The organism is Robiginitalea aestuariiviva (genome assembly GCF_029537735.1).
Taxonomy (GTDB): domain Bacteria; phylum Bacteroidota; class Bacteroidia; order Flavobacteriales; family Flavobacteriaceae; genus Robiginitalea; species Robiginitalea aestuariiviva.
Window position 1 is genome coordinate 1,402,855 of sequence record NZ_JARPUQ010000001.1, and the last position, 57,157, is coordinate 1,460,011.

Here is a 57,157-nt window from a genome sequence, read left to right on the forward strand (position 1 = left end):
CATGTACCGTGCCTTCGACGGCATCCGCGACATGGTGAACCTGGTCTCCGTAGACAGCCGTTTCGACTTCGGGGCGGACGAGGAACTGATCTCTTCCCACTCCTATATGAGTAAGATCATTACGGACAAGCCCAACAACCTGTTCAATTTTTCCAACATCGGCTACCAGAGTTATTTCAATGCCCAGGAAGAAGTGGACCTGATGGAGCGCCTGTTTTTTGATGCCTATCGCCTGGGCGATATTACAGCTAATATCACTCTGGCCGAACCCGTGCTGCGCCAGGCTCACCTGGTGAGCGTGGATACCCGGGCCATTCGCGCCTGTGAAATGGGCATGGGTGCCGACTTCTCCCCAAACGGCTTTACCGGCCGTGAGATCTGTGCCATAACCCGTTATGCCGGGATGGGCGAACACATCTCGGCCCTGGGGATTTTCGAGATGGACAACAACCCCCAGGCCTTTCAGCTGGTAGCCCAGATGATCTGGTATTTTATTGAGGGATATAACTTCCGGGTAGACGAAAAACCCTCGGAATCCGATCCGGATTTCACCCACTATATCGTTCCCTGCGATACCGAAGAACTTCACTTCTACAAAAGTGCCCTGACCTCCCGCTGGTGGGTGGAGGTCCCAAACCTTCTTGCCGGGCATACTAAATCCAATGCGGTTGCGTTATTACCATGCACCGAGCAGGACTATCTGGACGCCTGCGACCAGATTATCCCTGAACGGTGGTTCAAGGCCTATAAAAAAGGGTTCAATTAAACAGAAACGTAATAGCGAGATTAGGTACTGACGTACAATAAATCATTCAATTTTAAGTTTTAGACAATAATTGAAGGTAGTACCGTACCATCTTAACCGAAATTAACCTAACGTATGAAGAAGCTATTGTTTTCATCTTTAGCGTGTGTTTTTTTGCTGAGCAGCTGTGGTTCCAAAACCAAGGGGGAACTGGTTGGCGTGCAAGGCAAGAAATGGTACCCTGAAAAACCCTATGGGATGGAATTGATTCCCAGGGGTTCTTTTATTATGGGTAAGAGTGAGGAAGACATGGGGGACTTGATGAATGCCCCTACCAAGACCGTAACGGTGCGGTCTTTTTATATGGACGACACCGAGATCACCAATAGCGAGTACCGGCAGTTTGTGGAGTGGGTGCGGGATTCCGTAGTGCGTTCCAAGCTGGCCATCCTGGCAGACGAGCTGGGGCTGGGTCCGGAAGACGAGGGGATCGGGATGTATGCCTTTAAGGATGCAGACACCGCCAACCTTTCCGTATACGACAAGTATATGATGGACAACTATGGTTTCGGGGAGGATTACTTCGAAAACCGCGCACTGAATACCGACGAGGACCTGGTATGGGATACCTCGGATTACCCGGACGAATACTATGCCGAGGTGATGGACTCCATGTACATCCCCGAGGAGGAATCCTATAACGGACAACGCACTATAGATGTAACCAAGCTGGTGTATAAGTATACCTGGATGGATATCGAGGCAGCCGCCCGTTCCCGGGAAGGCCGCCGCAAGGACTTTATCCGCAAGGAGGAGGCCCACATCTATCCGGACACCACGGTATGGATCCGGGATTTTGAGTACTCCTACAACGAGCCCATGCACAATGATTACTTCTGGCACGATGCCTATAGCGACTACCCCGTGGTAGGCGTGTCCTGGACCCAGGCCAAGGCATTCTGCAACTGGAGGACCAAATTCAAGAACGACGACCAGCGCGCCCGTGGCAAGCAGTTTGTAAACCAGTTCCGCCTGCCGACCGAGGCCGAGTGGGAATACGCCGCCCGCGGAGGTATTGAAGGGGGAACCTACCCCTGGGGTGGTCCGTACGTGATCAGCGATACCGGCTGTTTCATGGCCAACTTTAAGCCCCAGCGCGGGGACTACGCAGCCGATGCTGCCCTCTATACCGTAGAGGCCAAGGCCTACGAGCCCAACGATTACAACCTGTACAATATGGCCGGAAACGTTGCCGAGTGGACCAGCTCCAGCTATTACTCCGGATCTTATGAATACGCCTCTACCATGAACCCGAATGCGGATTCCCAGAGCAACAAGCGGAAAGTGATCCGCGGCGGCTCCTGGAAAGACGTGGCTTACTTCCTGCAGGTGAGCACCCGGGATTACGAGTACAAGGACTCTGCGCGCAGCTACATTGGCTTCCGCACCGTTCAGGACTACATGGGCGAGGAGGACGCTACCCAATAATGTAACCTACTGTATACCAAAACCGAATAAAAAGAAACCAAATACTTATTGTTAACTTTAATCTTCATTTAATCTTTTGAATTATGGCACAATCTAAATCAACAAAAAAGCTCTTTAACATGGCCTATGGCCTGGGTGCTTCGGTGGTAATCATCGGGGCCTTGTTCAAGATCCTGCACTGGGAGTTTGGCCCCCTGACTGGTGGTCTGCTGCTCGCCGTAGGTCTGATTACCGAAGCCCTGATCTTTGCGATCAGCGCCTTTGAACCGGTGGACGACGAATACGACTGGTCCCTGGTATACCCGGAACTGGCTGGTGGTCAGACTCTCGGTAAGAAAAACGAAGCTGCCGAAGCCAAAGAAGCCGAAGGCCTGCTTTCCCGCAAACTGGATGAATTGATGAAGGAAGCCAACATCGACGCCGAGCTGATGTCCAGCCTGGGCGAGAGCATCCGCAACTTCGAAGGCGCTGCCAAGGGCATTGCCCCCACTGCCGACGCCATGCAGTCTACCCAGAAATACAACGAGGAGATCTCTGTGGCTGCCGCCCAGATGGAATCCCTGAACAGCCTGTATAAAGTACAACTGGAGAACGCCTCCCGTCAGGCTTCCATCAACGAGGAAGTGGTACAGAACGCAGGAGCCCTGAAGGACCAGATGGAGTCCCTGGCCAGCAACCTCTCTTCCCTGAATGGAGTATACGGAGGCATGCTGTCCGCGATGAACAGAAACTAATTAGTTGTTCTAGCTAAATCCCAAATCGAAGTAACTAAAAACAACTGATTAGAAATGGCATCAGGAAAAGCAACACCACGTCAGAAGATGATCAACCTTATGTACTTGATCTTCATCGCGATGTTGGCATTAAATATGAGTAAAGAGGTTCTGGCAGCCTTCGGTCTTATGAACGAAAAGCTGGAAGCCTCCAACAACAAGGCTACGGAGAACAACCAAGCGTTCCTCGCCAGCCTGGAAACCAAAGCCGGAGAAGATGCTGCGAAGTACGAAGAGCTCTACAAGGACGCTCAGCAGATCAAGCAGCTCTCTCAGGAGTATTACACCTGGCTTGAAGACCTCAAGACCGAAATGGTAAAGGAGATCGAAGACCCCACCGACTATCAGGTCATGGACAAGTCCGACTACCTGGACCAGAAGTTCTTCCAGGGCGACAAGCTGGGCCCGACCGGGCAGGAATTCATGAAGCGTATCGTAGATTACCGGGAAGGAGTTCTCGGGATCCTCGGTGAAGACTTCAAGGATGTACAGGACGCGGTGAAAACCCGCTTCAAGACCGGCGATGAGAACGGAAAAGTAGCGCGTCGCGACGGCGTGAAAGTAGATTGGATCAACTACCACTACGAAGGCTTTCCCCTGATCGCTTCCCTGACCAAGCTCACCTCCCTGCAGTCCGACATCAAGGCGACCGAAGAGGCTGCCCTGAAAGCCATGCTGCAAGGCGAGCTGACCAGCCAGGTTTCCCTGACCAACTTCGAAACCCAGCTCTTCTCCGAGAAATCCGCCTTCTATGCGGGTGAGCGCTTCAGCGGAAGCCTTGTACTCGGAAAGACCGACCGTTCCGCCAAGCCTGTAAAGGCAGAGCTGACCCTGGACGGCCGTAAGCTGAGCGAAGGCAAGGATTACGAACTGAAGGAAGGTGGCGTAGAGCTGCTGATCGGAGCCGGAAACCCCGGAGACCACGAAATTGCCGGTATGCTGTATTATATGCAGGACGGTGTGGAAACCGAGGTGCCTGTGAAGAATTCCTTCTCCACCATTTCCAAGCCGAATGCGGCTGTGATTTCTGCTGACAAGATGAACGTGGTTTACCGCGGAGTGGCCAACCCCATGACCATCTCTATCCCCGGTATCCCGGACAACAAGGTGAATGCTTCGGCCCCCGGCCTGAGCAAGCGCAGCGGCAGTAACTACGTGATGAACCCCGGAACGGGGCGTACCGTGACCATTACGGCTTCCGGTACCCTGCCCGACGGACAGGGGATCAGCACCCGCAGCGAGTTCCGCATCAAGGACATCCCGCGCCCGGCCGGTTCTATCCGCGGCGAGAGCGGTAGCGTTCAGATGCCCCGCAAGAACCTGGAAATTTCCACCGTTGGCGCTATGCTGGAGGACTTCGATTTTGACCTGAACCTGGCCGTAAGCGGTTTCAAGTTCAAGGTTCCCGGACAGCCTACCGTTAGTGTGAACGGCAGCAAGCTGGATGCCCGTGCAAAATCTGCCCTGGCCCGTGCCAAGCGCGGTGATGCCGTACAGATTTTCGACATCCAGGCTTATATCACCAACAATAAGACTTACAAGTTGAAGAAGGTATCTCCCGTAGTAGTGGAGATCACCAATTAGAATGTGCAGTACCAAAGGGCGGGCCCTGGCGGCCCGCCCGGAGGTATATTAAATAAAAACAGGGTATAACCATGAATTGGAAACGTGTTATCATTATCGGAGTGCTCTCCGCCCTTCCCGCGGCAACGGTAGCCCAGGCCAACATCCTGAACGCCAAGAAGCCGGAGGAAATCGGCAAGCGCACTGCGGCCCAGATTGAACTGGACAACGACAAGCCCCTGGACTACGGGTATGTAGACGACAGGGACATCCTCTGGTCCAAGACCGTGTGGGAGATTATCGATCTGGATGAGCGGGTGAACTTCCCCCTCTACTATCCGACCGATACCATAGACATCGGGGCGGACCGCCGTTCGCTCTACGACGTCTTTATTAAAAACATTAAAAATGGGAAACTCACCGACATTTACGTGGATTCCTATTTCACGGAAAAGCGCAAGTTCGAGGACCTGAAGGCCACCCTTAGAAAGGTAGATACCACGGACCTCGGGTACGAGCAGCTGAATGCCGGGGAGCAAATTTCCCCCGAGTATATCAACACCCGCGACATTACTGCGGCCGACATCGAACAGTACCGTGTCAAAGGCATCTGGTATTTCGACAAGCGGCAGGGAGAGCTCAAATACCGTTTGCTGGGGATTGCCCCGGTAGCGCCGGACGTAAACTTTATCGGGGACGAATCCATGGCCCCGGAAGATGCCCTGGTAGAGCTTTTTTGGGTGTGGTACCCGAGTTCCCGGCAGATTCTGCACGAGGCCAAGGTCTTTAACCAGCGGAATTCCGCCCAGCCCATATCCTTTGATATGCTGCTGAATGCGCGTCGCTTTAACGGGGTCATCTACAAGGAAGACAACGTACACGGCGACCGGGAAATCGATTCCTACATTACGGACAACGCCCTATTCCAGTTGCTGGAATCCGAGCGGATCAAGGAACAAATACGCGACCGCGAACAGGACATGTGGGCCTACTAGCCCAACCTTTTAAAGCGAATTTTCCAATTCATTCGTAACGCGATCCCGGCCCCAAAGGCCGGGATCGTTTTTTATGGCCCGGGCTTCCCTACCTTTGTACTATGGCAGATTACCTGATTATCGGCGGCGGGCTGGCCGGGATGGCCATGGCCGAGACCCTGCAGCAGGCGGGGGCGTCCTTCCACCTGTTTGACGACAGTTCCCAGCGGGCTTCGCACGTGGCCGGGGGCCTGTATAACCCTGTGGTGCTCAAGCGCATGAACCTGTCCTGGCAGGGAGACCGGCTTATGGCACACTCCATTCCGTTTTATGAAACCCTGCAGGCGCGCCTGGGGGTCCATATTGACCTGAAGCAAACGGTGCTGCGCCGTTTTGCATCGATCCAGGAGCAAAATGCCTGGTTTGAAGCCCTGGACAAACCGGGCCTGTCGGATTTCCTGGACCCTAAGATACATCCCAACCGTAACCCCGCCCTGGAGGCACCCCACGGTTTTGGCCGGGTGCGCCATACGGGCCGAATCGATACGGGGGCATTGCTGGCTGCCTATGGGGAGACACTACGGGAGGCCGGCCTGCTATCCACCTCGGCCTTTGAGCATGAGGCCCTGGAAATGCGTCAGGATGGGGTAAACTATAAAGGCATGGAGGCCCGTGGCGTAATTTTTTGCGAAGGCTTTGGCATGCTGGGAAACCCCTACTTCAATACCCTGCCCCTGCAGGGCACCAAAGGGGAGTTGCTCACCATCCGCGCCCCTGAGCTGCAGGAGGCATCGGTGATCAAATCCGGGGTTTTTATCATCCCGCTGGGGAACGACCGCTACCGTGTGGGGGCTACCTATGCCTGGAACGACTACACCCAGGAGCCCACCGCCCGGGCCCGCGAACAATTGCTCACCAAACTGAAACCCTTTTTGCGCTGCCCCTTTGAGGTTGAAGGGCAGGTAGCCGGGATACGCCCTACCGTTCCGGACCGCAGGCCGCTGGTGGGGCAGCACCCGGACCACCCGCAGCTCTATGTGCTTAACGGCCTCGGTTCCCGGGGCGTCCTGATTGCGCCCTATGCGGCAGCTTGCCTCTGGGGATTGATCTGCGAAGGCAGGCCACTGCCGCCCGAAATGGATGCCGCTCGCTATTTCCGGACCCACACGGCTTCCTGACGGACCCGGGGCAGATTCGGTTTTTTTTATGATTTTTGCAGCGCCGTTCCGGGGGCGGCCAAAACACAGCTATGGTTAACGTCCACAAACTTTGCGTTCAATTTGCCGGGGAATCCCTCTTCGAAGACCTTTCCTTTCGCCTGGGGGCGGGAGACCGCGTAGGCCTGATCGGTAAAAACGGGGCAGGAAAATCCACCTTACTGCGGCTGTTATCCGGGGAAAACCAACCCACCTCCGGTACCCTGGCCCGGGAAAAGGAGTTGTCCATAGGCTTTCTGAAACAGGACCTTGATTTTGAAACGGGGTTTACCGTGCTGGAGGAAGCGTATAAGGCCTTTGCCGAAATCCAGGAAGTGGAAGCCCAGTTGGCCCGGGTAAACCAGGCGCTGGCCGAACGCACGGATTACGAATCCGAAGCCTACCACCAGCTCATGGTAGACCTGAGCGAGCTCACTCACCGCTTTGAATTGATCGGAGGGTACCGCTACCAGGGAGACACGGAAAAGGTGTTGCTGGGCCTCGGGTTCCGGCGGGAGGATTTCCAGCGGCAGACCACCGAATTTTCCGGGGGCTGGCGGATGCGGATTGAACTGGCCAAACTGCTGCTGCAAGAGCACGACCTTTTGCTGTTGGATGAGCCCACTAACCACCTGGACATTGAATCGATTATCTGGCTGGAGGAATTCCTGCAGCAATTCCCGGGGGCCGTTATGCTCGTATCCCACGACAAGATGTTCCTGGACCGGGTAACCAACCGCACCATAGAGATTTCCCTGGGCCGCCTTTACGATTACCGTAAGCCCTATTCGGAATTCCTGGAGCTCCGGGAGGAGATCCGCCAGCAGCAATTGAGCGCCCAGAAAAACCAGCAAAGGGAAATTCAGCAAGCCGAACGCCTGATTGAGCGGTTCCGGGCCAAGTCCAGCAAGGCCTCCATGGCCCAGTCGCTGATCAAGAAGCTGGACCGGATGGACCGGATTGAGGTAGATACCGAAGACACACAGGTGATGAATCTGCGCTTCCCCGTGTCCGTGCAACCGGGCAAGGTGGTGGCGGAGCTCAAAGGACTCTCCAAGGCCTATGGAAAAAACCAGGTCCTGAACGGTATCGACCTGATGGTGGAGCGGGGTTCGAAGATGGCCTTTGTGGGCCAGAACGGGCAGGGTAAAACCACCCTGGCGCGTATCCTGGTTGGAGAGTTGGATCACCAGGGCGATTGCCGGCTGGGGCACAACGTACAGCTGGGGTATTTTGCGCAAAACCAGGCCGAATACCTGGACGGGAATAAAACCGTGGAGGATACCATGCTGGATGCGGCCACCGAGCAAACCCGCCCAAGGGTGCGGGACATCCTGGGGGCCTTCCTGTTCCGCGGGGAGGAAGTGGATAAGCCGGTTAAGGTGCTCTCCGGGGGCGAACGCAACCGGCTGGCCCTGGCGCGGATGTTGCTGCAGCCCTTTAATGTGTTGGTGATGGACGAACCGACCAACCACCTGGACATCCCTTCCAAAAAAGTACTGAAGGAGGCCCTGCAGCACTTTGAAGGGACCCTGATCCTGGTCTCCCACGACCGGGATTTCCTGCAGGGGCTTACGGACCGGGTCTATGAATTCCGGGACGGGGCGGTGAAGCCCTTCCTGGGGGATATTGATTTTTATCTGGAGCAACGGGCGGCTTCCGATTTCCGGGCCATCGAAAAGGGCGATCCCGCGCCTGCCCCGCAAGCCGAAGCGCCATCCAACACCCGTGGCGGGAATGACCACGAGCTTCGTAAGAAGAAGCGCTCTCTGAATAACCGCCTGGGTTCCCTGGAATCCGACATTGCCGGCCTGGAAAAGGAAATCGGGGAGATGGACTACCAGTTGCAGATGGATTACGACCAGACGGTGGCAGATCCGGCCTTCTTTGATCGGTATCAGGAGCGAAAAACCCGATTAGAGGGCCTGATGGAAAAATGGGAGGCCCTTTCCGAGGAGCTTGAAGGGCTGAATTAAGGCCTAAACCACAAGAATCGGCACTTTCACAACATTTTTCGGGCATTTCAGAAACAACCTTTAGCGGGATTTGTAGGAAATCGTAATATTGTAGGAAATTACCTAATCACACGTACAGAAAAATGCGATTCACGCGGTTGATTATTTTCGGAATCCTGGCCCTTGCCCACCTGACCGGTTCGGCACAGGTAAGCCCGGCCGAACGGGAGGCCCTGCTGGAAATCTTCCAGAGCACCAATGGCCTGCACTGGGTTCGTAAATGGAATCCGGAAACCCCCGTGAACCAATGGCACGGAGTTACAGTTGAAAACGGCCATGTGGTTAAGCTCGAGTTGTTCCACAACAACCTGATGGGCCCCCTGCCGGAGTCCATTGGGGCGCTGCAGGAGTTAAAGGTGCTGAACCTGGCCTTCAACAACCTCACGGGAACCCTGCCCGAATCTGTGTTTTCGCTGAAAAAATTGCAAACCTTCAAGATCGAAATGAACCGCCTGAAAGGGAAAATTCCGGATCAGATTGGCGATATGAAGGACCTGGTGGAACTCTCCGCCTTCAATAACTTTTTATCCGGCCGTATCCCCAGTCGGATCGGGGAACTAAAAAAACTCGAAATCCTGAACCTCTCTTCCAATATGGTCATTGGGCGCATCCCGGAGGCCATCGGCCAGCTGGGCGAGCTGGAGGTCCTGGGATTGTTCGAGAACCAGCTGTTCGGGGAAATTCCCGAAAGCATCGGGAACCTGACCGCCTTACGCGAACTGGTCCTCTCCAACAACCGCCTGGGTGGCGCCATCCCGGAGAGCTTCGGGCAACTGGCCCAATTGGAGGTGCTGCAATTACAGCATAACGAATTTGATGATTATAAGGGGTTGGGGTCTGTCATTACCCGCCAGCTCCTGGTTTTCGATTACGATGTGGAAAAGTCTGAAATCGATTATAAAAGCCTTAATTTCTCCCGGACCCGTATGGCCGACACGAAATTTGAAGATGTTGACAATGAGTGATTAGGTTAGTTGACAACGTAGCTGTTGGGGGTGCCTTCGGGCACCCTTTTTTTATGCCCCTATGCCGCGGCAGCCCCGATTCTATTTATGATTTATTTAACGGGGCGGGATTAAACTTATAGATAGTTTTACAGTCTTAAAATCGACTGGCACAACCTTTATCTATGCGTAAAACAGTACTTTACATCCTTGGTGTCCTGGTTTTGGGTCTCTCGGGATGGGTTTCATACTTACTTATTTCCCGGCCCAAAGAAAAAAGACCTACCCCTCCCATGCAGGTCAAAACGGTATTTGTGGACACCGTGGAGAACACGGCCGTACCCATTCGGGTGCGGGCCAACGGAAACCTCACAGCCAAGCAGCGGATTGCCCTCTTCTCTGAGGTCCAGGGCATTTTCAGGGGAAGCGCCCACCCCTTCAAACCCGGACAACCCTACAGCAGGGGCGAGGTGCTGCTGCGCATTGACGCCTCGGAGTATCAGGCCAGCGTGCAGTCTGCCAAGAGCAACCTGTACAACCTGATCACGGCAGCCATGCCCGACCTCCGGCTGGATTTCCCCGAAATCTACCCGAAATGGCAGGCCTACCTGGACGGTTTTGACCTGGGTGGCCCCACGCCGGTACTGCCGGACATGACTTCGGACAAAGAACGCTACTTCATTAATGGCCGCAATATTGTTACCAGCTACTACAATGTAAAGAACCTGGAGCAACGCCTGGGCAAATATGTGATCCGGGCGCCTTATTCCGGCGTGCTTACCCAGGCCGATGTGACCGAAGGCACCCTGGTGCGCCCCGGCCAGGCCCTCGGGGTATTTATCAACCCTTCCGTCTATGAACTGGAGGTAGCCGTAAACAAGAGTTACAGCGATTTTCTCAAGGTGGGCCGCGAGGTACAGCTGGAGTCCCTGGAAGGGGCCGGGCAGTATACCGGGAAGGTATCCCGAATCAACGCCGCGGTAAACCAGGAATCCCAAACGGTTTCTGTGTTTATCGATGTATCTTCTCCCAAACTGAAGGAAGGAATGTACCTGGAAGCCCTGATCCAGGGCCGACAGGAAGAAGATGCCATTGAGGTGCCCCGGAAATTGCTCACCGAGCGGGGAGAGTTGTACATCCTCCGCGATTCCGTGCTGGACCTGGTACCTGCAACCCCGGTTTTCTTTACCGAACAAACTGCAGTGATCAAAGGGATTGAAAATGGCACTGTAATCCTGACCCGTCCCGTTCCCGGAGCCTATCCCGGGATGATTGTAAAACCCTACCGGGAAGGCGCCCAGGCCCCGGAGGTGACTGAAAACATGCCGTAAACACCCTCCAGATGAGAAAGATCATCAGTTATTTTATCCGCTTCGATGTAGCGGTTAACGTTATTATCCTGGCCTTTGTGGTCTTTGGGGTCATCGGGGTCATGCGGATGCGGTCCTCTTTCTTCCCCCTGATCGATTCCCAGACCATCACCATCAACATCAACTACCCCGGGGCTGCACCCCAGGAGATTGAAGAAGGGGTAGTACTCAAGATCGAGGACAACCTGAAAGGCCTGGTGGGGGTAGACCGTTTTACCTCCAGCTCCCGTGAAAACGGCGGCACCATTACCGTGGAGATCGACCAGGACGAGGATATTGACGTAATGCTTACCGAGGTTAAGAATGCGGTAGACCGCGTGCCGAATTTCCCTGGCGGCATGGAACCTCTGGTCGTAGCCAAGCGGGAAGCCATCCGGCCCACCATCAGCTTTGCCGTGAGCGGGGAAGGGGTTTCCCTGAAAACCCTGAAACAAATTGCCCGGCAGATCGAGTACGACCTGCGCGCCATGGACGGCATCTCCCAGATTGAGATTTCGGGCTATCCTGAGGAGGAGATCGAAATTGCGGTGCGCGAGCGGGACCTGCTCGCCTTCGGTCTTACCTTCCAGGAAGTGGCCCAGGCCGTGGGGCAGGCCAACATCCTCACCACCGGGGGAGATATCAAAACTGAAGAGGAGGATTACCTGATCCGCGCCAAGGCCCGATCTTATTACGGGGATGAACTCACCAACCTGGTGGTCCGTTCCGACCTTTCGGGCAACACCATCCGCCTGCGCGATGTGGCCGAGGTACGCGACCGGTTCTCGGAGAATCCCAATACCCTTTATTTCAATGGGAACCTGGCGGTAAATGTAGAGGTGAGTAATACCAATAGTGAAGACCTGATCCCCACTGCGGAAAAGATCAACGCCTACATCGTGGAATTCAACGCCACCCACAACAATGTGCGTCTGGATGTGGATTCCGACCGGTCCATTACGCTGAACCAGCGTACCCAGCTTTTGCTGGAGAACGGGGCTATGGGGATCCTGCTGGTACTGATTTTCCTCTCCCTGTTCCTGAATACGCGCCTGGCTTTCTGGGTAGCCTTTGGTATCCCGATCTCTTTCCTGGGGATGTTCATCTTTGCAGGCAACCTGGATGTAACCATTAACGTGCTTTCCCTTTTCGGGATGATTATCGTAATCGGGATCCTGGTGGACGACGGGATCGTGATCTCCGAAAACATCTACCAGCATTACGAAAAAGGAAAATCTCCGGTGCAGGCGGCCATAGATGGCACCATGGAGGTGATACCGCCCATTATTTCGGCTATCATTACCACCATTCTCGCCTTCTCTACCTTTTTGTTTCTGGACAGCCGGATCGGGGAGTTCTTCGGGGAGGTGTCCACAGTGGTGATCCTTACCCTATCGGTATCCCTGCTGGAGGCTCTGGTTATCCTGCCGGCCCACATTGCCCATTCCAAGGCCCTGGTGCGGAAAACAGAGGAAGAAAAGGCGCGTGAAAGTGGGTTCTTTGACAAGGTTTTCGCCAAGCTTCGTCAATTCAACGTTTACGGGGACCGCTTTATGGCCTATTGCCGGGAGAAAACCTATGGCCCGGTACTGCATTTTGTATTGCGCCACCGGTTTTTAACCATGTCCATCTTCCTGGGACTTTTCCTCGTAACCCTGGCCTCCATCGGTTCCGGGGTGGTACGGGTAACCATTTTTCCCAGCATTGCCAGCGACCAGGTGAGTATTGAGCTGCTGATGCCCGAGGGGACCAACCCGGACATCACTTACGACATCATTACCCGGGTGGAAGATGCCGCCTGGCGGGTAAACGAGGATTTTACATCCCGGCAGACCGGGAACCTCCCCGTGGTTGAAAATATCATCAAGCGGGTAGGTCCGGGCACCAACAAGGCTTCCCTGCGGGTTAACCTGCTGCCAGGCGAGGAGCGGGATTTTTCCAGCCCGGAAATCACCAATGCCATTCGACGGGAGACCGGGGAGGTCTTTGGGGTGGAACGCCTCACCTTTGGCTCCGGGGGTAACTTTGGGGGCAGTCCGGTATCTGTGGCCCTGCTCAGTAACGATGCCATCCAACTGGAAGCCGCTAAAGACGAACTCCGGGCCTATCTGGAGAACAACCCCCGCCTTACGGACATCACTGATACCGACCCGGAAGGGATCAAGGAAATCGATATCAAACTCCGCGAAAATGCCTATGCCCTGGGGTTGAACCTGCAGACGGTAATGAGCCAGGTGCGTGCAGGCTTTTTCGGGGCCCAGGCCCAGCGCTTCCAGCGCGGGCAGGACGAAATCCGCGTTTGGGTTCGCTACGACCGGCAGGACCGATCTTCCATTAACGACCTGGACGATATGCGTATCCTGACCCCGGGCGGGCAACGGGTGCCCTTCTCGGAAATTGCCACCTACAGCATTGCCCGGGGCGATGAGTCCATCAGCCACCTGGACGGGCAGCGCGAAATCCGCGTGGAGGCAGATATGGAGGACCCCAACGACAGTGCCACAGAAATTATCCAGGACGTACAGGAGAATTTTGTGCCGGACCTCCTGGCTAAATACCCGGGCCTGTCCGTGAGCTATGAAGGCCAAAACCGGGAGGCACAGAAACTCTTTACTTCCCTGAACAATGTATGGCCGGTGATCCTGTTCCTGATCTTTGCCGTGATCGCCTTTACCTTCAGAAGCTACAGCCAGCCGGTAATCCTGATTTTCATGATCCCTTTTAGTATTATCGGGATTGCCGTGGGCCACTTTATCCATGGGTTCCCCATCAATGTGCTGTCGTTCCTGGGGATTATTGCCCTGATCGGGATTATGGTGAACGATGGGTTGGTACTCATCGGGAAATTCAATTCCTACCTGCGTTCGGGCATGCCCTTTGAGAAAGCGCTTTCCGAGGCCGGTAAATCCCGGTTCCGGGCTATTTTCCTGACCTCCCTGACTACCATTGCGGGCCTGGCGCCCCTGTTGCTGGAAAAGAGCCGGCAGGCGCAGTTCCTCAAGCCTATGGCCATCTCTATCTCCTATGGTATTGCCATTGCCACGGTGCTCACCCTGATCATGCTCCCCATCCTGCTTTCCGTAGTGAACGATGCCAAGACCAAGATCCGCTGGCTGCGCACCGGCGAGAAGGTGGATCGCGAGGCCGTGGAACGGGTGATCAAAGAGATGAAGACCCAGGAAGAGCTGGACCACAAGCTTTCGGAGGCGAATGGAACTGCCCCAAAAAATCAAAAAGAATCCAACGTTTTTGAAGAACACGCTTCATGAAGCATTTACAAGCCCTCATATTGCTCCTGGCCCTGGTACCGGGCTACGGACAGGAGGACGTACTTACTAAGGAAGAGGCTATCTCCCTGACCCTGGAAAACAACCTGGGCATTCGGGTTTCCCGCAACCAGCGGCAAATTGATGCCAACAATGCCAGTCTGTTGAATTCCGGCTTCCTGCCTACGGTAACGGCCACAGGTGGCGGGAGTATAGACCGGCAGAACACCGAAGGGGTCCTGGCCAACGGGGATACCCGAACGGCCGAAGGGGCAGAAACGCGACGCTACAATGCCTCCCTGAACGTGAATTACACCCTGTTTGACGGCTTGGGCCGCCTGTACGATTACAAGCGGTTCCAGGAGCGTTCCCAGCAATCCGAACTGGAAGTTCGCCAGGCCATAGAAACCACCATGCTCCAATTGTTTTCGGTCTACTACGAGGTAGCCCGCCTGGAGGAAAATGTAGGCAACCTGCAACAGGCGCTTACCATTTCCCGGGAGCGGCTGCAACGGGCCCGTTACCAGTTTGAATTCGGACAGAATACCGGCCTGGATGTACTTAACGCCGAGGTAGATGTCAATACCGATAGTGTAAACCTGTTGAATGCTCAGCAGTTGCTGCGCAATACCAAACGGGACCTGAATCTGATCATGAACCGGGAACTGGCGGCGGAATTCCAGGCCGACACTACGGTGCAGTTCCTCCCTGAACTCCGGATGGAGGCCATCCTGGACCAGGCCAAAGTGAATAACGTGCGCATGCTGCTGGCGGAAAAGGACATCCTGATCTCCGAGTACAACTGGAAATCGGCCCGGAGCGGCTACCTGCCCACTATTGGGCTGAGCGGATCCTATGGGTGGAACGAGTCCAGCAACAACAGCCCGCTGGCCTTTGTGCTTCAGAATACCTCGGAAGGCCTGAATGGAGCCATCAACCTGAGCTGGAACCTCTTTGACGGGGGCCGGACCGTGAACACCACCCGGAATGCCCGGATCTCTTTTGAAAACCAGCAATTGCTGAAAATTCAGACCGAACTGGAGGTGGAACGGGATATACAGAACGCCTGGGGGGACTATCGCAATGCCCGATACGTCCTGCAGGTACAGCAGACCAACCTGCAGACCAACCGGGATAACTTTTCCCGTTCCCAGGAACGCTATGCTTTGGGGCAGATTACCTCCATTGAATTCCGGCAGGCACAACTTAACCTGCTCAATGCCGAACTGGTGCAGAGCCAGGCCAAGTACAACGCCAAGCTAGCCGAATTGCAACTGCTGCAGGTAAGCGGGGAACTGCTAAACGAGGATTTTTAAGAAGACCCTACTTGCCCGGCGACTGAATACCTGTAGGCGCAGGGAGGGGAAGGCCGCTGCAATCTAAATTCGGGTACAGGTTGTATTTTGATCCTGGGGGCAGGAACGGGGGTGTTCCCCCTAAAGGAATGGCGAAAGAAAACTGCAACTCCACAAAAAGCAGGTAGCCGTGATTGAACACTTTTTTCAATGTCCGTATTGCTGGGAATCCATCTCGATACTGGTCGATCCTTCGGCCGGGGACCAGCATTATGTGGAAGACTGTGAGGTCTGCTGTAACCCTATAGACTTTCATATGCGTTTCGCTTCGGGCGAACTCATAGAATTTCAGGCAGATGCCCTGGGTCAATAAGGATCAGGGCCGTGGCGGGTCCTGGGCCGGTGGCAGGTGACCCTCTGCCTGCAGGATGCCATCCATGCGCAGGTGGGTGATTACCGGTGTTTCTCCCATACGCACCAGGCTAACATGGTCGAAGGCCGTAGAATCCCCTTCCACCTGACTCCCTCCCGTGGTGCCCAGGATCATATAATCCATACCGTTTCGCTTCCGATGCGAAAACCTGTGAAAATGCCCGTTGATTACGGTGTATTTACGGCCCTCCAGGGCAGTTTCCAGGGCTTCCAGTGGGGCTACATCCCGACTCAGGCTCATGCCGTCGTTGCGTAACCAGAGGGGTTTGTGCATCAGCAGGAAGGTCCAGCGCACATCGGGGTATTGTTGGAGTACCTCCCGGAAATAGGTGAGTTGCTCGCTCCCCATTCCCCCAAGGTTGCGTTCCGGCATTCGGTAGTAAGTAGATTCGGGATAACTGCCTTCCAACTCCCCGTCCAGGATGCGGATGGCCGAATCCCGGGCCTGGTAGATTTCCTGCATGCGATCCTCCGTATAATCCTCGGAGTCTATCATCAGGAATAGCACATTATCGAACACAAAATGGTAATAGCGTGGGCCATAGCGCCGTGCCCAGAATTCCCGCATCTTTACATTGGTCAGATCGTGGTTGCCGCCCAGGTGGAAAAAGGGCATCTGGAGTTTATCTGCCCGGGCATCAAAAAAATCCCATTCCTTTTGGAGTTGTAACTCATCTTCCGTGCCTCCGTCAATCAGGTCCCCTACGCTCAGTACAAAGGTGGGGTCCAGCTGATTGAGTTGTGCTACTGCCCTGCTGAATACCCCGGGGCGTTCGCCCCCATTCAGGTCTGAAATGATGGCGAAGGTAAAATCTGTTTCGGTAGGCTCGAAAGCTTCCGAATTCCAGGGCCTGGGCCCTTCCGAAAGGTCATGACGAAAAACCGGCTCGGGGCCCTTTTGTTGGTCCCTGCAGCCCTGCCATATACCGGTGGCTGCCAGGACCCCGAGAACGATGCCCAGATTCCTGCCCATGGTGTTACATCTGCTTTTCATTCGTATTATTGTAAAGGTTCATCAAGACAACTACCCTATGAGGCTGGCCCCATTTCCGGGATATTGCAAAAGATACATCATTATTTGGTTGTGTGCTGCACTGGCCCTGGAGGGCTGCCGGGATCACCCTGCCGCCGACCGCATGGAGGCCGGATCTACCCCGGCCAAAGCCCCGGTTGCACCGGAAGGAATGGCTTACATTCCAGGGGGTCAATTCCTGATGGGGGGCAAATCTGCCCAGGCGCAGGAAGATGAATTGCCGCGCAGGTCCGTAGGGGTGTCCGCGTTCTTTATGGATCGCACCGAGGTGACCAACCTTCAGTTCCAGGCTTTTACGGAGGCTACGGGTTACGTAACCATTGCAGAGCAACCGGTAGACTGGGAAGCCCTTAAGACACAGCTCCCCCCTGGCACCCCAAAACCCCCGGATTCCTTGTTGGCCGCCGGGTCCCTGGTATTCCAGCCAACGGACGGCCCGGTAGACTTAAGGGACCTGAGCCAGTGGTGGGCATGGACCCTTGGGGCGGATTGGAAACATCCGGAAGGCCCTGGCAGCAGCCTGGAGGGCCGTTGGGACCACCCAGTGGTCCATATTGCCAGGGAAGATGCCCAGGCCTATGCCCGTTGGGCCGGCAAGCGCCTGCCTACGGAGGCAGAGTGGGAGTGGGCCGCCATGGGCGGACTGAAAGACCCGAAATACCCCTGGGGAAACGACCCGGTTACGGCCGCCGCCGACCGGGCGAATTTCTGGCAGGGGGTGTTCCCCTTTCGCAATGATACCTTAGATGGATACTACCGCACGGCTCCTGTGGGGTCCTACCCGGCCAATGGGTATGGCCTTTTCGATATGGCGGGGAATGTCTGGGAATGGTGTGCGGACAAGTACCGCGCAGATACCTACCAAATGCAAACGGCCCCGTCGGAAGTGATTAATCCGCTGGGCCCGGATACCTCCTTTGACCCGGCCGAACCCCAGGCAGAAAAATATGTGATCCGCGGAGGGTCATATCTCTGCAGTGAATCCTATTGCACGGGATACCGCGTGTCCCGGCGCATGCGCTCCACCCCGGATTCCGGCTTCGGTCATACCGGGTTCCGATGTGTGAAAAATGTGGAAGACGCCCCGGGAGGCTAATCGTCAAAATACCGGCGCAACTGAGTGCGTACATAGATGAAACGCCCGATGCCGATACCCAGGACAATTGGGGCCAGGACGGTCAGGAAATACCCCACGGTAACTATTTCCTGCAGCAGGCTTAGTTTCAGGATGGCAAAACCGGAACTCAGGAATACGATAAATGTGCGGAAATACGCCAGGAACGTCCTTTCATTGGCCAGGCGTGTCCGTTCCATGGCCAGGAAATCCGTGGGTTTTAAATCCTTCTTGTTTTTTTTGGTCTTGGCACTCATTTGTGGAGGTTTATGCCCGGCCTCGGGCATATATCAGGGCAAATTTCGGAAATTCCATGGGAATTTGACAGGTTGGCCCATTTAAGCTTCAGGGTGCTCCCTGGATAGAGGTCGCTTGTGCCAGTATCCTGCCAGGATGGAGCCGGAAATATTCATGAGGGGGCCAAAAACGGCTGGTGCCAGCCCCATGGTTGCAATTTTGCCCATGGAATATGCAATCCCCGAAGCCAGGCCACTATTCTGCATGCCCACCTCCAGGGCAATGGTGCGTGCATCCCGCGGGGTCATCCGCCAGAGGCGGGCGTAGCCGTATCCCAAAAGGTAGCCGCTGAAATTATGTGCCAGAACCACCAAAATCAGGGTGCCGCCCATCTGCAACAGGCTTTCCCGGCCGGCAGCTGTTATGATTATGATAATCAGCGCAATGGCAGCCATGGAAAGCCATGGCAGGAATTGGTTTACCCGCTGTAGTTTAGACCCGAGCAGGCGGTTGGCCCAAAGCCCGGCCCCAATGGGCAGCAGGATCATTTTAACGATGTCCCACATCATGGTCAGCACATCCACTGTAACCAATTCCCCGGCAAGCAGGCGCATACCCATGGGGGTTACCAAAGGGGCAAGCAGGGTTGCCAGGGCAGTGATGGTTACGGATAAGGCCAGGTTGGCCCGCGCCAGGTAAGCCATTACATTAGAGGCTACCCCGCTGGGGGAACACCCCACCAATACAATCCCGGCAGCAATTACCGGAGGCAGGCCGCTGGTATGGGCCAGCACATACCCCACCAGGGGCATCAGGGTGAGTTGGGCTGTGAGCCCGACCAATACCCCTTTAGGCTCACGTAGCACCCCCAGGAAATCCGAGAGGCTCATGGCAGTTCCCATCCCGAACATAATCAACTGGATCAGGGGAATGATAAGCCCGGTAAGCCGGTAGTTCCCAATGGTGGTAAACCAGGACGGATGATATAAGGCCAGGGTTACCCCGGCAAAAATAATGACGGGGAAGCGAAACCCCTTCAGTGCCGGGAAGCCCCCAAATCCCAGGGCCAGCATAAGGAACCCAAGGGTGAGCGGGGTTCCGGCATCTGTTGCGGTATCTGCCAGGAAGTGCCAGGCTGCCCACCCGAAAAGGGAGGCGGCCAATACCAGGGCGAGCACATACGGATTGCGGCGGCGGTCTGGCATTTTCATAGGGGGAACAGGGTCCGCAGCAGGATATAGAACACCGAGGGGCATAACAGGCATCCCAGGCCGGTGTAGAAGGTGGCCGTCATGGCCCCGTAAGGGACCAGTTTTTCGTCTGAAGCAGCCAGGCCCGCCACCACCCCGCTGGTGGTGCCGATAAGCCCTCCGAAGACCATGGCCGCATGTGGGGTATTCAGCCCGATCCGCCGCGCCGCCCAGGGGGTGGCGATGGTGGTGACCAGGGTTTTGATCACCCCTGCCGCCACCGAAATGGCGATGACTTCAGAGGAGGCCCCAATGGCAGATCCCGTAACCGGCCCTACAATATACGTACAGGCCCCCGCTCCTATGGTGGTTATACTGACGGCATCGGTATACCCCATGGCCAGAGCAGCCAGGCTGCCTACCAGAAAGGAAATGCCTACGCCTGTAAAGAGGGATACCAACCCAGCTTTGCCCGTTCGGCGGATGGTTTCCAGATCTGCGCCCATGGCCGTGGCAACCACGGCAAAATCCCGGAACATAGAACCGCCCAGTACCGCCAGGCCGGCAAATAACGGATGGTCTGCAATCCCCTTTTTACCCCCGGTAAAGGCCAGGGCCAAACCCATCAGGATGGCCAGGGCTGCCGCCGGGATTCGGCCCTTGGTGAGGTAGCGGGAAACCCCATGGGCCAGTAAAAGGATGCCTCCCACCATCAGGAAGGCGAAGATGAGCCCGTTGGTATCGAGTAAGCGCTCCAGTACGTCCATCAATTTCCGCGTTTTTCAGTGTCTTTGCGGCCTATGCGCGCCAAAATCGGGACCAACATAAACCCGGCCAATGTGGCACCGGCACCGGCCAACAGGGCTACCCACCCCCCGCCAAAGGCGGCCTTGACATTCAGGGTAGCGGCCATGGCCACAATAATGGGGATATACATGGCGCTCCAAAAGCCGATACCCGATGCAGTTTCGGGCCCCAGCCTGCCCCTGCGCCCCAGGTAGGCGGCCCCGAGCATCAGCAGGAGCATGGCAAAACCGACCCCGCCGATATCGCCCGGGATCCCCAGCAGGTTACCCAGTTGCTGCCCCAGGTATTTTCCAACCAAAAAACAAGCGCATAGCAGGGCTACTCCGTAAATTTTCATGGGGTATCGGTTTGGTCCTGAAACAGGGCTTTCACTTCGTTCTTGGTCACCTTGCCCAGCACATTGCGGGGCAATTCGCTTACCGTTAGGTACGCACGGGGTGTTTTATACGCAGGCAGGCGTTCCCGTAGCCATTCCGAGATGGCCTCTTGCCTGAAGGAATCTGAGGGCACCACGGCCGCGCCAATCCGCTCGCCCCATTCCAAATCCGGGATGCCCACTACGGCGCAATCCTGAATATCCGGGTGAGTGCGCAATACTTCTTCAATTTCCAGGGCGGAGATTTTATATCCCCCGGATTTAATAATATCCACGGAGTTACGGCCCAGAATGCGGTAGCTTCCCCTTTCAAGTACGGCAATGTCGCCGGTGCAGAACCAACCATCCGGGGTGAAGGCCTCTCGCGTGGCCTCGGGTTTTCCCCAGTATTCGCTGAATACATTGGCTCCCTGTACCTGGATTTCCCCGGGGTCCCCTGCCGCAACAGGTTTATTTTGCTCGTCGGCCAGGCGGATATGCACCCCGGGAAGTGCCTGCCCGATTGCCCCTGGCCTGCGTTCCCCCCGGTAAGGGTTGCTGATGGCCATCCCCATCTCGGTCATGCCATAGCGTTCCAGCAGGGTGTGCCCGCTAATCTCGCGCCAGGCTTCCAGTACACTTACCGGCAGGGCTGCCGAGCCGGATACCATCAGCCGAAATGTGCAAAGCCGCTGTTTCAGGGCCTGCTGTTCGGGTTTTGGGAGGACGTTAAAATGACTGATAAGTTGATAATAGATGGTGGGCACGGCCATAAAAACATTGATCTCACCCCGGGAAAACAGGTCAAAGACCGCAGCCGGGCTAAACCGGGGCAGGAACTGGCAGCAGGCACCACTCCAAAGCGCACAGCAAAGCATGTTCACGATCCCGTGTACGTGATGCAGGGGCAGGACGTTCAGGACCTGATCCCCCGCTTGCCATTCCCAGGCGTCCACCAGGGTGGTGATCTGGGTCCGGATGTTGGCATGGGTGGTTACTACCCCTTTGGGCAGGCCTGTAGTGCCGCTGGTATACAGGATCATGGCCCGGCGTTCCAGGCCAATTTCCGGCAATTCCCCCGAAGCGGTTTCCACGGATTCCACGGGGATCATGTCTATGCCCTTTTTCCCTTTAAACGGGGCGAGTTTTTCCGCAAAGTCCCTATGGTAAACCAGGGCTTCTGCCCCCGTGTCATCAAGCACATACTCCATGGAAGGCAGAGGGTGCTTTTCACAAAGGGGAACGGCTATGCCCCCGGCGCGCCAGATGCCCCATTGCACACTTACGTAATCGAATCCCGCAGGCAGTAAAAAAGCAATCCGGGCTTCTTCCAGGTCTGTTCGCCCTTGCAAGAGGGCATGGGCCACCTGCCCGGAAGCGTCCAGGAGTTGCTGGTATGAATAGGACTTCCGGTTGTCTTGGATGGCTTTCCGGGATGCGAACTCCCGGGCGCGTTCTACCAGGCTAATACACATGGGTATAAGGGGGTTTCAGGGGATGCCTATTGACGTCCGGAGTTAAATGTATGAAAGATTTGGGAACTGGCTCCGGCCTTTCTTTTCACAGCCCAAAGCATAAAAATTGCGATATTGTAAGGGCAACCCGTAAATCCCTTGTGATGGACGCTACTTTTCTCCGGCCCCTGATTGAACAGAACCAGCGCACCTGCAAATACGCTTTTGGCGAGGTGTCCGAAGCCAACCAGAGCTGGCGCCTGAACCCCGAAACGGCCAGTGCCGGGTTTATCCTGCGCCATACCGGAGAGATCATGCATCTGCTGATGAGCCTGATGGGAGAGCCCACTAAGGTAAAGAATACCACGATGGGGTTTGAAGACCAGGGCCAGGGCGCCGAGGTATCTGCCTCGCGGAACCTTGTACATTCCGGTTACGAGAAACTCTATCTCCTGGCAGACCAGAAAGACGCTGCCTGGTGGGACGAGGTTGTTGATACCTCCTTTTTTGGCCCCATCCAGCGTATCAGGCTCTTCGGACACGTCCTGAACCACAATGCCTATCATGCCGGGCAGATTGGCCTGACCCTGAAACGACACCAGGCGAAGTAGTTCCTGTTCTGCCCCTGCGCCAGCCGAATATTTTGTACCTTCTAACCTTGCCAAAATAAACGATTGATACCATGAAAAAACAGCCCCGGAAGCCATCCTCCCCCAACCCGGAAGGACGGCGGGAATTCCTGAAAAAAAGCGCCCTGGCGTCTTCTTTCCTCATTGTGCCCAGACATGTACTGGGAGGCCCCGGCTTTATTGCACCCTCGGACCGACTCCATATTGCAGCTATCGGGGCAGGGGGTAAGGGCCATAGCGACATCGTGAATGCCTCCGTTGGGGGGCGGGAACGGGTAGTAGCCCTGTGCGATGTGGATTTTTCAGGTTCGGCTGCCCGTACGGCTGAGCAGTTTCCCAAGGCCAAACGCTATGCCGATTACCGGGTCATGCTGGAAAAGGAAAAGGGCATCGATGCCGTGACCATTTCCACCCCGGACCATATCCACGGTCCGGCGGCGTCCTTTGCCATGCAGCGGGGCAAACACGTATATGTTCAAAAACCCCTTACCCATAACATCCGGGAAGCACGCATGCTAACCCAAATGGCCCGGGATCAGAAAGTAGTAACCCAGATGGGGAATCAGGGAGCTTCCAATCCCCTGCTGGGGATGGTACAACAGTGGGTGGATTCCGGCGTACTGGGTGCCATAACCAAAGTTGAGGTCTGGACCAACAGACCCGTCTGGCCCCAGGGCTTTGCCATGCCAGCCCCCGACCCTGCCGCCCGGCCCGAGGCGCTGGACTGGAACCTGTGGCTGGGACCTGCCCCCGAAACCCCATACATTCCCAACATTCACCCTTTTAACTGGCGCGGATGGTGGGATTACGGCACCGGGGCCCTGGGCGATGTGGGTTGCCACCTGATCGATATCCCTTACCGCACCCTGGGCCTGACCTATCCTACCGATGCCGAGGCCAGTGTAGGGTCGGTATATACCCGGATGTGGACCCCGGATTACCACCCGGAGGGCTGCCCGGCGTCCTCCTTTATAAGCCTGCATTACCCGGAAACCGAAAAGACTGGGGCTCCGGTTACCATGACCTGGAGCGACGGCGGCATCCGGCCCGCCCACCCGGCCCTGGTTCCCGCAGATATGGACATCGGGGGTCGCAACAGCGCCAACGGGGTATTGATCCACGGGGAAAACGGGATCATCTCCACCAACATCAACGATAGTTCACCCTTAATGCCCAAACTCTTCTTAAACGACGGTACCCGGGAATTCGGGCCGGAAGTGGAGGAGATGCCCGAACCTGAATACGGCCACCAGCGCAAATGGGTAGATGCCTGCAAGGCTGGCTTTGGCAGCGAAGAACATCTGGCCCTGACCTCTTCCTTCGATTATGCCGGGCCCATGACCGAAACGGTGCTTATGGGGAACCTGGCCATCCGCAGTTATATGTTGCGTCGCGAAACGGAAGAAGGCCGGTTTGAATTCTTCGGCCGCAAGAAATTGCTCTGGGATGGGGATGCGATGCAAGTGACCAACCTGGACGAGGCCAACGCCTTTGTGGGCCGCACCTACCGGGAAGGCTGGGAAATGTAGGCCGATGGAGGAATTGAATGCCACACCGGTGAAAGACCTTGCCCAGTTCCATGGGCTGGTTGGGGATTTATTCCCGGACCTGCCGGCACGGGACGCCTGGGAACAGTATCGGCTTTCCGCGGAGCAGGTCGCCTTTTTTGAAGAACACGGCTACCTGACACACATTCCCGTGTTGGATAAAACCCAGGTAGAGGCGCTTCGGGAAGAATTGAAGGCCCTTATGAATCCTTCCCACCCGGGGCACCACCTCTTTTATGAATTCCACTCCAATGAGTCTTCTGACCCGGACCGGATATTGTTCCATTCCCTGGGCCACTGGCGGATTAGCCCGGGATTCCACGACGTCTTGTGGAATCCCCGTTTTGTGGTACCTGCGGCCCAACTGCTGGGTTGCCGGACCGTCCGGTTCTGGCACGACCAGTTGTTCTGTAAACCCGCCCGTCATGGGGGAGTGGTGGCCTGGCACCAGGACTACAGTTACTGGACCCGGACCACGCCCCTGCAGCACCTGACTTGTTGGGTAGGCCTGGACGATGCCCACGCGAACAACGGATGCCTGCAATATATCCCGGGCAGCCACCGATGGGAGTTGCTGGAAAAAATTGAACTGGCCGGGGATATGGAAGGCCTTTCCGCTTTGCTGTCGGAGAGCCAGCGCGAACAATACCGCAACCGGGTAGCCGTAGAGATGCCCGCAGGGTTTGCGGCATTTCACCACCCCAAGCTGGTGCACGGCTCTTATGAGAATCGTTCGGACAGCCCCCGGCGCGCCTTCGTGATTAATGTATTTGCAGACGGTACACGATCGGCTTCCGATGAGGTCCTGCTTACCGGGGTCCCGCCCATCCCGAAAGGGCAGCCCATGCAGGGGCCATTTTTCCCTGTACTTTTTGAAACGCCTGGATCAAAAAATCAAAACTAAAACCACCCTAATCCTAAAACCCATGAAAAAAATCCTGTATCCGGTCCTGGCCCTGCTCTGCAGTTGCGGCGGACCCCAGAAAAAACAGGCTGCGGAAGAACCTGTGGCCGAGGCGGAAATGCTTGTTTCCGAGCCAGAGTACTTTGAACTGCGAACCTATTATTGCTATCCGGGTAAGTTGGAGGATCTGCTCAGTCGTTTTGAAGACCACACCATGGCCCTTTTTGAAAAGCACGGAATGGTAAATATGGCCTATTGGGTACCCCTGGAGAATTCCGAAAACAAGTTGGTGTACCTGATGGGGTATCCGGACCGGGCTTCCCGGGACCGTTCCTGGGCTGCTTTTGCCGAAGACCCGGAATGGAAGGGCGTTTGGGAAGCCTCCCGGGCCAACGGCCCCATTGTGGATTCGGTTACCCAGCACTTTATGACCTATACGGATTATTCCCCCCGCATGGCTGCTGCCGATGCCAGTCCCCGGATTTTCTCCCTGCGAACATACTACACCTTCCCCGGGAAACTGGAAGGGCTCAATGCGCGTTTTCGGGACCATACCATGGAGATCTTTACCCGCAACGGCATGACCAATATTGGCTACTTTCTGATGGACCCGGAGGACCCCGGGCATGAAAACATCCTCAAATACCTGATCACCTTCCCGGATACGGCTGCCCGAACAGCCAGTTGGAAAAGCTTTGGCGATGACCCTGCCTGGAAGGCAGCCTATGAAAATTCCATTCGCGATGGCCGCCTTGTGGATTCCATCACCGCGGACTTGCTGGTACCCACCCGCTTTTCACCCATAAAATAGGACGTGGTTTAAAGGCGGGTTTGCGACCTGCCCGACATCCGAATTCTCCTACAAGAGATTTGAAATCAGAAATTTTCAATCCGGGCCAACCCTTTGGCGTTGACAGCTTTTAGGGGAATTATTAGACCATTTTCTAAGTTTTAATTAACTTCACAACAAATCCATTAACAAATCCTTATTGACATGGGAAAATTTGAAATAAAAACCGATAATTCCGGGAAGTTCAGGTTCAACCTGAAGGCCGGAAACGGACAGGTCATCCTGAGCAGCCAGGGATACTCTACCAAGTCCGCCTGCGAGAACGGCATTGAGTCCGTCCGTAAAAATTCTCAGAACGACAACATGTTTGAGCGCAAAACTGCCAGTAACGGAAGCCCGTTTTTTAACCTGAAAGCTTCCAACGGACAGGTTATCGGCTCCAGTGAAATGTACTCCAGCACCAGCGCCATGGAAAATGGGATTGCTTCTGTGAAAAAGAACGCCCCGGATGCCGGCGTAAACGATACCACGGCCTAAAGCCGCTAGACTGCAACCTTAAAAGGGAGGCTATGGCCTCCCTTTTTTTATGTCTTAATAGCTTTCGCCTTAAAGGGCTGCCTCCAGGCCTTCTAGCAGTTGTTCGAGTTCAGGCGTAGACGTGTAGTGAACAAACGAAATCCGCAAGACCCCGGGCGTGGTAGGGATGCCCATGTCCATCAGGGGGCGCACCGCATAAAAGTCGCCCATGCCCAGCATGAGCTTATGCCCTGTAAGAGTCTTGTAGACCTCTTCCATCGATTTATTTTTGGGGATGATGGAAACGATAGGCGCCCGATGCTCGCCCATCCCGGGGCCTACAACCCGAACGTCATTACGGGCTTCCAGAAAATCCAAAAGGGGCGTTAACAGCTCCTGTTCCCGGCTACGGAACAGGGTGTTCAGGGCGCGGGCCCGAACCGGGGCCGCAGCATCTTCCTGAAAGTGGTGGGCATAAACCTGGTCAAAATAATCGGCAATGCCACTAATGGCAGCTACCTGGGCATGGTCCGGGCCTGCGGGTACCAGCATATTGCGGTGGATGCCATCCTTAAAGAAATGGGCCTGGTTTTCCACCTGGTCCATCAATGCCCTGCGGACATACATCACCCCCAGGTGGGGGCCGTAGGTTTTATAGGATGAAAACATATAGATGTCGCATCCCAGGGCTTTCACATCCGGGATTTCGTGTGGGGCCCATCCTACGGCATCCACAACGGAGAGGGCGCCGTGACTTTTGGCCAGGGCCGAGATGTCTGCAACGGGGTTTACATGCCCGATTACATTGGAGCAGTGCGGGTAGGCTACCATGCGGGTACGGGGCGTGAACAGGCCCTGCAGCACCTCCGTATCCAGGACTCCTGTTTCGGGGTCTACGTGCCACTCCACCACCCGAATGCCGCGTTGGGCCAGCCGCCTCCAGGCCCCGGCATTGGCCTCGTGGTCCTGGCAGGAAACGATAATTTCATCCCCCTCTTCCCACATGGGGCGCATGGCCTGGGCCAGGACGTAAACGTTCTGGGTGGTAGACGGGCCGAAATGGATTTCCTCCGGCGCGGCGTTCAGGTAAGCGGCCAGCCGCTGGTAGGATTCGTCCATCAATTCCCCCGCACGGGCGGAAGCCGGGTAGGGGTAATAGGGCTGTACCTTGTTTTGGGTGTAAAAGGCAGTCAGGCGCTCCACTACCTGCCGGCACGGGTAGGAACCCCCGGCATTTTCAAAAAAGGCCCATCCCTGCAGGGATGGCTCCGAAAAGGCGGGAAACTGGGCGCGGATAAAATCGAGATCAGCTTTCATAAGTAACGGTTGTTCAGGCAAAGCAAAAGCATTCCCTGGGGAGAGAAAAGTACGTATTTCCGCACACAGAATCTGTGTGAGCGATTCAAACCCCTGCATTTCATCGAAAAATAACTGTTTCCGGGGGAGCTTATCATCCAAAAACCGTATCCTGTCCGTACATAAATGCGAACCCTAAAATCTGATATGATGTACTCGAGAATCACTAAAGTTATGGCAGGCGTTCTGGCCCTTTTAGTCCTGGGCTGTTCCGATGCCAATGATTCCAATTTTAATGAGACCGGACGATTGGTGGTGCGTTTAACCGATGCCCCCTTTCCGTACGAGTGGATTGATGCGGCCAATGTGACCATTTTTAAGGTGGAAGCCCGGCAGGTGACGGAAGCGGATAGTGAAACCGAAACCAGCCCCTATGTTACCCTTATGGAGTCCGAAATGGATATGAATTTGCTGGAGCTCCAGAATGGGGTGACCGCCACCCTGGCAGACCTGGAAGTTCCTGCCGGCGATTACGACCTGGTGCGGGTCTATGTTAAAGGTGTGAATGTGGTCCTGACCGATGGCCGGACCTTCGACCTGAAAGTGCCCAGCGGGGAACAAACCGGGATCAAGGTGTTCATTACCCCCGGCCTGACGGTAACCGGAGGGCTTTCCTCAGACCTGATTCTGGATTTTGACGTGAGCCGCTCCTTTGTAGCCAAAGGCAACCTGAGCGATGCTTCAGGCATTAATGGCTTTAATTTCAAGCCGGTGATTAAGGCGACCAACTCCTCCACGGCTGGGACCCTGGCCGGACGCGTTTCCTTTGTGGACCAGGATGTCGATACCGCTCTGGAAGGCGCCACCATTACCGTAATGGCTGCCGATACCGTGAATACCACTGCCCTTACGGATGTGGATGGCAACTATGCGATTATGGGCCTTACCGCAGGCTCCTACAGTGTGTTTGCCGAAGCGGTGGACTTTATCTCCAGCGATACCCTGGAGGTGCAGATCGATGCTGCAAATATGACCTATCAGGATTTTGTCTTGGAAGCCGAGGCTGAAACCTCCGGAACCGGAAACTGATTTCCCCCGGATTTTGAATCTAGCTGAAAACAGGGCCCCCCGGGCCCTGTTTTTTTTGTTATAATCGAAGGAGTTAATCCCAGACAAACCGCCAGTTGCCGTCTGCCTGGCGTTTCCAGACGGTATGGAAAACCCCTTTGCGGGTTTGCGTAGTACCCAGGGAATCCGTCTGGGTCAGGGTATATGCGCCATAGGTGTAACCCAGGTCTCCGGAAGCAGACACGTCAATGAAATCCGGCTCCCAGGTCAACACCATGCCTTCCGTTTGGCCGGTCTGGGCCTCAAAGTAGGTACGGATGGCCTCCAGGCCCTCAATGCGCTGCTGCCCGCGGAGCATCACGGCATCCGGGGCCGCATAGGTAAGGAAGGCTTTGGCTATCCCTTCCTGGCGGGAAAGGTTGGAAAAGGCCTGTTCCGTTTCCCGGATTTCCTGTTTCCATTGGGCCTGTTGCGCTTTTGCAGAAGGGTTTTGGCAGGACAGACTTGCAATAAGAAGCAGGAGGTATGGTATGGTTTTCATGGCCAGGATAATTAAACGGGTTACATCAATTAAATTCCGGGGCGGTGTTCATCGGGCCAACAGCCAGCGGATGCGATCCAGGGACAGGCCGTAATGGAGGAGTACAGCCAGTAAAAGCCCGATGCCTGACCCGGGATTTCCGGCATCCCAAAGCATCCAGGCGGCCAGGGAAAATATCCCAAGTTCCAGCAGCAGGCGAATGGCCCCAGGTGTTTTTACCGGGGCCTTCCCGGACCGGCTGGGGTCTCCCGGCACCGCAAAGGTGCCCCATAAAAAAGCGAGTGCCACGGGAAATACCAGGGCTGCCCACCAGCCGTATCGAAAATAACCCCAGTACCCTGCAGCCCCCAGGGCAGCAAGTTCCAACAGGAACCGAAAGGCCAGGTTTACGGGGTGGGATCCCATTACGGATGGTCGCATTTGGATTCCAGGATGGATCGGAGCCGGCTTATTTCCTCTTTCATGGAAGGGTATAACATGATTTGGCGTTGGTTGTGAGAAATGAGCAGGAGAGACTCGTTGATAAGCCTTTGCTGCATGGCTTTCGACAACGTTTCATTTTCGTCCAGGGCAAATTTTTCACGCAATTCGGGATCGATACCTTCGGAAGCCCACCCGTCCTTTAAGGAGGCATGGGCCCACCCATTGGCGTAAACATCATCGTGGGCGTAGAATATCTTCACGGCGTTTTCCCCGATGACCACCAGCACAATTGCCCCAAGGGCGTAGAGCAGGTATTTGCCCAGGCGGTTCTGGGCGAGCAGGCGTTGGCGGATTGTGCGAAAGAATCGCAGCATGCGGGTTATACAGGTTGATTAGGGATTAAGATATACAAAAGGATGAAAACCTTGCGCATCAAGGAATTACAAATAAAATGTACATTGTTATTTTTCAAGGGAATGTTGCCGGCGCAATGACGGATGCGTAACTTAACCGTAAACTTTTATAACCATGAAATCATCCTATTTCGCAAGTCGGAATCCGGCTATGAAAATTCTATCGTGTGTATTCTTTATTGCCATATTTCCATGGTTGGCTGGTGCCCAGGAGCTTGCACAAAATGCCCCTGTGGTCTCTCCCGAACTCGTTGAGGAAAATACCGTGATTTTCAGGATTCAGGCTCCCGATGCCAATTCAGTAAAACTTTCGGGTAACTGGATGCCCAACGCTCCCGATGGCAATGGAGGCTTTGCCCAGGAAATGGTTCCCCTAACCCTGGGGGAGAATGGGGTTTGGTCTGCTACCATCCAGGCTATGGAACCAGAATTATACGCCTATGCCTTTATGGTGGATGGGGTGCGCACCCTGGACCCGGCCAACAAGAACATTGTGCGCGATGGTCGCTTCAGTACGGCCAGTGTCCTGTATGTTCCCGGGCCGGCTTCAGATCTTTATTGGGCTAAGGCCGGCCCCAAAGGCAGCGTGGAGGCGGTCTGGTATGAATCCCCTACCCTGGGGTTAACACGCCGCATGTTTGTATATACCCCGCCGGGGTATAAGGACAGCAATGCCGATTACCCCGTACTTTACCTGCTGCACGGGGGCGGGGGAGACGAGGAGGCCTGGCCCAGCCTGGGTGCTGCGGCCAACATCCTGGATAACCTGATTAACGCCGGGCAGGCGCAGCCTATGTTGGTGGTGATGACTAATGGCAACCCGGACCAGGCTGCGGCCTTTACCGTAAGCCCTAAACTGGACAGGGTATCCCAGGGAGCCGGCGGGATGGCCAATATGATGTTTGAAAAAAGCCTGGTAAATGATGTGATCCCATATGTTGAGGCCCATTATCAGGTTAAAAGGGGCAAGGAAAACCGCGCCCTGACAGGCTTGAGTATGGGCGGGCTCCAAACCATGAATACCACCTTCGAAAACCCGGGCCTCTTTGATTATATCGGGGTGATGAGTATGGGGTTTGCGGACCTGAGCCGTTTTGGCATCGAGGTGGACCACAGCAAACGGGAACAGCAAATCAGGGACTTGAAGGCGGCAGCCCCCAGCCTGTACTGGATTGCCTGCGGAAAGGACGATTTCCTTTACGAGAGTGTGGTAACCATGCGCAGCAAGCTGGATGAACTGGAGTTTCCCTATATCTATCGGGAAAGCCCGGGCGGGCATACCTGGACCAACTGGAGGATCTACCTGTCCGAATTCGCACCCATGCTTTTTAAGTAGCCACGGGTTTTATTTAACGCGTTTCCAGCAGAGGCAGGGTTAAAAACCCGAATGACCGGCTTTTATCCCTTGTTCTTCCCGAACAGGAAATACGCCAGACTGCCAAATACATTGAAGAATAGGATAAGCAGGGTCCAAACCAGCTTTTCCCGGGTGCTGAGATTGCCGCGCAGCAGGTCAATCAGGGCAATAACCGGCAATACCAGGAGCACAAGGGCAACCATAAGGATGAGCAGGGTTTGCCAGGGCCCTATGGCCCAGAATATCGTCGAAGGAGGCAATACCGAAAGGAAGCTTGCGTAATGAAACGTTTGCATGGGCACTCAGGTTAAAAGGGGTAGACTTGTCAGTGGGGAATACCCCCATCCTTTCCCCCAGGACCAAAATACCCTTTTAAACTGAAAAAGCCTTGTAGGCGCAAATCGGCTTTCTACCCGCGGGTACCGGCCTTTCATGGCCTTGCCCGCTGCGAAATGATGGATTGGGCCGAAATGCGTGCAATGCGGTAGAATAGTCCAATCCAGGGGCAACCTTTTGACGTTTTAAACATCTTCTGCATACGTAAAACCATCTACCCATGAAGACCATTTGCATCATGAGCATGCTCCTGCTGGCCACGGCCTGTTCCACCACAGAGGAGCCGCTTAACCCTGTTTCTTTTGACCCGGACAGTCTGCCGCAGACCTGGGAATTGTACCGGATGTCGGGCAATACCCAGGGCTCCGTTACCGAAGGGGAGCAGATGCAATGGCAGGAAACCTATGCCTTTTTAGCGGATGGTACTTTCGTTAAAACCCGGCTCCGGGAAGGGGTTACCCTTAACGCTACCGGTACTTTTACCTTCGTAAACGAGGACGGGCAATCCGGGATCCGGCTCACGTACCCGGAAGATTCCCCCCTGATCGGAAACTGCACGGGCGACTTCACCGAATACTTGTATGTAGACCAGGATCCCACTACGCTCCTGGGCAGCTGGTGGGCCTGCGATGGCCCCGGCTTGTATTACCAGCAGGTGGATTGAGCAGCCCCGCCCTAACCTTGCAGGTACTCCTGCTTAGTAATCCCGTAGCACAGGCATTTGGGGTCCAGGGCAGTATTCAGCAGCCCCGGGTGATCAAAGCTACCCTTAAGATGCATCCCGATTTTTTTCATCACGTTTTCGGAAGGGGTATTTTCCGGGGTACAGACGGCAATCACCTCAGGCAACCCCAGGTGGGAAAATCCGACTTTCAGGCAGGCTTTTGCGCCTTCGGTGGCATAGCCATGGCCCCAGGCCGTCGCCATTAGCCGCCAACCGATGTCCACCGCCGGGGTATAGGGCGAAGGATAGCCCTGGTATGACAGGCCGATAAAACCAATGAACGCCCGGGTTTCCAGGAGTTCCACAGCAAAGTAGGTGTGCCCGCGCTGATGGTATTGCTGCTGCATGCGCTCCAGGAACTGGCGGGATTCATTTGGGGTAAGGGGCTTTGGGAAATAGGTCATTACCCGGGGGTCTGCATTCATAGCCGTAAGGGCATGCAGATCTGCCGTTTCCCAGTTGCGGAACCCCAGGCGGGCCGAAGTAAAGGTATACATGGTTATCAGGCGATTAAACCCTGTAAATCAATTTTTCCAGGAGGCATATAGGGTTTTAGGGAGTCCATTCCGTAGTGAATTCCGAAATCAGGAAGGTGTTGAACAACTGGCCTCCATGCGTGTGTTCATTGGTAAACAAGGTGTAGAGAAGCACCTCCTTGCCGCCGGCTGCTTCTTTTTCAAATGCCTCAATAATCGAGTCCTGAATGGGCATCCAGAGGGTTTCTTTCCCGATTTGGATGGCCACTTCCCAGGATACGAGCTCCTCAATCAGGCCTGCGTTCCCACCACGCAGCTGCAATACGTTTTTCATGGATTGTTTTACCTCGGGGGCTATGGGTCGTTTCTGGCGGGTGTATCTACCCAGGAACCGAAAACCTTCCATGCGCACATAATAGGGGGCTTCTGTAGTATCTGCCTCCACCTTTTTGGCGTATGCGGCTTCGTGTTCCAGCAGTTCCGGCACAGATACCACCGGGTAGCGGGCATCCCACTCCGCAAAACCCTTTTGGGCGAAACCCTGGTAACCCGTAACGATTAGAAAAAGGCAGATGAAATACTTCATGACTACTTCTTATTGCCTGGCTTCCACCCGGGGCGGGGTCTTTGCGGGGATCTTCAGGTTGTCGTTAAAATCCGGCAACAGGGTTTTAGCATTGGCATTGGTAAGCTGGGCCGTATCCAGGAAATACCAGCGCCCGCCCTGGTCCAGGGAGATGGCCAGCAGGTAGGAATCCGAAGTAATGGTTTGCTCCGGGGTGGTCATGACCATTTTTTGGGGCACCAGGCAGTGCAGTTCGCTACCGGCCTCATACATTTTTCCGGGTGTCCCCAGGGTGAGGCTGCTGATACGGATTCCCTGGCCTTCCATTTGTTCCATGAGGTTTTTGACCGCGGCCACCATCTGGGATTCCCCGCCCATCATCTCGGTGATCCTCGGGTAGGTGTAATCCGCAATGTTTTCGTAATCCCCGGCCACCATAGCCTGGGCCAGGGTGTTTCCGGCACGGAGGATTTTGGCCTCATGGGCGTTTTGCCCCAGAGAGAGGTTGGTGCATGCTAAAAGAAACAGGCAACAGAAATAAAGGTTACGCATAAGGGGTGCTTTGTTTTGGATACATTCAGGAAATCCGGATTCTGATTCCCGTTGGGTTAAAAATAGGAAATAAAGGCGGCGTTTGGGGTTATCCGCAACTGCAATGTAAGTCTCCCCGGGCTTTTTCGAAGCACTCCCGCCCTTCGGAATAAGCAAAGTAGGCTAACCCCAGGGTTCCGATGCTGTCGATATAGGGAATCCCGAAACCTTCGTAGAGGAGGCTGCTTGCCAACAGGATTACCGACATATAGATGCAAACCAGGGTGCAATTGGCATCGGCCAGGATGGGCTCGGATTGCAGTTGCCTCCCAACCCTGCGCTTCCAGAGTACCAGGATCCACATCACCAGGATGGAAATTCCGGAGATCACAACCCCCCAGAACGTGGTTTCGGGTTGGTGCCCGCTCCAAATGTGGTAGACGCTGGTGGCAACCAGCCCAACTACCAACAGGTAAAAGGCCGTGCCGGTAATGCGCAGGGCAGTACGCTCAAATCGGTCCCGGGTACTTTCGGGGTTCTGGCGGATCCGGATTACCATATGGGCAATCCCCAGGCCGGAGATCACTTCTATGAAGCTATCGGCCCCAAACCCGAACAGGGCCAGGCTTTCATCCTCATAGCCCAGGTAGGTAGATATCAGCCCCTCTACCACATTGTAGAGGATGGTGAATACGGCCAGCGCAAAAGCAATACGGTAACCTTTTTCGGTTGAGGCCATTGGTAGGTGGATTTTAAATCCGTGTAAGGCAAGATACGCAGCCTCACGGAATGGTACAATTCAACGCTTGCGCATCATGGAAAGCGTAAACCCCCCCAGCATCACAATAACCAGCCCCATAATGCCCCACAGCCACCATTTGTTACGGAACAGGGCGGTATCTTTCTTCGTACCCGGTCGAGATACGGCGCTTTCCGGGCCCAGAGAAAGCGGGGCCAGCGAATCCGGGATATGGTCAGTAAACCGCGCAATATCGTACCTGGGACTGGCTGCTTCCTCCTTTCCATATACCAGGAAATATTGGGCAGGTTCGGTAAACCGCGCCTGTAATACGTGCTCGTATCCCCAGGCCTTTACTCCACTCACTTCCAGCGGTGGATTTTGCTGGTTGTCAATCCGGAACCGCACGGCTTGAGTAGTGGTTGCGGGAAAGGTATAGGTATGGGGTTCCAGGGAATTCAGGACCCCGGAGGCCAGGTGCCGATAAACGGGCTTTGGCCCGTTTGGCGTCTGCAGGCTATCCGCCAGGTATTCCAGGATTATGGGGCGGTAATAGTCAAAGGAATCTGCAATTTGAAACTCCATCCGGCTTAATCGCGCGGGGGCGTTAAAGGAAATCGTGACCTGCGTTTGCCGGGTATCGGGATCCGTTTGTGTGGTCACCTGGTTTGCCGGGTAGGCATGCAATACCCCGGGAACGGTATCGTTTAACCGGAGGCTTGCACCACCCAGGGCAGGGGAGTCCGCGCTGTTGATCCGGATGCGGTAATACCGGTACCGGGCCCGGGGAAATACCAGCTGGTTAAAGGCGAAATCCGTTTGGGCATTACGAATGGCAACCACCCTGTAATCCGAGGCCAGGGTAAACCATTCGCGCTGGTCCTGGCTGCCCTCCAAAGTGAGCCGCCAATCGTAGTTGTGCCGCCCAAAAGTCAGGTTCATGGTGTTGACCGCCTGCCCGGAGGGCACTTCGAAGGTATAGTAATATCCCGAGGCGTTGTTGGAGGTATTCAGGGGCTCCAGGTTTGCTTCCCGTGTGGTTATCCGGTCTGTGGCCACCAGTAGCAGGTAGGGAACCTCCAGCGTATCTCCCTGCCTGCCAATCCCGTAAATTCGCAAATCTCTAAGGTCCTGGGAAGCATGGGCAAACACGCTGTCCGGCACCACAATACGATGCCAGGTGTCCGTAACTCCCTGTAGTGGGCGCTGGTAGCGAAAGGAGGACATCTGCCCGCTGGCAGGGGATCCCGCCAGGGCCATAAAAAGCAGCAGCAATGGGTTATGAAGGACCTTCATCCGAAATCAGGTGTTTGTATTTGTTATAGAGGAAGGAAATAATGAGCAGCAATATCCCCAGGGAAACAAAGACCACCGTTTTGGAAAGGGTGTTCAGGTGGGAGATGTCGTAAAGGAATAATTTGACCAGTGTCAGGCCGAAGAGGACAATGGCTCCTATGCGCAGGTATTTTTTCCGTTTCCAGATGCCCAGGGCAATCAAAAGCAGGGCATAGGTGCCCCATAAGATGCTGAGCCCTAGTTTATAGGATTGGCTGTGCCCGGACAGGTCCAGCCAGCCAATCAGTTCACTGCTGGCCACCCAGAGGATAACCAGGTGAAGGAACAGGCCAAAGGCCTTCTGCAACAGCGGCTGAGAGAACCAATCGCGGATGTGGTAGAAGGCGGCATACAGGGCCAGGGCTGCAAAGGCCAGGGAAACATAGCGGATCAGCAGGTGGCCCATCCCCCTGGGGTAGTATTCCGCCAGGCTCATTTCCAGGTAGCTTTCCCGCAGTTCGCTGATTTCGTACAGGCCCTGGGTCAGGAATACCAACAAGCCCAGTACCAGCAACCCCAGGTTTATTCCGCCAAGCAGGCGGTTTCGGATTTTTTTCAGATTGAACCAGGCCAGCAGGGAAAAGAAGAGCAGGGAATAGTGGATGACCCACAGGCTTTTGAAGCCCTTCAGGTCGTAGTTGTGGTAGTACTGCGGGGCGTCCATCCCTGTTGGGGGTATGGTCAGGGCAGAATCTGCATATCGCTGTGCCCAGTACTGGGCAATTTCCAGGCGGAAGGCCAGATAGGTGGTGAGCAAAAGGGTAGCCGCAATAGCTATGGAGATGAGTTTGCGCAAGCCTTTGGGAAACGGCGGCGGGGTGTATTGGCTTTGGGTGTCCAGCCAGGTGATAAAGCCAAAGGCGGCCGCCACAAGAACAGAGGTCAAGAAGGAGATATTCAGCAGGGGGGTAATCCGGGATTCCGGCACATCCGGAAGGTATCCGCCATAGCCCATTACCCAGTCCTGGGCCAGGCTCAGAAAGGCCAGGGCCATTAAAGGATAAGACAGGGTTTCATAAACCGGCATGCCCCGGGATCTCCCGATCCAGAACAGCAGGGCCGCTTCCCCGGCCCAGAGCAGGGTTACCCAGTTGCCGTCCAGTTGTACCGGGATGGCCAGGGTGATAAACACCAGGACCAGGCCGGAAACCAGGAAAAACAGGTTGCGGTCTGCCAGTTGCTTTCGGTAGATTACCACGCTTACCCCAAAGTGCAGGATGGCATTCAAAAGGGTAAAGGCACCCAGGTAGGAACCCCAGCCCGGCTGGTTGGCCAGCAGGGCGTACCCGAAGCCATAAAAGATAAAGGAATTGCCCAGCAGCAACAGGATATCGGTAATCCCGAACGCCTCGTTGCGCACCAGTTTATAGGCCAGGAAAGTCAGGTAGAAAAGGATAAAGAACAAAAGCAGAAAGCCCAAGGCTGTACCGAAGCGCTGCTCGGGGTCCAGGCTAAATACAAACCAGGAGGCATAAATGAGCCAGGTTACCCCGAAAGCGGCGTAGTACAGGGGTTTCCAGTATTTCTTCAGGGCAATGGCCAGGATGCCCGCATTGATGATGGCCACATAGGAGAACAGGATTTCGACCTGCCCGGAGTTATTGCTCAGTAGAAAGGGTACGGCATAGGCACCTACCAGGCCCAGGTGGGCGATGATCTGCCGGTTGTAGTGCAGGGCCGCAAATACCGTAAAAACGGTAAACAGGACCATAAGGGCAAAGGCCGCCGCCTGCGGGAATAATTCATATAGGGAGTAGCCCAAGTAGGTAATCAAGTATAGTATGGCCATGGCCCCGCTTAGCAGTACGGCGCTGAAGTTCTCGTACTTTGGTTTGAGTTTCAGGGCGAAGCCGAGCAATCCCAAGCCGGCCAGGTAGCCCAGCACAATGCGGGTAAGCGGGCTGATCAGGTCGTGGTCTATGGCGTATTTAGCCCCGATGGACACCCCCAGCACCGTAATGACGATCCCGATTTTATTGATCAGGTTTTCCCCAATGAATTTTTCCAGGTTGGTTTTGGCCTTGGGTTGCTGCCGGGGAGGGGGTGCCACTTGTGCGGGTTGGGGCTTCGGTGCGGGCGGGGGCGTGGGTTTGGGCGCTGCTTCCGGGGCAGGAGATGGAGTGCTGGCTGCAGGCGAAGGCGTGGAAGGTGCAGTGGCCCCGATGCTTTTCAGACGGTCGATTTCTGCCCGTACTTCCCGCACTTCCCGGGAAAACGCTTCCTGTTTTTGCAAAAGGGCCTCCAGTTGGCGGGAAAGCCGTTCAATAGGATCCAGGGGGTCTGTCATGGGGATGGATTTTTGCGGCCCGAGGCTCGGTTACCTTAAAGATAGGCGATCCGGGGGATACCACCTTAATTGTAGAGAAATAAAGGGTTATAGCCTGGAAACAGGTCATTTGGGCAAACTGAAATCCGTTAAAACAAATCCCTCGCAACAGGAATAAGTGTTTTTGCAACAATTATATGTCATTGGTCGAGCTTTTTGGCAATTTTGACGAAGTAACCCGAAACCCAGAAGAGCCATGTATTCAAAAATCTATCTCGTAGACGACCAGGACCTGATCAACACCCTCAACACCATGCAGTTCCGCAAGCTGGGGCTGGAAGATAAAGTGCGGTCCTACACCAACCCAGAACTGGCATTGGACGACATTCGTTTTGCCAAGAATCCCCAAGAGCGCATCCTTGTCTTTCTGGATATTAATATGCCGGAGATGACCGGGTTTGAATTCCTCGAATTCATGATGCTGGAAGAATTCCCGACGACCGTAGAAGTGGTTATTGTAACTTCCTCCATCAACCCCAGGGACCGGGAGCAGGCTAAAGAATATTCCAAATACGTAAAGGGATTTATCTCCAGCCCGCTGAAATTGGAGGATATAGAGCACTTTCTTCAAATGACTATGAAGGCTGTTGTCTGATGGTCCCAGGCGCTATTATGCCTCAAGCTTTAAATACACTATAAATCTTGAACCTTCGCCCGGGGCACTCTCTACGGAGATTCGCCCCTTAAGGGCTTCTACCTGAGATTTGACCAGGAACAGCCCCAGGCCTTTCCCGCTGGTGCTGCCGCTCAGGCGGCCATACATGCTGAATATTTTTTCAATACGGGCATCATCCAGCTGCATGCCAATGCCATTGTCCGCAACCGTAATCTGTATTTCGCCTGCCTCAGGCAGGTGTTGTGCGCCAATCGCAATACGGGGGCTGCGGTCCGGATGCCGGTAAGAAATGGCATTGAGGATAAGGTTATACAGGATATTGCTCATATAACTCCGGATGGTGCTTACCTCCTCCAGCTTCGAAAAATCCACCTCCAGGGTGGTATTGGTAGACCTTAAGTCCTGTTCCAGCAATTGTTCTACTTCCCGTACCACATCCGTCAGGGATACGTCTTCATATGAAGAGGCAGCAGTATTCTGGAGGGACAGGGCGTGGTTCAGGTCTTTAATGGTCCCGTCCAGCACTTCCACTTTTTCAGCAATCTGATCCCGGAGTTGCCGGTTTACTTCCGAATCTCCGTCTTCGAACAAATCCACCAGCCCCTGAATGGTGGCTATGGGAGAGCGCACATTGTGGGAAATGATGTAAACGAAGTTTTGGAGTTCCTTGTTCTGGCGCAGGATTTCATTTTTGGCATTTTCCAGTTTGGTCACGTCCTGGGCCGTTCCGGCCATCCGTACCGGTTTGCCGTCATCCAGCAATACAAACCCCTTCTCATGGATATACCGGATTTCCCCACTGGGCAGGATAATACGATGTACCATATCGTGGGGGATGTGCTGCTCTATGCTATTTCTGACGCTGTCTTCAAAGCTTTGCAGGTCTTCCGGGTGGATCATGTCGAGTAATGCCTGATAGGAGGCCTGAAACGTTGCGGGGTCCTGGCCAAAAATGTGGTACAGTTCCCGGGACCAGGTGAGCCTGTCGGTCACCATATCCCAGTTCCAGTTCCCGATCCGGGCTATGCGTTGGGCCTCGTTCAGGTAGAATTGGCTCTTTTCCAGGTCCTTGATGGTCTGTATGCGTTGGGTTTCGTCCCGGCGGAATACGCTGCACCCCAGAACCTGACCATCTTCGTCCAAAATGGGGTTAAAGGAATATTCATAATAATAGGGAACACCCGTGGCTTCATTGCGGTGTTCGATGGAAAAGGATTCCCCGTTAAAGGCCCTGCGGTATAATTTCCGGTCTTCGGATTTGGAAATGATCATATACTGGCCCATATCCGTATTGTGTTCCGGGTAAAAGCCATGCTCCCGGTAGACCCCTTCATAAAAGGCAGAGTTAAACATGATCAACCTAAAATCCCGATTCACGGACCAGACCAGGTCTTTGGTGTTTTCGAGGGTAGCGGTGAGGTTTAGACGCTGTTGCCTTTGGAGGTGGGAAAGCCTTTTCAAGGACTGAGTCATGGGGTTTACCAAGAAAAAATGCAAGGCCATGACCAACAATAGCAGTAACCCGGATATGCCGATCACCAGGAATCGAAGCCGGCTGGAGGCCCTTGCAGATTCTTGTTCAAAGTAGGCTTCCAGGGCATTGGTGCCGGACAAAAATTCCTTGCGGAGGGTTTGAAGTCCTGTTATATTCCCTGTGTCCCTGGAGGCCGGGTCCCCGCGCGCCAGGTTGGAAAGTGCAGAAGCCCTCTGGGTATGAAAGGCAAGGGTGCTATCCAGGCCGGCATCCGCCTCGCTGTTCAGGTTGGCTCGCAGTTGTTCCGTAAGGCTGTCCAGATCTGCTGCCCGTTTTTGCAGTTCTTCCGGGATGGGGAGGGTGTTTTCCCTCAGGGCCAGCAGTCCGGCAGCCAGGTCCTGGCCTATTTGGGCCTGATCCTGGATTAAATGTAGGGAACGAGTCTTCCCATCCCGCTGATTCAAAAAGGTTTGGACCAGGACCAGTTGTGCCCCAACCGCCAGCAATACAATAAGAAAACTGATCAGGGAGGTAGTCCTGATGTTTTTCAGCAATAGAGGGGTTCGTTTGTTGAGTAGGGTTTTCATGACCTCGGATTGGCATCCTTCAGGTACAAAATTGACTGCTTGGGTCAACATGAGCTCGCTAGGGCATGGACAAGGTGCCATGTTCCTGGATAACTACCAGTAAGTCAGAGGATTTAAGTGGCTTGTGGATGTATTGCCGCATCAGGGGGTGTTGCAGCCCCCGGGTTTCGTCTGCCGGGTCTATGGAAGAAGTAACCAGAAAAACATCCAGGGTAGAACCCAGGGTGTGCAGTTCCATGGCCGCATCCATAAAGTCAAAGCCGGACATTTCCGGCATGTTGATATCCAGCAGGATCAGGACATTGGCCTGGGATCGTAAGTCCTGTTCCAATTGCAACAGTGCTTCTTCCGGGTTAGTGAAGGCCACTGAGGTGCCCGCAATGCCGGTGCGATTCATCAGGATGGAATGCATCATGGTGATGGTTTTGTCATCGTCCACGATATAGGCCAGGTCGTAATAAGGCGTGCGGTTCATCATAGTACCGGATTCTAACTTCGGAATGGACTGTTTCACTGGGGCTACCCCCCGGATATACAGGCCGAAGATACTCCGTTTTACTATAACGTGTAGTTTTCACGTTTATTTTGAAAAAAGTAGGATAAATATTACAGATTAAAAGGATTATGTGTTTTTTTGGGATTATCGGGCTGATTAATGCCCAATGGAGCCTTAAAGTATTCTTCAGTCCCGGGGACTGGTAGGGGTTTCCTGGGGCATCAGAAACCTGATGGCCCCGGGCAAAATGCTAAAAATAGCCGGGGCTTGCCCCACATATTCCCCGTCTGCCTCAATCCCGCATCCATCCGGGCTTTCTACGCGGACTTCCCGCGCCTTAAGATAGGTAACCTGGGGGTGGAGTACCGGTTGTCCCTTTTTCAGGTTCCCCAGATTTTTCAGGTAGTCCCACAGGATCAGGTTGCCAAAAAGCGCCAGTTGGAAATGTCCGTCTGCCAGACGGGCATCGGGGGCAATACAGAGGCCATTGCCAAAACAACGTCCCTTGGCCACGGCCATTTGTAGCAGGGGCCCTTCCCATTGCCACGTGCCGCTGCTGCAGCGCACGTGTTTTTTGGTGTAGGAAAAGAAGCCCTTCAGGATATGGGTAAAGTACGTTAGCTGCGGGCCCAGCCTGCCGGAGGCCTGCTCCATGCCCCGGACCACTTCCGGGCCCAGCCCCAACCCGGCAATGTTAACAAAGAATCGGGTCTCCCCGGTAGGTTCCAAAACCACTTTTCCCAGATCGATCCGGTGGATGGATCGGGTTTTAAGCAACCCCAGCAAGCGATCCGGATGGGCCGTTAGCCCGGCAGAACGCGCAAAATCATTCCCGGAGCCAAAGGGCAAAAGGCCAAGAACGGGGTAGGCACTGGCGGGAACTTTGCTTTGCATCATCCCGTTTACCACCTCGTTCAGGGTACCGTCTCCTCCTACAGCCATCAGGTAATCGCAGCCGTTTTCTACTGCCTGCCGGGCCAGTTCCACGGCGTGTTTGGGTCGCAGGGTAGAGAGGAACCATACCTGTTGCAAACCGGCTTCTCCACAGGTCTTGTGGAGCCGTGTAAGCAATTGGTTTACCCCCCTCTTCCGGCCGTGTATAATAAAGATGATTTTCATGCCGCAGCGATTGGCCCCTTACGGGAGTTGGTGGGCAGCCGGGGAAGCGATTGGCGGTTCCCCGGGGTTAGTCCAGGATCTCCTGCAAATGGGCGGCCATTTCGGGGAGGTTGGACATCAGGTTTTGAATGACCTCGGGGTCTGCCAGATCCGAACGGATGCCCGGCATAAATTCCAGTTCCGGATCGTCAAAGTCTGCACACCCCATGGCCCAATCCGAAAACAGGCGGTTTGAGACTTCCTCGTCCAAAATCAGGGAGACCTTCTGATGGCGGGTATCGCGGAGTATGCGCGCATAAAGGTTGTCGACAGGCTCAGATTCCCCTTCAATAACCTGCAGGAAATGACCCTGCCGGTGAAGCAATACACCGGTTATCCCGTCTAAGGCATTGTAGGCGCGGGATTCGTGTAGCAAATCCAACAATTGTCGTTTGCTGAGTTCCCCTGATGCCTGGCTGCTGTAAATGATTCTGCGGAGCCCCATACGCAGGTTTGTTTAATTGGTTCTTCCCGGGCAGGCCCTGTACGAGACACCTCACCCTTTGATAAATATCAGCATTCCCCGACCAATAGCCAAAAAGGTGTCGGCAGGTTACCTTTAAATGAAGGTGAATGGTGGAAAGCGAACGATATATGGTAGCTGCTTTACCGTGCAGGCTATGGGATCCGGCCGGAATCTACGGCCAGGAAGAGAAAGTGCAAGCCTTTGGAAATTGCCGCCCGGGGCACGGAACGGTGGTTTTCATCCGGAAAGTATTCGAGCTGTATGGGGCATGCTTCCCCGCATATTTTCCGGATCAGGGCTACCAGGGCATCGTGTCTAAGTTTGTTACGGGCATGGCGCTGCGGCCCCTGGTTGGCGGTGGCCAGGTAAATGCGCTTGCGGCAGGAAGCGGGTTGCAAGGCGGCTACCTTATCTGCCATCTGATCCGGTTCCCACCAAATGCTGGGGTCCAGGGCCATGTAGGCATCAAAGACGCTGTCCGGATCCAAATAGGCATTAACGGCCAGCAGCCCGCCCAGGGAATGCCCCACCAGGATGCGGTAGGGCCGGGTGCGGTAGGTAGCGTCCAGATAGGGGAGTAATTCGGTTTCTATGAACCCGAGAAACTTCCGCCCGCCTCCCATGGTGTTGGGCCGGAGCGTCTGGATTTTGGTCACCGTAAAGTCCCGTTCCCGGTCTACATTGTCTATGGCCACAATTATGGGGTCCGCTATTTTCGGGTCGTTATTCTGCAGTGCACCCAGGGCGGTAACGGCCTGTTGGGTAAGCTGGAAATGGGCCGCCCCGTCTAACAAAATCAGGACCGGGTACCGCTGGGAATCCCCTGCCTCCCCATAGGAATCCGGGAGGCTAATGGTGCCGGTGCGGTCTTCCCCCAAAAGGGAGGAATGCAGGCAAAAGCCGCGCTCCAAAGGCATTTTTACCTGGTCCTGTGCATGGAGGGTAATCCCGGTAAAGAGCAAAATGAAGGACAGTGCCAGGCGCAGGCGGCGGGGCGGTGTTGTCATGGGATAAGTCATGCAGGGTATAGGTCGGGGGGAATCAGCTTTCCGCATTCAGGCCCGGATCATTATGAGCATCATCTTAAAAGCTTCCGTGGCTTCCAGAGCGTGCGGAATATGGGCAGGCATGAGAATCATTTGCCCTTCGGACAGAACATTGGGTTTTCCCGCAAGGGAGATTTCACAGGTTCCCTCCAGGACCATCACAAGGGCATCGAAGGGCGCCGTATGTTCGCTTAGGGTTTGCCCCTTGTCAAAAGAAAATAAGGTGGCGGACCCGCATTTGTTTTTGGTGACGATCTTACTGACGGTAGCACCTGCAGCATAGCCGATGCTGTCTTTCAATGTTATGGCTTGTGAGAAATCCATTTGTTGTGAATTGGGAAGTTGCTTATGTGATCCAAAACCAGCCATGACTCCCGGCCACGGCCCCGGCTGTGGTGATCAGGCTTAGGATGAGCAAGACCCAATGCAGCCTGTGCATGATGTTAAAGGTCTTACCGGGATTTTGGTTGGCCGCTTTTTTAAAAATTTTGTGGAGGATGAGGGGCTCCAGGACATAGAGGATCAAAGAAAACAGGATCCAAACCAGCGTCATGGCATGAAGCCACCAATAGCGGTAATCCAGATACCGGTCCCAGGCATCCAGAACGTATAGCATATAAAATCCTGAAAGCCCGGTCAGGAGCGTAGTGACCTTCGCTTGCAGCGCAAATTTTCCTTCAATGGCCTCGAAGGTCTTAATCTGTTCCGCTTTGGATTTCATTTTCTTTATGGCGGGAATCAAAACAGTGGTCACCATGGCGACCCCGCCAATCCATAAAATGACAGCTATGATGTGTATCACTCTTGCCAGGGTGAAATGTTCCATTTCCTGATATTTAGCGCTTGCCATCCCATGCTGGGAGGGCCATAACACGGGAGTATTGCCGTATAGGGCTCCACGGCAAAACCCCTTCCGGGATGGGGTGTTTCCAGGGCATCTGCTGCCTGGAATTAAAGGTACGGATTTTTAGGGTGGGGGATGTGTGGTGAATAGGGAATCAGATGGTGCTGGGGACTGGATTCATTTGCGCACACAGTGCGCAAATCATCCAGAGTAGGGGGTGGCTTCACAAGGAAAACCTACAGATGCTGCGCGTCGGCCGTTTTTTTGCCTTGTGAAATTCTAAGGTCAATCTGTTTAAGGGGAAGTCTTGGGACTGGATTGTTTTGCGCATGCTGCGCAAAACGGCCTTGGGGGTGGCTTCACAAGGAAAACCGACAGATGCTGCGCATCTGCTTCGGTTTTTTTGTCCATTCCAAAGCTCAAATAAATTTGGCTTTTCCATGAACAAAAAAACCGGTCGCCAGAGGCGACCGGTTTTCCTTGTAGCGGGGACTGGACTCGAACCAGCGACCTTCGGGTTATGAGAAATTAACCCTAGGAAATCATTTTAACATAAATACACTGAAAATAAATGAGTTATAAAATTTTCAATTGATTATGATATCAAAAAACATCCTTTAAAACCATAAAATGTTGTACCTATGTTGTACCCAGGATTTTTTACCTTTAGAATCTCATCTAAAAATCCATGGCTACGGTTAAGGCGGTACTGCGAAAAAAATCCAATCCGGAAGGGGAATATCCGGTAGCCATCCGGATCACTAAAGACCGGAGAAGTACCTACCTGGGAACGGGGCAATATGTAGCCGAAAAGTATTGGGACCGCCGAAACCGATTAGTCCGTAAAACGCATCCGAATGCGGCCATGCTCAACCAGTATATTTTGAGCAAGGTCGCCGAAGCCAATCAGTTTGTCCTGGATGCGGAATTGAAAGAGGAATCTAGGAATGTACGGGAAATCAAAAAGAAGATCATCGGGAAATCTCCGGACTTCTTCGAGGTAGCCCAAATGCACTTAGTTAACCTACAGAACCGGGGTCGGCATCATCAATACGATACGGAACGCGGCCGCTTGGACAAATTCCGGGAATTCATCCGGAATGACAAATTGCCGTTTGATCAGCTCACCGTATCCCTACTCCGAAATTTCGAAGGCTATTTGATCAAAGAGAAGAAGCGATCCAGCCGGACGGCGGTGAACTACTTCATCCTGATCCGAACCATTTACAATTTGGGTATTTCCGAGGGAATTGTAGACCGGAGCGGGTATCCGTTCGGGAAGGGCAAAATCACCATCAAAATCGGCGAGTCCGAAAAGATAGGCTTAAACCGGGACGAAATCCGGAAGCTGGAAAATGCCCGAAACCTGACCCCGGCCCAACAACGGGCGGTGCATGTCTGGCTGGTTAGTTTTTATTTCGCCGGGATAAGGGTAGGGGATGTCCTGCAACTCAAATGGACCGACTTCAACGATGGCCGCTTACTTTACCGGATGAACAAGAACAGTAAATTGGTGTCCCTGAAAATTCCGGACAAGGCTAAGGCCATTCTGGACGAATACCGGGATCAAAGAAATACCGGAAAACTCGTTTTCCCGTTTTTGTCCGGGGTGGACTTGCGAAATGATCAGGAAGTATCGGTCCGGACCCAATCCATAACCCGCAATCTCAACCGGCGATTAAAAGCTGCCGCCCGGACGCTGGGTATTTCCAAAAAGATGAGCATGCATATCGCCCGGCACAGTTTCGGAAATATTTCCGGGGATACCATTCCCATCCAAATGCTGCAGAAATTGTATCGGCATTCTTCCGTGACCACTACCATCCGTTATCAGGCCAATTTCATCCATCGGGATGCCGATGAAGCGCTGGACAAAGTGGTGGATTTTTAGTAGAAAACCGGCCTCTTTTTACTTGCTTTTCAATTGATTGAATTTAATGCTAATTGATCTTGGTCAGCAGTTGTCCCGCTTTTGGGACAACATCGCCCTTTAACTGTACCAATAAATGGACAAGCATTGGACAAGCTCTGGTACCTTTAAACAAACTAAATACAAACAGTATAAAACAAAAAAAGAAAGAATAAATAAGAAAGAAAGTTTTGGAACGCTCTTACCTGCGGATCTCCAGCCTTCCAATGAATTGGCCAAAGGGATCACCACATTCAATTTAAGGCGCATTTCAGAAGCCTGGCTGCATTTTATTCCTTCAGGAATATACATGGATACCGGGACAATTTTTGGCGCGTTTGAGAGCCTAAAAACGCGCTAAAGTCAATGTTCATAGGGTTTGCCGCGATTTGATTCAATTTGGTGTTTTGGTCTGAATCCAGGAATCCAAAGGACAAATTGTAGGGGAGAAGGCTTCCCAAATCTTACCGAAACTAATCTACTTGTGAGGTAATACTGTGGAATAGTATTGGTTCAAATCAATCCTCAATTTCTTCAAATAGTTCCGGTTGCGATTCGCTTAATGTCTCATACTGATTTTGAGTCAGGAGGATGTAACCGCTGGCTTGGCCATCATCCAAACAATAGTAGATATTGGAATCGATTTGATTATCCGCCAGCGCTTTCTTGATGAGACTCAGGAATTCCGGATCCAACCAATCACTGGCCATATTAAGGGTTGAAGCATACTTGGAGTTATTGAATTCAAACGAAAATGATGAATGCTCACTCTGCCAATCCTCCGCAAAGGTATCGACGATGTTTGTAGGCGTGAATTTACCACGGGATGCCTCACTAAAGGAGATGGTTAATTCCTCATAAGGATTCTCCAGGTTACCCGTTTCCCAATCGAAATAAACAACTGTTTTGGGAAAACAAGAAAGTAATTGGGCATAGCTAGAAATCAAATTATTTGAAACACAATTGTGCCCTTCTTCGATTTCTTCATCGGTCAGATGATCAAAGAGACCTAGGTTTCTATACTGATCAATGGTTTCTTTGATATGCCCCGAATTAAAAGTGTTATCGTGATTTTGGGTAAATAAAAAGTAGTCCGCATTATATGTTCCCCACGCTTCATATTGCTCTTCGGTAAGCAGGATAAGGCCGAATTTGCTTTTTCCGTAATAGTCCCCTCCTTCTGGGTTATTGGCAAAGTAGAGGCGATACTCTGAATTCTGATCAGTGAGAAACTTGTTGATACCCTGATGAAAGTCCTGGCTGATCACAAATAAGGTGTCAGGATCTGCTTCTTCGTTAAGCTTTACAAAATCATAGAAGGTAGCATTCTGATAATTGTTATTGTTGACGTTGAATGCAATATGCAGCTTGCGTTCCTGCATTTCGGCACCCCAATTTTCATCGGAGTCTATTAGTCGTATCTCCAGGCTTGAATAATTGAATCCAGGAATCAATTCTTTTAGGTCTTTAAATAACCGTTTATATCCCTCAACAGGATCCGTTGGGTAATTTGCGGCTTCAAAGACCTTTGCATTATTACAATATTCCAGAATTTGGAACTTGGACTTTAATTCCTGTGGCTGATACGAAGCGATGTGTTCTTCCATTTTTGAATCCGATAGCACACCCGCCCGATTCAAGCCCCGGATGAATTTTAATTCGTTTTTTTTGTTTAGATCAAAGTCCTCAGTATAGATCACCTGACATGCAGCTTCCTGGATGGCTAACGCCTCTACCCATATTTCGCCAAGATTAATTTTTCGCATTACCTGATCAAGAACCTTTTGATCGATCAAGCCCAAATCATTAAGATCATTCAGCGTTCTGGAAAGCGTTTTGCCCATAGCACTTCTCTTCGTATGAATGAGACCGTACTCTTCCATACTTGGAAATGAAAATGGATCAAGATAAAGTGATCTATTTTCGGTTATGCTATCTTCTTCGTCGACTATGTTTTCTTCCAGGAGTGCTCCTTCAAAATCATTTGAAAGTGTCTGGATGCTGTCGGTTATTCGTTCGTGTTCCTCCGGGGACATTAGGTCTTTAATACCATAGTTCTCCAGATATTTAGCCATCGAATTTTGATATTCCGTAGCGCTGGATCGATAATGCAGTTCGCTGCCAAAAGCGTTACTTAGAAAAAGAAGTATTTGAGATTTCAGAAGCTCGGTTCTTACTGGAATGCCGCCATCTGGGTTGGGCCTTTGCATGCGCTCGAATCGATTGTTTTCAATGTAATCTGTAAGCAATTCTACTCCCTTTGCAGAAAGGATTTCAACCTCGCCTAATTTCCGAGCATATTGGAGCGCTTCCTTTTTACTAATATCTTGACCAAAAACAGACATGGCTGAAAATATAAAAGCACAAAAAGCTATTCGCATTGTCATTCAAATAAGAAACCAAGTTAGGGATTATGACAAGGCATTTATTCGAATCGCGCAGAATTCCTTATTCGATTTTAGCCCATTGATTCAATCATAACATGACCTATTTCAGCAAGGAAATACCATTTTTGATCCAAATTTGAATTGATTATCAGCGCGTTAGAGCGTTTTTGCTCCAAAAATGCATTTCCTTACTCTCATTTTTGGGCATCAAAGCATTGAAAATAAGCGGATTAAATAATTGTAACCTGCGCGAGCAGGTTACCCTCTTGCTTATCCCTTAGTTTAGCATCGAGGTATTACCCAGAGTTTTTATGGTCGAAAAGTTTTAGGCTTTTGACCAATGTCTAAATGTTCAATTTTGGTTGTATCTAAAATCGATACTGGGCGAGAAAGAGCATAAAAATTAAGAAAGGCGTTAAATGATATACCATGGCGTATATAGGGATAATCCACAATGGAGATTATGCAAAAACCATAGCTTGTTTAGGGCTTATTCGTAGTATTTTTATTACAACTGATAAGTTGGCATTTCATCGAAACTTTGTTTTTCAAGCAGTGCTATGAAATAGATTTTGAGTTTTGATAATTTACAAATGCTATATACTATGAAACCAAAATTGGTATTTATTGGCTTAATTGTTTCTTTTTTTCTTTTCAGCTGTAGCGGTGACCTGGATGGAATTGATCTCGGCAGAGAAACTAGTTCATCAGAATTGAATGTCTTACGAGGGAACTTAAATGACTTTCCTGAGATTGAGCAGCTATACCAGAAAAGTGTTTCAGATCATAAATCATTAAACGAATCTGGAAAAGGAGGACTCTATGATTTTCAAATAGATTCCACTGTAGTCAGTAAAATTATTTATGAAAATGACGAATATTACTCATTTGCCATTTTTAGAGAAGATGTAGAGGAAGATAATTTTGAAAACCTGATCATTGCAAATAAAGCAGGCTTAGATCCTAAAGCTTTTATTCTTAAATATTATCCAGATGAGGATTTTCTTAGTAGGACTGCAAGTGATCCTTTCACCTATTTTTCTGGGCGGCAGAGTATTCAACCCATTAATTATGAAAGACTAACATCGAATGGTGGCTGCTTTACGGTTACCGAGGTGCGCTGTTCTTCTGACAGTCATCCGTATCCAACACCTCTTGCCGGACCAGGGTGTACACAGCCATACACAGTCTCTTATGTTGTTTGTTTGGATGTAGGGGATTCTTCATCGGGTGGAGGAGACAGCGGTTCTTATAGTGGAGGCGGCGGGTCTGGTTCAGGTTCTTCAGGATCTCTAGGCTCTACAGATGATTCCCAAGGAGATTTAACCAGCGATGTTATAACTGAACCGTTATTTCTTAAAAGCATAAACCCTCATGTCTATCTAATAAACCAATGGGGCATTGCCTATTCTTCTACCGAAGCAAATTATTTAAGAAATAATCCAGATTTTCAATACTTACTAGGCTTATTCTATGAAAAGAATCCGAAGCACAAAATTTTCGAAAATACAAAAGAGTTTATCAAATGGAATATTGATTTCGACAATGATACTCCATGCGGTGCTTATCATGATTGCGTAAAATCAATCCAGGCCATGGCTAATGGTCTTCGGAAATTCCACGGATCAGAAGGAGCTCTGATGGCGGACTACTTTGATAGTTTGGTAGAAGACTTCGATTCCTTTACGAAATCGGACCTTCAAGAATTCTTCAATACAGCAAAGAACATTACCAAGAAGTACAATGATTTTATGTTCGCTTCAATTACTGGAGCATATTTAGAGGGGGTCACACCCATCCTGGAAATAGCCCTTTTTGAAACGGGCTTACCCGTTGCCATCAAGCTCTTTCAAAAGATCCCCGTTTCTTGGGTTTACAGAGGCCTTCGCTTGGATAATGTTATAAGAAAAGTATCTCAAATTGGTCAAGCAGGAAGTCAAGCACATGTAAGGATTGTCAACACATCTTCTCCTATCACTAAATCAAAGGAACTCTTCAACTCATTAACAAAACATGCGATTAGTAAATCAACTAATGCGGAAGGAACTATTATTGCAAATATGGGGAACGGGAATTATATAACCTATCGGACCGTTTCAAGTACTGGTTATCCCGCTACCATTAATTTTAATTTCCAACAGGTACTTGGCACGAATAACTTTGTAATCAAGTTTGGTCTATAATAATGATTGATTTATATAGAAATATTGATTTATTCTGCCCAGGAACAATCGAGTTTATTTTTGATATTATCTATCAACTAGGGTATACGGATGAGGATCTAAATTCTCCCTCTAAGGAAACTATCGTAAAAAAAGACGTTCTAAAATCCATTAAGGATTTAATGGAGTTAAATGTTCTAAGTGTTAAATCATGGTATGAAAAGTCAGAATTTTCAAAAGAAAATCCTGAAATAGATGAAATAATAAATAGGATTGATGGTATTTGGTTTAAAGGGGCTAAATACCCTGACTTCTTTAATATGGTATTATTTGATGTGCCTGATTGGTACATTAATACTCTAAAGGATTTAGGTATGTCTGATACAACCAATTGGAAGAATTTTGTCGAAACACATATTGGTGATTTAGAACAATGGATAAAAAAAAATAAGCCAAGAGATTAGGCAACTACCCACTTAAATCCAAGTTTCTTATATAATTCCAAGTAATCCACCAGAGAAGACCAGGATATTATATGTACAGAAATACTTTAATTCCAATGACACAATTTCAAATTATTTATGCCTTACTTGCCTTCCTTATTTTGGGCCCAAGTTGCCTAGGGCAAAAGACGCGTGTTGAGGTTGCCCTGATGGAATGTTGGTTTAATTCTTTTGGTGAAGACAGCGCGAAAGTAAAAGCAATGTTTTTGGATTATGAACATTATTTAGTTCGAGAAGGCGTACTAGAAGGACCATCGCAAAAAGGCTACAAATCTATGCATCAATTAATTGCGAAAGGCAAACGTGATTATAAAGTAAGAAGATCATTTTCTAGGGAATTAGAAAATATAACAAGGTCTTTAGAGGATTATAATTCATGTAAGCAAATCCTACTTAATGACTCGGTCAATTTTGATTCGTCAAAATTGATACGTTATCATGCCGTATTTGACTCTATAACGACTAGAAATGAGTACAAGAGGTCGGATATTGCATTAGGTATATTGTCGGTACTAGACGAAATGGATTTCGATTATGATTATTATAAAGTACGTGCATTTATTCTCCAGGATTTACTAGTGTTATCAGAAATTTGGGATATTAGGAATTCGGAAGCCCCCGATGACTTTCCAATTGATTAACAATTCTAGCTTCATTAGGATTATAAAGGACCGGAATCGAATTAGACCGCAAATGTTCAGAAAAATAGGATGAGAATGAAACGAATTCTTCTCATATTCAAGAGACTAGCTAAATAGGGAATAATTAGGATACAATTGGCATCATTTGTTGTACCTATGTTGTACCCAGCCCAAATAAAAAGGGCTCCCGTTTCCGGAAACCCTTGATTTTACTAGTAGCGGGGACTGGACTCGAACCAGCGACCTTCGGGTTATGAGCCCGACGAGCTACCTACTGCTCTACCCCGCGATGTGGATGGCAAATATACAATGGATTCTTGGTTTGACAAAAATTCAGGTGGGGAATTAATTCAGGGGGCGGGTTCCCGGCTTTTTTTGAAAATCCATACCTTCGGCGCATTGGCACGCCTATGGAAGTCCTGAATGACATCATCTCCACCCTGATCCCCTTAACCGAATGGCCCATGTTTATCCTGCTGATCGGGGGTGGGCTGTTCCTGGTGGTGTATTCGGGTTTTCGGCCCTACCGCTTTTTTGGGCATGCCCTGGCCATCACGGCCGGGAAATACGACAACAAGCTGGCCAAAGGGGAAGTGAGTTCCTTCCAGGCCCTTTCCGCAGCCGTGGCCGCCACGGTAGGGCTGGGGAATATTTCCGGGGTGGCCATTGCCATCCACGACGGCGGGCCCGGGGTGGTCTTCTGGATCTGGATGACGGCCCTGCTGGGGATGTGCATCAAATACTACTCCTGCAGCCTGGCCATCATGTACCGGGGCGAAGACTCGGACGGGCAGTTGCAGGGCGGCCCCATGTTTTACATCACCCGGGGGCTGGGCCCAAAGGCCAAACCCCTAGCGGTCTTTTTTGCCATTTGCGGCCTGGTTGGGTTTTTGGGCGTTTTTACAGCCAACCAGTTTACCGAAACCTTTATGAGCGTGGTGGAGCCCACCCGCACCCTCTGGGAAACCAGCGAATTCAACTGGAAGCTGGGCATAGGGGTAGCCCTGGCCGTGATTACCTCCTTTGTGATCTTTGGCGGGCTCACCAAGATTGCCCGGGTGGCCTCGGCTATTGTCCCTTTTATGGTCCTGCTTTACCTGCTGGCCGTAGTGGTGGTGATGGGGATGAATGCCGGCCAGGTCTGGCCGGCCCTTAAAATGATCCTCACCGAGGCCTGGGACTTTAAGACCGCGGTAACCGGCGGGTTCTGGGGCCTGGTCATCATCGGGATCCGGCGCGCCATGTTTTCGAACGAGGCCGGCCTGGGGAGCGCCCCCATGTACCACGGCCAATCCCGGAACGACGAGCCCATACGCGAAGGCCTGGTGGCCATGCTGGGCCCGTTTATAGACACTATCATGGTCTGCACTTTTACCGCCGTGGTCATTATCCTGAGCGGAGCCTACCTGGAAGAGGGCAGCGGTATTGTCATGACCCTGAACGCCTTCCGGGCCACCCTCTTCGGGTTCGGGGACGAACTCCTGATGCTGATCGTAACGGCCTTTGCCCTGTCCACCCTGTTTACCTATTCCTACTACGGGGTAAAAAGCCTTTCGTACCTGACTACAGCCCGCATCGGGAAGTATTACAACTGGTTCTTTGTGATCATGATTGTCTTTGCCGCCGTGGCCTCCCTGGAGCTTGTCAAGAACCTGATTGACCTCTCCTATGCCCTGATGGTCATCCCCAACATGATTGCCGTATTGCTGTTGGCCCCCAAGGTAAATGCCGCGGCCAAAACGTATTTTAAAAAGCTGAAGGATGAGCGCGCATAAATCCGGTTTTGTGAACATTGTGGGCAACCCCAACGTGGGTAAGTCCACCCTGATGAACGCCCTGGTGGGCGAGCGCCTGTCCATTATTACCCCCAAGGCCCAGACCACCCGCCACCGCATCCTCGGTATTGTGAACGGGGAGGACTTCCAGGTGGTCTTTTCGGATACCCCCGGGGTAATCCAGCCCGCCTACCAGTTGCAGGCCTCCATGATGGATTTTGTACGCCTGGCCCTGGAAGATGCGGATGTGTTGCTCTACATGGTGGAAATCGGGGAGAAGCAGCTCAAGGACCAGGCCCTAATGGAACGCATCCGCCACACGGACACCCCTGTACTGGTCTTGATTAACAAAATTGACACCTCCAACCAGGAATTCCTGGAGGCCCAGGTGGCCTACTGGCAGGAAACCCTGCCCAAGGCGGAGGTCCACCCCATATCCGCCCTGGAGGGCTTTGGGGTGCAGCAGGTAATGGACCGCATCCGGGAATTGCTGCCCGAGGCCCCGCCCTATTTCCCCAAAGACCAGCTTACCGATAAGCCGGAGCGGTTCTTTGTGGGTGAGATTATCCGGGAGAAAATCCTGGAGCAGTACCAGAAAGAGGTGCCCTATTCCGTAGAGGTGGTGACCGAGAGCTTCGAGGAGGAGGAGGCCCTGATCCGCATTGGCGCCGTGATAAACGTAGAGCGGGATTCCCAGAAGGGCATCCTGATTGGCCATAAGGGCAGTGCGCTGAAACGGCTGGGGACGGCGGCCCGCAAAGACCTGGAGGCCTTCTTTGGCAAGCAGGTATTCCTGCAACTCTTTGTCAAAGTCAGCAAAGACTGGCGCAGCTCCGAGCGCCATTTGCGCGGGTTTGGCTATTCCTCAAAGTAGGCTTTTTTCCACCGCCCCGCGGTAGCAGGCGTAGAGCTGGTGCATCTGGGGCTTGCCCCTGGCCCGTCCGGCCCGCCCAAACCCATAGAGTACAAACCAGAGCACGACCATGCCGCCCATGGCGATGAGCAACCCGGTATAGGGCTGCCCCAGGGAGGCGCTGCTGTAGGCCCAGACACCCAGGATCAGAAAAATAGTGGCTACCCCGAAATGCAGGAACATAAAGAAGGTCCACAGGGTCGGGTTGGGGCCAAACACCCCGTATACCGTACACCCGTCCTGCCCTTCGGTTTCCAGTACCTCCAGGTGCAGTTGGGGCGACCAGAAATGCCGCGCTTCGGCAGTGAACTTCAGAAATACGTGATCGTCCAGGCGTTTGGCCTCCACCGGGGGGTGGCCGGCAGCACCCAGGGTTTCCAGTACCTGGGCCGCCGGGGCGGGTTGGGGTTCCTGAAAGCGGGGCCGCAGCACAATTTCGTTGGGAAGGGACATCTCCTTGGGGGTTAAGGCCTGCATAAGGTAACGGGTTTTGGTCATTTTTCAAACGCCAAACGCTTTCTTGGGGGCCATACCGTGTACATTAGAACTGAAAAACTACCTTTGCAACCTGAAAACCAGCGTATGTCTGCTATTGTTGCCATTGTGGGAAGGCCCAATGTGGGGAAGTCCACTTTTTTCAACCGCATGATCCAGCGGCGCGAAGCCATTGTGGATTCCGTGAGCGGGGTTACCCGCGACCGCCACTACGGCAAGAGCGACTGGAACGGCAAGGAGTTTTCCCTGATCGATACCGGGGGCTACGTAGTAGGTAGCGACGACATCTTTGAACAGGAGATCGACAAACAGGTAGAGCTGGCCATAGACGAGGCGGATGCCATCCTGTTTATGGTAGATGCCGAGGCCGGGGTGACCGGGATGGACGAAGAGGTGGCTACATTGCTGCGCCGGGTGGAAAAACCGGTTTTCCTGGTGGTGAACAAGGTGGACAATGCCGCCCGCCTGGAAGATTCCGTGGAGTTCTACAGCCTGGGGCTGGGGGAGTATTACCCGGTTTCCAGCATTAACGGCAGCGGCACGGGCGAACTGCTGGATGCCCTGGTAGAGGTGCTCCCGGAAAAACCTGCCGTGGAGGACGAGCTGCCCCGCTTTGCGGTGGTAGGCCGCCCCAATGCCGGGAAATCTTCCTTTATCAATGCACTTATCGGGGAGGACCGCTACATTGTAACCGACATTGCCGGTACCACCCGCGACAGTATCGATACCCGCTATAACCGCTTCGGGTTTGAATTTTTCCTGGTAGATACGGCCGGGATCCGTCGCAAGGCCAAGGTGAAGGAAGACCTGGAGTTTTACTCCGTAATGCGTTCCATACGCACCATTGAACACGCGGATGTATGCCTGTTGTTGCTGGATGCTACCCGGGGGTTTGACGGGCAGGTGCAGAACATCTTCTGGCTGGCCCACCGCAACCAT

Annotated in this window: 56 protein-coding genes and 1 tRNA gene (2 of these 57 running past the window's edge); 30 read left to right on the forward strand and 27 right to left on the reverse strand. The window is 52.9% G+C overall.

From position 1 onward, the window contains the following. The 12 genes from OZ410_RS06215 to OZ410_RS06270 all read left to right on the forward strand — a co-directional run. Positions 1-766, forward strand: the 3' portion of a protein-coding gene (locus tag OZ410_RS06215; RefSeq protein ID WP_277707058.1) for a formimidoylglutamase. The gene continues 392 nt to the left of window position 1, outside the view; the window shows 766 of its 1,158 coding nt (coding positions 393-1,158); its start codon lies off the left edge, out of view; the stop codon is at positions 764-766. A gap of 114 nt (positions 767-880) precedes the next feature. After that, positions 881-2,233, forward strand: coding sequence for a T9SS ring complex lipoprotein PorK/GldK (gene porK / locus OZ410_RS06220; protein ID WP_277707059.1), 1,353 nt, complete (start codon positions 881-883; stop codon positions 2,231-2,233). An 83-nt stretch (positions 2,234-2,316) separates the two neighbouring features. After that, entirely contained in the window at positions 2,317-2,967 is a 651-nt protein-coding gene (gene porL, locus OZ410_RS06225) for a type IX secretion system motor protein PorL/GldL (RefSeq protein WP_277707060.1), read from the forward strand. Between the two features lie 54 nt (positions 2,968-3,021). Further along, the gene (gene porM / locus OZ410_RS06230; protein ID WP_277707061.1) at positions 3,022-4,590 is read left to right on the forward strand and encodes a type IX secretion system motor protein PorM/GldM; all 1,569 of its coding nucleotides are present in this window, start codon (positions 3,022-3,024) and stop codon (positions 4,588-4,590) included. A gap of 71 nt (positions 4,591-4,661) precedes the next feature. After that, entirely contained in the window at positions 4,662-5,564 is a 903-nt protein-coding gene (gene porN, locus OZ410_RS06235) for a type IX secretion system ring subunit PorN/GldN (protein ID WP_277707062.1), read from the forward strand. A gap of 101 nt (positions 5,565-5,665) precedes the next feature. After that, positions 5,666-6,721 (forward strand): NAD(P)/FAD-dependent oxidoreductase, encoded by a 1,056-nt coding sequence (locus OZ410_RS06240; RefSeq protein WP_277707063.1) that lies wholly within the window; start codon positions 5,666-5,668, stop codon positions 6,719-6,721. A 71-nt stretch (positions 6,722-6,792) separates the two neighbouring features. Beyond that, positions 6,793-8,715 (forward strand): ABC-F family ATP-binding cassette domain-containing protein, encoded by a 1,923-nt coding sequence (locus OZ410_RS06245; protein WP_277707064.1) that lies wholly within the window; start codon positions 6,793-6,795, stop codon positions 8,713-8,715. 122 nt (positions 8,716-8,837) lie between these two features. Next, positions 8,838-9,719 (forward strand): leucine-rich repeat domain-containing protein, encoded by an 882-nt coding sequence (locus OZ410_RS06250; protein WP_277707065.1) that lies wholly within the window; start codon positions 8,838-8,840, stop codon positions 9,717-9,719. 272 nt (positions 9,720-9,991) lie between these two features. After that, positions 9,992-11,029, forward strand: a complete 1,038-nt coding sequence (locus OZ410_RS06255; protein WP_338156647.1) for an efflux RND transporter periplasmic adaptor subunit — start codon at positions 9,992-9,994, stop codon at positions 11,027-11,029. Between the two features lie 11 nt (positions 11,030-11,040). Then, a complete protein-coding gene (locus OZ410_RS06260) occupies positions 11,041-14,316 on the forward strand; it encodes an efflux RND transporter permease subunit (protein ID WP_277707067.1) in 3,276 nt (1,091 codons plus the stop codon). Next, positions 14,313-15,629, forward strand: a complete 1,317-nt coding sequence (locus OZ410_RS06265) for a TolC family protein (protein WP_277707068.1) — start codon at positions 14,313-14,315, stop codon at positions 15,627-15,629. The genes OZ410_RS06260 and OZ410_RS06265 overlap by 4 nt, the downstream gene beginning before the upstream one ends. A gap of 169 nt (positions 15,630-15,798) precedes the next feature. Next, a complete protein-coding gene (locus OZ410_RS06270) occupies positions 15,799-15,981 on the forward strand; it encodes a CPXCG motif-containing cysteine-rich protein (protein WP_277707069.1) in 183 nt (60 codons plus the stop codon). Positions 15,982-15,984: 3 nt separating this feature from the next. Here the strand turns inward: OZ410_RS06270 and OZ410_RS06275 are convergent, their stop codons facing one another. Continuing rightward, a complete protein-coding gene (locus tag OZ410_RS06275; RefSeq protein ID WP_277707070.1) occupies positions 15,985-17,013 on the reverse strand; it encodes a metallophosphoesterase family protein in 1,029 nt (342 codons plus the stop codon). A gap of 109 nt (positions 17,014-17,122) precedes the next feature. On the opposite strand from OZ410_RS06275, the gene OZ410_RS06280 reads away from it, so the two are divergent. Next, positions 17,123-18,169: a formylglycine-generating enzyme family protein gene (locus OZ410_RS06280; protein ID WP_277707071.1), complete on the forward strand. Its 1,047-nt coding sequence runs from the start codon at positions 17,123-17,125 to the stop codon at positions 18,167-18,169. Here the strand turns inward: OZ410_RS06280 and OZ410_RS06285 are convergent. From OZ410_RS06285 to OZ410_RS06305, 5 genes are all read right to left on the reverse strand, one after another. Next, positions 18,166-18,444: a DUF202 domain-containing protein gene (locus OZ410_RS06285; RefSeq protein WP_277707072.1), complete on the reverse strand. Its 279-nt coding sequence runs from the start codon at positions 18,442-18,444 to the stop codon at positions 18,166-18,168. The genes OZ410_RS06280 and OZ410_RS06285 overlap by 4 nt on opposite strands. 81 nt (positions 18,445-18,525) lie before the next feature. After that, complete coding sequence (locus tag OZ410_RS06290) at positions 18,526-19,635, reverse strand: bile acid:sodium symporter family protein (RefSeq protein WP_277707073.1); 1,110 nt, start codon at positions 19,633-19,635, stop codon at positions 18,526-18,528. Continuing rightward, complete coding sequence (madM, locus tag OZ410_RS06295) at positions 19,632-20,381, reverse strand: malonate transporter subunit MadM (protein WP_277707074.1); 750 nt, start codon at positions 20,379-20,381, stop codon at positions 19,632-19,634. The genes OZ410_RS06290 and madM overlap by 4 nt, the downstream gene beginning before the upstream one ends. After that, positions 20,381-20,758, reverse strand: a complete 378-nt coding sequence (gene madL / locus OZ410_RS06300) for a malonate transporter subunit MadL (RefSeq protein ID WP_277707075.1) — start codon at positions 20,756-20,758, stop codon at positions 20,381-20,383. Before madL ends, madM begins: the two co-directional genes overlap by 1 nt. Beyond that, a complete protein-coding gene (locus OZ410_RS06305) occupies positions 20,755-22,251 on the reverse strand; it encodes an acyl-CoA synthetase (protein WP_277707076.1) in 1,497 nt (498 codons plus the stop codon). Before OZ410_RS06305 ends, madL begins: the two co-directional genes overlap by 4 nt. A gap of 143 nt (positions 22,252-22,394) precedes the next feature. Between OZ410_RS06305 and OZ410_RS06310 the strand changes: the two genes are divergently transcribed. The 5 genes from OZ410_RS06310 to OZ410_RS06330 all read left to right on the forward strand — a co-directional run bounded on the left by OZ410_RS06310 (position 22,395) and on the right by OZ410_RS06330 (position 26,637). After that, the gene (locus OZ410_RS06310) at positions 22,395-22,841 is read left to right on the forward strand and encodes a DinB family protein (RefSeq protein ID WP_277707077.1); all 447 of its coding nucleotides are present in this window, start codon (positions 22,395-22,397) and stop codon (positions 22,839-22,841) included. Between the two features lie 71 nt (positions 22,842-22,912). Continuing rightward, on the forward strand, positions 22,913-24,388 hold the full coding sequence (locus OZ410_RS06315; protein ID WP_277707078.1) for a Gfo/Idh/MocA family protein: 1,476 nt from the start codon (positions 22,913-22,915) through the stop codon (positions 24,386-24,388). A gap of 4 nt (positions 24,389-24,392) precedes the next feature. Beyond that, on the forward strand, positions 24,393-25,310 hold the full coding sequence (locus OZ410_RS06320; protein WP_277707079.1) for a phytanoyl-CoA dioxygenase family protein: 918 nt from the start codon (positions 24,393-24,395) through the stop codon (positions 25,308-25,310). A 22-nt stretch (positions 25,311-25,332) separates the two neighbouring features. Next, positions 25,333-26,121 carry an NIPSNAP family protein gene (locus OZ410_RS06325; protein WP_277707080.1) on the forward strand — a complete coding sequence of 263 codons (789 nt, stop codon included), beginning with the start codon at positions 25,333-25,335 and terminating at the stop codon, positions 26,119-26,121. Positions 26,122-26,304: 183 nt separating this feature from the next. Beyond that, positions 26,305-26,637 carry a YegP family protein gene (locus OZ410_RS06330; protein WP_277707081.1) on the forward strand — a complete coding sequence of 111 codons (333 nt, stop codon included), beginning with the start codon at positions 26,305-26,307 and terminating at the stop codon, positions 26,635-26,637. Between the two features lie 69 nt (positions 26,638-26,706). On the opposite strand, the gene OZ410_RS06335 is transcribed toward OZ410_RS06330, so the two are convergent. Continuing rightward, positions 26,707-27,933, reverse strand: coding sequence for an aminotransferase class V-fold PLP-dependent enzyme (locus OZ410_RS06335; protein ID WP_277707082.1), 1,227 nt, complete (start codon positions 27,931-27,933; stop codon positions 26,707-26,709). Positions 27,934-28,146: 213 nt separating this feature from the next. On the opposite strand from OZ410_RS06335, the gene OZ410_RS06340 reads away from it, so the two are divergent. Continuing rightward, entirely contained in the window at positions 28,147-29,001 is an 855-nt protein-coding gene (locus OZ410_RS06340; RefSeq protein ID WP_277707083.1) for a DUF4382 domain-containing protein, read from the forward strand. Positions 29,002-29,074: 73 nt separating this feature from the next. Here OZ410_RS06340 and OZ410_RS06345 read toward each other — a convergent pair whose 3' ends face one another. From OZ410_RS06345 to OZ410_RS06355, 3 genes are read right to left on the reverse strand one after another with little or no spacing between them, the layout of a single operon-like run. Then, positions 29,075-29,521 (reverse strand): YybH family protein, encoded by a 447-nt coding sequence (locus OZ410_RS06345; RefSeq protein ID WP_277707084.1) that lies wholly within the window; start codon positions 29,519-29,521, stop codon positions 29,075-29,077. A gap of 48 nt (positions 29,522-29,569) precedes the next feature. Further along, positions 29,570-29,941 carry a YrdB family protein gene (locus tag OZ410_RS06350; protein ID WP_277707085.1) on the reverse strand — a complete coding sequence of 124 codons (372 nt, stop codon included), beginning with the start codon at positions 29,939-29,941 and terminating at the stop codon, positions 29,570-29,572. Next, complete coding sequence (locus OZ410_RS06355) at positions 29,926-30,318, reverse strand: hypothetical protein (RefSeq protein WP_277707086.1); 393 nt, start codon at positions 30,316-30,318, stop codon at positions 29,926-29,928. The genes OZ410_RS06350 and OZ410_RS06355 overlap by 16 nt, the downstream gene beginning before the upstream one ends. Positions 30,319-30,508: 190 nt before the next feature. On the opposite strand from OZ410_RS06355, the gene OZ410_RS06360 reads away from it, so the two are divergent. Beyond that, on the forward strand, positions 30,509-31,693 hold the full coding sequence (locus OZ410_RS06360; protein ID WP_277707087.1) for an esterase: 1,185 nt from the start codon (positions 30,509-30,511) through the stop codon (positions 31,691-31,693). Positions 31,694-31,755: 62 nt separating this feature from the next. Here the strand turns inward: OZ410_RS06360 and OZ410_RS06365 are convergent, their stop codons facing one another. Beyond that, positions 31,756-31,917 (reverse strand): PLD nuclease N-terminal domain-containing protein, encoded by a 162-nt coding sequence (locus OZ410_RS06365; RefSeq protein WP_277707088.1) that lies wholly within the window; start codon positions 31,915-31,917, stop codon positions 31,756-31,758. Between the two features lie 353 nt (positions 31,918-32,270). Between OZ410_RS06365 and OZ410_RS06370 the strand changes: the two genes are divergently transcribed. After that, positions 32,271-32,714, forward strand: a complete 444-nt coding sequence (locus tag OZ410_RS06370; protein ID WP_277707089.1) for a hypothetical protein — start codon at positions 32,271-32,273, stop codon at positions 32,712-32,714. A gap of 11 nt (positions 32,715-32,725) precedes the next feature. Here OZ410_RS06370 and OZ410_RS06375 read toward each other — a convergent pair whose 3' ends face one another. From OZ410_RS06375 to OZ410_RS06400, 6 genes are all read right to left on the reverse strand, one after another. Continuing rightward, positions 32,726-33,271 (reverse strand): GNAT family N-acetyltransferase, encoded by a 546-nt coding sequence (locus OZ410_RS06375; protein ID WP_277707090.1) that lies wholly within the window; start codon positions 33,269-33,271, stop codon positions 32,726-32,728. Positions 33,272-33,326: 55 nt separating this feature from the next. Beyond that, positions 33,327-33,836 carry a hypothetical protein gene (locus OZ410_RS06380; protein ID WP_277707091.1) on the reverse strand — a complete coding sequence of 170 codons (510 nt, stop codon included), beginning with the start codon at positions 33,834-33,836 and terminating at the stop codon, positions 33,327-33,329. A 9-nt stretch (positions 33,837-33,845) separates the two neighbouring features. Next, positions 33,846-34,367 carry a hypothetical protein gene (locus OZ410_RS06385; protein ID WP_277707092.1) on the reverse strand — a complete coding sequence of 174 codons (522 nt, stop codon included), beginning with the start codon at positions 34,365-34,367 and terminating at the stop codon, positions 33,846-33,848. An 88-nt stretch (positions 34,368-34,455) separates the two neighbouring features. Then, positions 34,456-35,085, reverse strand: a complete 630-nt coding sequence (locus OZ410_RS06390; RefSeq protein WP_277707093.1) for a cation efflux transmembrane domain-containing protein — start codon at positions 35,083-35,085, stop codon at positions 34,456-34,458. Positions 35,086-35,145: 60 nt separating this feature from the next. Continuing rightward, the gene (locus OZ410_RS06395; protein WP_277707094.1) at positions 35,146-36,381 is read right to left on the reverse strand and encodes a DUF3999 family protein; all 1,236 of its coding nucleotides are present in this window, start codon (positions 36,379-36,381) and stop codon (positions 35,146-35,148) included. Then, positions 36,365-38,707 (reverse strand): DUF2339 domain-containing protein, encoded by a 2,343-nt coding sequence (locus tag OZ410_RS06400; protein ID WP_277707095.1) that lies wholly within the window; start codon positions 38,705-38,707, stop codon positions 36,365-36,367. Before OZ410_RS06400 ends, OZ410_RS06395 begins: the two co-directional genes overlap by 17 nt. A gap of 235 nt (positions 38,708-38,942) precedes the next feature. On the opposite strand from OZ410_RS06400, the gene OZ410_RS06405 reads away from it, so the two are divergent. After that, complete coding sequence (locus OZ410_RS06405; protein WP_277707096.1) at positions 38,943-39,341, forward strand: response regulator; 399 nt, start codon at positions 38,943-38,945, stop codon at positions 39,339-39,341. A 15-nt stretch (positions 39,342-39,356) separates the two neighbouring features. On the opposite strand, the gene OZ410_RS06410 is transcribed toward OZ410_RS06405, so the two are convergent. From OZ410_RS06410 to OZ410_RS06440, 7 genes are all read right to left on the reverse strand, one after another. Then, a complete protein-coding gene (locus OZ410_RS06410) occupies positions 39,357-41,423 on the reverse strand; it encodes a sensor histidine kinase (RefSeq protein WP_277707097.1) in 2,067 nt (688 codons plus the stop codon). A 58-nt stretch (positions 41,424-41,481) separates the two neighbouring features. Beyond that, a complete protein-coding gene (locus OZ410_RS06415) occupies positions 41,482-41,901 on the reverse strand; it encodes a response regulator (protein ID WP_277707098.1) in 420 nt (139 codons plus the stop codon). A 204-nt stretch (positions 41,902-42,105) separates the two neighbouring features. Further along, complete coding sequence (locus OZ410_RS06420; RefSeq protein WP_277707099.1) at positions 42,106-43,038, reverse strand: diacylglycerol/lipid kinase family protein; 933 nt, start codon at positions 43,036-43,038, stop codon at positions 42,106-42,108. A 67-nt stretch (positions 43,039-43,105) separates the two neighbouring features. Continuing rightward, positions 43,106-43,522, reverse strand: coding sequence for a BLUF domain-containing protein (locus tag OZ410_RS06425; protein WP_277707100.1), 417 nt, complete (start codon positions 43,520-43,522; stop codon positions 43,106-43,108). 173 nt (positions 43,523-43,695) lie between these two features. Then, the gene (locus OZ410_RS06430; RefSeq protein WP_277707101.1) at positions 43,696-44,550 is read right to left on the reverse strand and encodes an alpha/beta hydrolase; all 855 of its coding nucleotides are present in this window, start codon (positions 44,548-44,550) and stop codon (positions 43,696-43,698) included. Positions 44,551-44,598: 48 nt separating this feature from the next. After that, positions 44,599-44,913, reverse strand: a complete 315-nt coding sequence (locus OZ410_RS06435; RefSeq protein WP_277707102.1) for a cupin domain-containing protein — start codon at positions 44,911-44,913, stop codon at positions 44,599-44,601. 22 nt (positions 44,914-44,935) lie between these two features. Continuing rightward, positions 44,936-45,310 (reverse strand): hypothetical protein, encoded by a 375-nt coding sequence (locus OZ410_RS06440; RefSeq protein ID WP_277707103.1) that lies wholly within the window; start codon positions 45,308-45,310, stop codon positions 44,936-44,938. Between the two features lie 811 nt (positions 45,311-46,121). Between OZ410_RS06440 and OZ410_RS06445 the strand changes: the two genes are divergently transcribed. Both OZ410_RS06445 and OZ410_RS06450 read left to right on the forward strand, forming a co-directional pair. Continuing rightward, the gene (locus OZ410_RS06445; RefSeq protein WP_277707104.1) at positions 46,122-47,324 is read left to right on the forward strand and encodes a site-specific integrase; all 1,203 of its coding nucleotides are present in this window, start codon (positions 46,122-46,124) and stop codon (positions 47,322-47,324) included. Positions 47,325-47,439: 115 nt separating this feature from the next. Continuing rightward, positions 47,440-47,703 (forward strand): hypothetical protein, encoded by a 264-nt coding sequence (locus OZ410_RS06450; protein ID WP_277707105.1) that lies wholly within the window; start codon positions 47,440-47,442, stop codon positions 47,701-47,703. 157 nt (positions 47,704-47,860) lie between these two features. Here the strand turns inward: OZ410_RS06450 and OZ410_RS06455 are convergent, their stop codons facing one another. After that, complete coding sequence (locus OZ410_RS06455; protein WP_277707106.1) at positions 47,861-49,687, reverse strand: hypothetical protein; 1,827 nt, start codon at positions 49,685-49,687, stop codon at positions 47,861-47,863. Between the two features lie 647 nt (positions 49,688-50,334). On the opposite strand from OZ410_RS06455, the gene OZ410_RS06460 reads away from it, so the two are divergent. The 3 genes from OZ410_RS06460 (at position 50,335) to OZ410_RS06470 (ending at position 53,035) form a co-directional block, all read left to right on the forward strand. Next, on the forward strand, positions 50,335-51,912 hold the full coding sequence (locus OZ410_RS06460) for a hypothetical protein (protein ID WP_277707107.1): 1,578 nt from the start codon (positions 50,335-50,337) through the stop codon (positions 51,910-51,912). Positions 51,913-51,914: 2 nt separating this feature from the next. Continuing rightward, positions 51,915-52,355, forward strand: a complete 441-nt coding sequence (locus tag OZ410_RS06465; RefSeq protein ID WP_277707108.1) for a hypothetical protein — start codon at positions 51,915-51,917, stop codon at positions 52,353-52,355. Positions 52,356-52,450: 95 nt separating this feature from the next. Continuing rightward, positions 52,451-53,035, forward strand: a complete 585-nt coding sequence (locus tag OZ410_RS06470; RefSeq protein ID WP_277707109.1) for a hypothetical protein — start codon at positions 52,451-52,453, stop codon at positions 53,033-53,035. A gap of 216 nt (positions 53,036-53,251) precedes the next feature. On the opposite strand, the gene OZ410_RS06475 is transcribed toward OZ410_RS06470, so the two are convergent. Further along, a tRNA-Met gene (locus OZ410_RS06475) sits at positions 53,252-53,324 on the reverse strand. 121 nt (positions 53,325-53,445) lie between these two features. Here OZ410_RS06475 and OZ410_RS06480 point away from each other — a divergent pair. Both OZ410_RS06480 and era read left to right on the forward strand, forming a co-directional pair. Beyond that, positions 53,446-54,810, forward strand: coding sequence for an alanine/glycine:cation symporter family protein (locus OZ410_RS06480; protein ID WP_277707110.1), 1,365 nt, complete (start codon positions 53,446-53,448; stop codon positions 54,808-54,810). After that, positions 54,797-55,684 carry a GTPase Era gene (era, locus tag OZ410_RS06485; RefSeq protein ID WP_277707111.1) on the forward strand — a complete coding sequence of 296 codons (888 nt, stop codon included), beginning with the start codon at positions 54,797-54,799 and terminating at the stop codon, positions 55,682-55,684. The genes OZ410_RS06480 and era overlap by 14 nt, the downstream gene beginning before the upstream one ends. On the opposite strand, the gene OZ410_RS06490 is transcribed toward era, so the two are convergent. Then, complete coding sequence (locus OZ410_RS06490; RefSeq protein ID WP_277707112.1) at positions 55,676-56,200, reverse strand: GTP-binding protein; 525 nt, start codon at positions 56,198-56,200, stop codon at positions 55,676-55,678. The two genes, era and OZ410_RS06490, sit on opposite strands and share 9 nt — an antisense overlap. A 105-nt stretch (positions 56,201-56,305) precedes the next feature. On the opposite strand from OZ410_RS06490, the gene der reads away from it, so the two are divergent. Beyond that, positions 56,306-57,157 carry the 5' portion of a ribosome biogenesis GTPase Der gene (der, locus tag OZ410_RS06495; RefSeq protein ID WP_277707113.1) on the forward strand. Its footprint extends 450 nt past the window's final position, so only the first 852 of its 1,302 coding nucleotides appear in the window; it begins with the start codon at positions 56,306-56,308; its stop codon lies beyond the right edge, outside the window.

Coding starts and splice junctions, on each gene's coding strand:
- porK (WP_277707059.1), top strand. CDS start 881: ATGAAGAAGCTATTGTTTTCATCTTTAGCGTGTGTTTTTTTGCTGAGC.
- porL (WP_277707060.1), top strand. CDS start 2,317: ATGGCACAATCTAAATCAACAAAAAAGCTCTTTAACATGGCCTATGGC.
- porM (WP_277707061.1), top strand. CDS start 3,022: ATGGCATCAGGAAAAGCAACACCACGTCAGAAGATGATCAACCTTATG.
- porN (WP_277707062.1), top strand. CDS start 4,662: ATGAATTGGAAACGTGTTATCATTATCGGAGTGCTCTCCGCCCTTCCC.
- OZ410_RS06240 (WP_277707063.1), top strand. CDS start 5,666: ATGGCAGATTACCTGATTATCGGCGGCGGGCTGGCCGGGATGGCCATG.
- OZ410_RS06245 (WP_277707064.1), top strand. CDS start 6,793: ATGGTTAACGTCCACAAACTTTGCGTTCAATTTGCCGGGGAATCCCTC.
- OZ410_RS06250 (WP_277707065.1), top strand. CDS start 8,838: ATGCGATTCACGCGGTTGATTATTTTCGGAATCCTGGCCCTTGCCCAC.
- OZ410_RS06255 (WP_338156647.1), top strand. CDS start 9,992: ATGCAGGTCAAAACGGTATTTGTGGACACCGTGGAGAACACGGCCGTA.
- OZ410_RS06260 (WP_277707067.1), top strand. CDS start 11,041: ATGAGAAAGATCATCAGTTATTTTATCCGCTTCGATGTAGCGGTTAAC.
- OZ410_RS06265 (WP_277707068.1), top strand. CDS start 14,313: ATGAAGCATTTACAAGCCCTCATATTGCTCCTGGCCCTGGTACCGGGC.
- OZ410_RS06275 (WP_277707070.1), bottom strand. CDS start 17,013: ATGGGCAGGAATCTGGGCATCGTTCTCGGGGTCCTGGCAGCCACCGGT.
- OZ410_RS06285 (WP_277707072.1), bottom strand. CDS start 18,444: ATGAGTGCCAAGACCAAAAAAAACAAGAAGGATTTAAAACCCACGGAT.
- OZ410_RS06290 (WP_277707073.1), bottom strand. CDS start 19,635: ATGAAAATGCCAGACCGCCGCCGCAATCCGTATGTGCTCGCCCTGGTA.
- madM (WP_277707074.1), bottom strand. CDS start 20,381: ATGGACGTACTGGAGCGCTTACTCGATACCAACGGGCTCATCTTCGCC.
- madL (WP_277707075.1), bottom strand. CDS start 20,758: ATGAAAATTTACGGAGTAGCCCTGCTATGCGCTTGTTTTTTGGTTGGA.
- OZ410_RS06305 (WP_277707076.1), bottom strand. CDS start 22,251: ATGTGTATTAGCCTGGTAGAACGCGCCCGGGAGTTCGCATCCCGGAAA.
- OZ410_RS06310 (WP_277707077.1), top strand. CDS start 22,395: ATGGACGCTACTTTTCTCCGGCCCCTGATTGAACAGAACCAGCGCACC.
- OZ410_RS06315 (WP_277707078.1), top strand. CDS start 22,913: ATGAAAAAACAGCCCCGGAAGCCATCCTCCCCCAACCCGGAAGGACGG.
- OZ410_RS06320 (WP_277707079.1), top strand. CDS start 24,393: ATGGAGGAATTGAATGCCACACCGGTGAAAGACCTTGCCCAGTTCCAT.
- OZ410_RS06325 (WP_277707080.1), top strand. CDS start 25,333: ATGAAAAAAATCCTGTATCCGGTCCTGGCCCTGCTCTGCAGTTGCGGC.
- OZ410_RS06330 (WP_277707081.1), top strand. CDS start 26,305: ATGGGAAAATTTGAAATAAAAACCGATAATTCCGGGAAGTTCAGGTTC.
- OZ410_RS06335 (WP_277707082.1), bottom strand. CDS start 27,933: ATGAAAGCTGATCTCGATTTTATCCGCGCCCAGTTTCCCGCCTTTTCG.
- OZ410_RS06340 (WP_277707083.1), top strand. CDS start 28,147: ATGGCAGGCGTTCTGGCCCTTTTAGTCCTGGGCTGTTCCGATGCCAAT.
- OZ410_RS06345 (WP_277707084.1), bottom strand. CDS start 29,521: ATGAAAACCATACCATACCTCCTGCTTCTTATTGCAAGTCTGTCCTGC.
- OZ410_RS06350 (WP_277707085.1), bottom strand. CDS start 29,941: ATGCGACCATCCGTAATGGGATCCCACCCCGTAAACCTGGCCTTTCGG.
- OZ410_RS06355 (WP_277707086.1), bottom strand. CDS start 30,318: ATGCTGCGATTCTTTCGCACAATCCGCCAACGCCTGCTCGCCCAGAAC.
- OZ410_RS06360 (WP_277707087.1), top strand. CDS start 30,509: ATGAAAATTCTATCGTGTGTATTCTTTATTGCCATATTTCCATGGTTG.
- OZ410_RS06365 (WP_277707088.1), bottom strand. CDS start 31,917: ATGGTTGCCCTTGTGCTCCTGGTATTGCCGGTTATTGCCCTGATTGAC.
- OZ410_RS06370 (WP_277707089.1), top strand. CDS start 32,271: ATGAAGACCATTTGCATCATGAGCATGCTCCTGCTGGCCACGGCCTGT.
- OZ410_RS06375 (WP_277707090.1), bottom strand. CDS start 33,271: ATGTATACCTTTACTTCGGCCCGCCTGGGGTTCCGCAACTGGGAAACG.
- OZ410_RS06380 (WP_277707091.1), bottom strand. CDS start 33,836: ATGAAGTATTTCATCTGCCTTTTTCTAATCGTTACGGGTTACCAGGGT.
- OZ410_RS06385 (WP_277707092.1), bottom strand. CDS start 34,367: ATGCGTAACCTTTATTTCTGTTGCCTGTTTCTTTTAGCATGCACCAAC.
- OZ410_RS06390 (WP_277707093.1), bottom strand. CDS start 35,085: ATGGCCTCAACCGAAAAAGGTTACCGTATTGCTTTTGCGCTGGCCGTA.
- OZ410_RS06395 (WP_277707094.1), bottom strand. CDS start 36,381: ATGAAGGTCCTTCATAACCCATTGCTGCTGCTTTTTATGGCCCTGGCG.
- OZ410_RS06400 (WP_277707095.1), bottom strand. CDS start 38,707: ATGACAGACCCCCTGGATCCTATTGAACGGCTTTCCCGCCAACTGGAG.
- OZ410_RS06405 (WP_277707096.1), top strand. CDS start 38,943: ATGTATTCAAAAATCTATCTCGTAGACGACCAGGACCTGATCAACACC.
- OZ410_RS06410 (WP_277707097.1), bottom strand. CDS start 41,423: ATGAAAACCCTACTCAACAAACGAACCCCTCTATTGCTGAAAAACATC.
- OZ410_RS06415 (WP_277707098.1), bottom strand. CDS start 41,901: ATGATGAACCGCACGCCTTATTACGACCTGGCCTATATCGTGGACGAT.
- OZ410_RS06420 (WP_277707099.1), bottom strand. CDS start 43,038: ATGAAAATCATCTTTATTATACACGGCCGGAAGAGGGGGGTAAACCAA.
- OZ410_RS06425 (WP_277707100.1), bottom strand. CDS start 43,522: ATGGGGCTCCGCAGAATCATTTACAGCAGCCAGGCATCAGGGGAACTC.
- OZ410_RS06430 (WP_277707101.1), bottom strand. CDS start 44,550: ATGACAACACCGCCCCGCCGCCTGCGCCTGGCACTGTCCTTCATTTTG.
- OZ410_RS06435 (WP_277707102.1), bottom strand. CDS start 44,913: ATGGATTTCTCACAAGCCATAACATTGAAAGACAGCATCGGCTATGCT.
- OZ410_RS06440 (WP_277707103.1), bottom strand. CDS start 45,310: ATGAAATCCAAAGCGGAACAGATTAAGACCTTCGAGGCCATTGAAGGA.
- OZ410_RS06445 (WP_277707104.1), top strand. CDS start 46,122: ATGGCTACGGTTAAGGCGGTACTGCGAAAAAAATCCAATCCGGAAGGG.
- OZ410_RS06450 (WP_277707105.1), top strand. CDS start 47,440: ATGGACAAGCATTGGACAAGCTCTGGTACCTTTAAACAAACTAAATAC.
- OZ410_RS06455 (WP_277707106.1), bottom strand. CDS start 49,687: ATGTCTGTTTTTGGTCAAGATATTAGTAAAAAGGAAGCGCTCCAATAT.
- OZ410_RS06460 (WP_277707107.1), top strand. CDS start 50,335: ATGAAACCAAAATTGGTATTTATTGGCTTAATTGTTTCTTTTTTTCTT.
- OZ410_RS06465 (WP_277707108.1), top strand. CDS start 51,915: ATGATTGATTTATATAGAAATATTGATTTATTCTGCCCAGGAACAATC.
- OZ410_RS06470 (WP_277707109.1), top strand. CDS start 52,451: ATGACACAATTTCAAATTATTTATGCCTTACTTGCCTTCCTTATTTTG.
- OZ410_RS06480 (WP_277707110.1), top strand. CDS start 53,446: ATGGAAGTCCTGAATGACATCATCTCCACCCTGATCCCCTTAACCGAA.
- era (WP_277707111.1), top strand. CDS start 54,797: ATGAGCGCGCATAAATCCGGTTTTGTGAACATTGTGGGCAACCCCAAC.
- OZ410_RS06490 (WP_277707112.1), bottom strand. CDS start 56,200: ATGCAGGCCTTAACCCCCAAGGAGATGTCCCTTCCCAACGAAATTGTG.